This is a genomic window from Collinsella sp. An2 (assembly GCF_002160065.1).
GTDB lineage: Bacteria > Actinomycetota > Coriobacteriia > Coriobacteriales > Coriobacteriaceae > Limicola.
In genome coordinates this window covers 57007-114677 of sequence record NZ_NFJW01000007.1, presented here as the reverse complement: position 1 = coordinate 114677, position 57671 = coordinate 57007, and the positions used below count along the sequence as shown (strand labels likewise).

Sequence of the window (57671 nt, the reverse complement as noted above, 5' to 3'; positions counted from 1 at the left end):
GGCGGGAGCTTGTGCCGCAAGAGCTCAAGGCGCGCTCGCAGGCGGCGTTCGACCGGCAGGCTGCCACCTATGACCAGGATATGCAGGGCAGCCATGCGCGTCGACTCTATCCGTTGGTGCTCGATGAGGTTATGCGTTTCGCTGCGGCTCGCAAGGCTCCGCGCATCCTAGATATGGGATGTGGAACCGGTGCGCTTGCAGAGCTCGTGCTGCAGGAGGTGCCCGAGGTCCAGCTGACGGGCATCGACCTGTCGTCGGCCATGGTGGAGCGAGCATCTTGCCGGCTTGCCGGCGCAGCTACCGTGCTTCGAGCCGATGCCGAGGCGCTTCCGTTTCAGGACGGGAGCTTCGACATCGTGTACTGCAACGATTCGTTTCACCATTATCCCGACCCTGTCCGAGCGGCGTTTCAGGCATGGCGTGTACTTGCGGCCGACGGCGTGTGTATCGTGGGCGATGTGTGGCAGCCGGCGCCTGCGCGGTCGCTCATGAACGCGTGGATGCCGTTGAGCCACGAGGGGGACGTGCGCATCTATTCCGAGACAGAGCTGCGCGATGTGCTGGGAACATGGTTTGAGCACGTCAGGTGGCGTCGGGTGGGCATGACCGCCTGCCTGGCCGTTGCCCGGAAAGGCTAGTGCGGTGCGGCGACGCTCTTCATTGACACGTTTTCACAGGCAGGGAGAGCCCGGGGTATCTGGCATCGCCAGGGCATGCGGTTGGGATCTGGAGGCGTGGCGCGCTGCGCCCGCATGGGGCCCGAGTGTCGCGACCTATGGTTTCGCCGACGTGCCCTCGTTTTCGTCCGCTCGGTCGCGTAGACTGATGGGGAAACGTTTCGAGAGAGGATGACACTGCATGCCAGATACCGCCGAGACCTCTGCCCGCCGCACGATTGCCGTCGTCGACGGCAATTCGCTGATGCATCGGGCCTTTCACGCCGTCCCGCCCACTATGAACGCGCCCGACGGACGGCCTACGAACGCCGTCTTCGGGTTTTTGAACATGTTCCTGAAGATGCTCGATGCGTTTCATCCCGACGGAGTGGCCGTTGCGTTCGACAAGGGCAAGCCGCGCGTGCGCATGGAGATGCTGCCCCAGTACAAGGCCCAGCGTCCTCCTATGGATCCCGACCTACGCGTGCAGTTCCCCATGATCAAGGAGCTGCTCACGACGCTTTCGGTGCCCATTCTGGAATCCGAAGGCTGGGAGGGTGACGATATCCTGGGCACCGTTGCGCGGCAGGGCGAGGCGGCTGGCTGCGACATGCTGCTAATTACCGGCGACCGCGACATGTACCAGCTCACCACCGACCATGTGAAGGTCGTCGGCACCAAGAAGGGGCTCTCGGATGTCGCCATCATGACGCCGGAAAGCGTCGAGGACCTGTATCACGGCATCACACCCGAGCTCGTGCCCGACTTCTACGGCCTTAAGGGCGACAGCTCCGACAACATTCCCGGCGTGCCGGGTATCGGCCCTAAGAAGGCGAGCGCCCTCATCGCGCAGTATGGCTCGCTTGACGAGGTCATTGCTCATGCCGACGAGGTCAAGGGCAAGATGGGTGAGAACCTGCGGGCACACATCGACGACGCCCTCGTGTCGCGCGAGGTGGCGACCATCAAGACGAACGCCCCGGTCGAGCTCGACCTGGACGGGGTGAGGTTCCCCGCGTTCGACGCACAGGCCGTAGGGGAGGCGCTCGGCACGCTGGGCATCATGGCGATGCAGAACCGCTTCCTGGCGCTTTTGGGAGAAGACGGCGCCGAGGTGCAGTGCATCCCGGAGCTTTCGATGCCGCCCATGCAGGTCGTGTCGGCGGGCGATGCGGAGGCGATCGAGCGCGCCTCAAAGGAGCTCTCCCGCGCGATCGAGGCGGGGGAGTGGATCTCTGCGGTCATCGATGACGACAAGGAAGCGGGGGCGCTGTTCGGCCTGACGCACACCCTGTGGGTCGCGACCTCGGAGGCGCTCATGGCGTTCGAGGAGCCCGAGGGGGCTCCGGCATCCGAGTCGGCACACGTGGCCGACCTCGATTTGTCCCGCGGGCTTATTGCAGGGGTGCTGACCCACATGCTTGACAAGGGGCGTCTGGCATCGCCGGACGTCAAGGCGCTGCTGCACGAGCTGTCACCTGTCGACTCGGCAAAGCCCGAGGTGAGAGGTCCGCTTGAGGCCGATCCAAGCCGCCTGTTCGACACCGTTGTCGCCGCCTATCTGCTGGATTCCGTGCGCTCGAGCTTCGACGACGCCTATCTTGCCGACACATATGTTCACGTTACATTGCCCGCCGCCAAGGGTGAAGATGGGGCATCGGACGACGCGCCGTCGCCGGCTGCCCGCGCAGCAGTCGTCTGCCGCGCCGCGGTCGAGCCGCTGGCGCGTGCGCTCAAGGCTGGCGGGGCCGAGGCCGTCTTCACCCAGATCGAGATGCCGCTCATACCGGTGCTTGCTTCCATGGAGCGCACCGGCATGCTGGTCGATCCGGCGCGTCTGAGGGACATCTCTGCGGGTCTCGAAGGCCAGATCGATGACCTTGCGCTGCGCATTCGCGAGCTTGCAGGCGACGATTCGTTTAACATCGCGAGCCCCATGCAGCTCTCGCATATCCTGTTCGATGTGCTGGGCCTGCCCACGAAGGGCCTCAAGAAGACGCATCGCGGCTACTACTCCACGAACGCCAAGGTGCTCGAGGAGCTTGCGAAGGACTACGAGATCGTGCGGCTCATCCTGGAGTGGCGTGAGAAGACCAAGATCAAGTCGACCTATCTGGACACGCTCGGCGGCCTTGCCGAGGGCTACGAAGACCGGCGCGTACACACGACCTTCAACCAGACCATCACGGCCACGGGGCGTCTTTCGTCCTCGAATCCCAACCTGCAGAACATCCCCACGCGTTCCGAGCTGGGGCATACGGTCAAGACCGCGTTCTCGGCGGGAGAGGGCTGCGTGTTCGTCGCCGTCGACTACTCCCAGATCGAGCTGAGGCTTCTGGCGCATCTTTCGGGCGATGAGCATCTGGTCGCCGCATTCAACGAAGGCGAGGACTTCCACGCCGAGACGGCGGCCCGCGTGTTCGGCGTGCCGGTCGAGGAGGTCACGCCGCGCCTGCGCAGTCGTGCCAAGGCGGTGAACTTCGGCATCGTCTACGGCCAGCAGGCCTATGGTCTCTCGCAGTCGCTCGACATCCCCATGTCCGAGGCACGTGAGATGATCGACCGCTACTTCGAGGCCTATCCCGGCGTGCGCACGTTTTTGGACGATACGGTGGCCGAGGCGAAGCGGACTGGGTACGCAGAGACGATGTTCGGACGTCGCCGCCCCATTCCCGAGCTCAAGATGCGTAACCCCGCGCAGCGCTCCTTTGGAGAGCGCACGGCCATGAACCACCCCATGCAGGGAAGTGCTGCCGACATCATCAAGATCGCGATGGTGCGTGTGGCGCAGCGCCTGCGCGAGGAGGGCTTTGCGGCCCGTATGATCTTGCAGGTGCATGACGAACTCGACTTCGAGTGCCCCGAGGCAGAGGTTGATCGGCTGATCCAGATGGTCCGCGAGACCATGGAGGGTGTGGTCGAGCTCAAGGTGCCGCTCATCGCCGACGCCTCGGTGGGTACGACTTGGGCGGACGCGAAGTAGCCGCTGCCGGCGTCCGCGGATGGCCGAGAGCGGCCCACGGGCACGTGGCCGATAGTGACACAATGTGGTGCGCTCGTCGTCGCTCTGCGAAACTTGTTCGAACCTTTACGCCGTCGGCGCACCTACGGGAGCGTCGGCGGTTATAATCATGCGCCGGACGTCGTCCGCCAGGCCACAGGCCTCCGCGACGCGACTCGCACCATGACCACAAGTTGCCGCGCCGCGGCTTATGAAGGAGCTTCGCCATGCCTCAGCTGCTTACCATGCAAGATGATGACCTCGCAAGCATCAAGGTCATCGCCAGCGACATGGATTGCACCTTGCTTGCAGACGATGGATCCATGCCGCCGCGCATGTTCGACCGTATCAGGGCGCTCGATGAGGTGGGCGTCACCTTCTGTGCCGCCAGCGGTCGTCCAAGCTACACGCTTCGCGAAATGTTTGCCGAGGTAGCTGACCGGATGGCGCTGCTTTCCGATAACGGCGCCGCCATCTATTGCCGCGGCGAGCTTATCTTCAAGGACCTGATCGATGTGCCGACCTACCATGAGCTCATCGATTTCACCGCGGCAGATGGTCGCGGATTTGCCACGGTATGCGGCATCGACTCCTGCTTTGTCTTGAAGCGCTACGAAGACTGGGACCCCACGCTTCGCACGTTTTACAAGCGGATTACCTACCTGGACTCCTTCGACGACCTCACGGCAGACGTCAACAAATACACCGTGTTCTTCCCGGACAACGATGGCGAAGAGGTCTATGCGAGCACCTACCGCGATGTTTGGGGAGAGCGTTTTTCGGTTACCAACGCCGGAAAGCAGTGGATCGATGTCATGAACAAACATGTGGACAAAGGTCAGGGCATGGCTCATCTATGCGAGCGCCTGGGCGTCGACCTTGCCGATGCGATGGCGTTTGGCGACACCTATAACGATGTGCAGATGCTTGAGACCGTGCGCCATAGCTACGTGGTCGCCAACGCCGAAGAGCACATGCATGCCCACGCGCGGTTCTTGGCCCCGTCTAACAATGATTGCGGCGTGGCCCAGGTCATCGATGCTGTGCTTGCGGCGCATGGGGTGACGCTGTAGCGTTAGGCGACGTCGGGGCGCGAGGCTGCCTGAGTCCACCTGGTCCGTTTGACGGGGGAGGGCCCGCAGCGCTTGAAGGGTGCCCCTGCGGCGCTTGAGGCGCGCCCGACATGAGAAATAACCTTTTGGAGAGCCCGATGTGCCGTGCGGTGCAGCGGGCTTTTTTGTAACAGAGAAGAAATATTTAAATTCTCGGTTGCCCAGCGCGCGCTTTAGCGTAAGATAGCGACCAACCTGAAACGGATAGCCGTTTATCGATAGAGCGGGACCGTTTGCAGGTTTGGTATTGCACGGACTGACGTTTGTATGGAGAGCAACGTGGGCTTTGAGATGGCTACATACGAGGGCATGGCGACCGTCGCCATCCTTCCCAGCCAGAACGCCCTTGCGGCTGCTATCCGACGCCAGCGTGCTATTTCCCGACGACGATAACCTGTCGTCTCTGTTTGCATGAGGCTGTAGACCTCAGCAGAGTTCGTCGATAGGGTGCGTCGGGTGTTCCTCCCATGAGGGTCGTGGTGTCACGTGTGCGATCTAAGTAGGGGATTTTCCAAGAACAACTCGATATTCGCGTGTGCGCAGCGCAGCACTGTTTGACGGGCTCATCCGGTTCCATCTGCACAAACCATTTTCGAAAGGAACTCCCATGAGCAAGGAAAAAGTCGTACTCGCATACTCCGGCGGCCTGGATACCTCGGTCTGCATCAAGTGGCTCCAGGAGGAGAAGGGGCTTGACGTCATCTGCGTGCTCGGCAACGTGGGCCAGGAGCTTCACGGCCTCGAGTACAAGCAGCAGAAGGCCCTCGACCTGGGTGTCATCGCCTGCCATGTGCTGGAGCTCAAGGATGAGTTCGCCGACGAGTACCTCACTAAGGCCATCGCTGCGAACTCCATGTACGAGAACAAGTACCCGCTGCTGTCCGCTCTCTCTCGTCCGCTGCTTGCCGCCAAACTCGTGGACATCGCGCATCAGTACGGTGCGAAGTACGTCGCCCACGGCTGCACGGGCAAGGGCAACGACCAGGTGCGCTTCGAGGCCTCGATCCTTACGCTCGACCCCGAGCTCAAGGTGATCGCGCCGGTGCGTGAGTGGGACCTCAAGTGCCGTCCGGACGAGGTCGCCTACGCCCACAAGCATGGCGTGCCGGTGCCTGAGGGCGCTAACGACAACCCCTATTCCATCGATGACAACCTGTGGGGGCGCGCCATTGAGTGCGGCGTCCTGGAGGATCCGTGGAACGAGCCGCCGCACGACGTCTGGGTCATGACCAAGGATCCCGAGGAGACCCCGGACACCCCGACCTATGTCAACATCGATTTCGAGGGCGGCAAGCCTGTGGCGCTCGACGGTGAGAAGATGCCGCTTGCAGCGCTCGTCGAGAAGCTCAATCAGATTGCGGGCGACAACGGCTACGGCCGCCTGGACCTCATGGAGAACCGCATGGTGGGCCTCAAGTCTCGCGAGTGCTACGAGGTGCCCGCTGCCCTCACGCTCATCAACGCCCATAAGGCCCTCGAGGACCTGACGCTCGAGCGCGACGTTCTGCATCAGAAGCTCTATCTCGAGCAGACCTGGGCGACCTGCGTATACAACGGCCAGTGGTTCAGCCCGCTCAAGAAGGCCCTCGATGCCTTCATGGCCGAGACCCAGAAGTTTGTCACCGGCACCGTGCGCGTGAAGTTCTTCAAGGGCCACTGCACCGTCATGGGTCGCAAGAGCCCCTGCTCGCTCTACGACTTCGGCCTGGCCACCTATGACCGCGACACCACCTTTGACGAGAAGGCCGCCGAGGGCTTCATCCAGATCGAGACCCTGTCGCTCAAGACCTGGGCAAAGATGCAGGGCCCCACGTCCGAGGCTGCCAAGGACCTTGCGTAAGGCCTGGCTGTCAAGGGTCGCCCCTCGGGCTTGATCGCGCGCCATGCGCCCCGCACGGTTCGCGCCGTGCCGCACCGTAGTTCCCGCGCCTCCGGAAGCGACTCGCCGGAGGCGCGCCCCAAACCGTTTGGAGCAGTTATGTCTATCGTTTCCCTTCTGGCGTCCATGGCGCCCGAGCTTGACACCGAGCTCGTCTATGCGACCCCGTCTTCGCTCAAGGAATGGTGCGCGACGTCTGGCCCGCGCACAAACGTCGCCGCCTTCACCTCTATGGAGGCCGCGGACGAGAGCCACCATGTGAGCCTGCAGGCCATGCAGCACAACGGCGGCGTGAAGACTTCGGTCCATCGTTTTGCGGCCGGTCTGGCCGAGGGGGTTTGCTAGATGGCGCTCTGGGGCGGCAGATTCGAGCAGGGCGTCGCCGAGGTCACTCAGGAATTCGGGGCATCTCTGCCGGTGGATAAGGCCCTCTACAAGCAGGACATTGCCGGCTCGAAGGCGCATGCCGCCATGCTCGCCGCGCAGGGGATCATCTCGCCCGAGGACGAGGAGGCCATTCGCACGGGCCTGGAGGGCATCGAAGCCGACATCGACGCCGGCAACTTCGTCTTCGATATCAACGACGAAGACATCCACATGGCCATCGAGAGCGAGCTCACGCGCCGCATCGGCGAGGCGGGGGGTCGCTTGCACACCGGTCGTTCGCGCAACGACCAGGTGGCGACCGACACCCGTCTGGCAGCGAAGGCGCTCGCCAAGGGTCTCATGGAGGCAAACCTGAGCCTGCGGAGCGCGCTGCTGGACCAGGCCGAGAAGGCGGGCTCCACGGTGCTGCCGGGCATGACGCACCTGCAGCATGCGCAGCCGGTGCTGCTCTCGCATCACCTGCTTGCCTATGTGTGGATGTTCACGCGCGACTTCGGGCGTCTGCACGCCGCATTCGATGCGGCCGACGCCTCTCCGCTTGGTGCCGCGGCGCTCGCCGGAACGACCTATCCGCTCGACCGTCGCATGACGGCCGAGGCGCTTGGCTTTACGAGCGTGATCGAGAACTCTCTCGACGCCGTGTCCGATCGTGACTTCCTGCTCGACCTGGAATATGCCTGTGCCGTCATGTCGGTGCACCTTTCGCGGCTTTCGGAGGAGATCGTGCTGTGGAGCTCGCAGGAGTTCGGCTTCATCACGCTGTCCGATTCCTACTCCACCGGCTCGTCGATCATGCCACAGAAGAAGAACCCCGACTTCGCCGAGCTCATCCGCGGCAAGACCGGCCGTGTCGTGGGCGACCTTATGCAGCTGCTCGTGACGCTCAAGGGGCTTCCGCTTGCCTACAACAAGGACATGCAGGAAGACAAGGAAGGTGCGCTTGATGCGGCGCATACCCTCGCGCAATGCCTGTCGGTCATGACGGGAATGGTCTCCACCTGGACCGTGAACGCCGACCGCATGCGTGCGGTCATGCACCGCGGACATCTTGCGGCGACCGACGTGGCGGACTACCTGGCCAAGCGCGGTATGCCGTTCCGCGAGGCGCACGCGGTGGTGGGCCACCTGGTGCTCGAGGCGGAAAAGCAGGGCTGCGACATCTCCGAGTTGCCCTTCGAAGCGTTCCAACAGGCGAGCGACCTCTTCCGGCGCGACATTACGGGCGCGCTTGACATCGATGCAATCGTGGCTGCCCGCACCACCGAGGGCGGGACTGCGCCCTCTGCCGTGGCGGACCAGCTCAAGCGGGCGCAGGCGCGCTACCTGGTTGATGAGTCCGCCGTGTCGCTGCTGACGCCGGTGGTCGAGATGGGCGTCGGCGCCTAGTCAAAAAATCCATGTTGGGATGAGCTCGCCCTCATCCATTGAGAACCCCCTGTCGCGCGGGCACATCGCGCGACAGGGGGTTTTGCTTTCACGAAACGGTGGCGACGCATACAATTGAAAGCGACTGATTGAGCCGAACCGATAGGAGCACTCCGTGACGACCGACGTGCCACTCGATACCTCTGCCCGCGACCGCCTGTTCTGCGACATCCTTAATCGCGAACTCGTCTGTGCTCTGGGGTGCACCGAGCCCATCGCGGTGGCGTATGCGGCGGCTTTGGCCCGCGAGACGTTGGGCGCCGAGCCCGAGCGCATGCAGGTGGGATGCTCGGGCAACATCATCAAGAACGTGAAGAGCGTGACGGTCCCCAATTCGGGCGGCATGCGTGGCATCGAGGCAGCGGCGATTCTGGGCGCCGTGGGCGGCGACCCCACGAGCTCGCTCGAGGTCCTCGAATCGGTGGGCGAAGACGACCTTGCTCGTTGTCGCGAGCTGCTCCAGACGCCCGGTATGTGCGAGGTGACCCTTGAGCAAGGTGTGCCAAACCTCTATATCAAGGTGGTCGCCGAGGCGGATGGCCACACGGCGGAGGTCGTGATTGCCAACCACCATACCAACGTGGTGCTGCGCGCCCTCGACGGCGAGGAGCTTCAAGGGTCGCATGCGGCGGTGCAGGGGTGCATGGATGCCAAGACTTCGGCCCACGAGCAGGATGAGCTGCTGTCGCTTGATGCCATCATGGATTTCGCGCGGACGGGCGATATCTCGGCGGCTCGCGAAGCGTTGGAGCGCCAGATTTCGCTCAACAGTGCCATTTCGGACGAGGGGCTGATGCAGCCCTGGGGAGCCCAGGTGGGAAAGACCCTTCTGGCAAGCCGCGGCGAAGACGTCGCCTGCCGTGCGCGTGCGCGTGCGGCTGCCGGATCCGACGCCCGCATGAACGGTTGCTCCATGCCGGTGGTCATCGTGTGCGGGTCGGGCAACCAGGGCATCACCGCGTGCATGCCCGTGGTTGAGTACGCTCGGAAGTTCGGCGTGCCGCATGAGGGACTGCTCAGGGCGCTTGCGCTTTCCGACCTCGTCGCGGTGCATGTGAAGAGCTACATCGGGGCGCTTTCCGCCTTTTGCGGCGTGGTCTGCGCGGCGTGCGGCGCGGGAGCCGCGATCACGTGGATGGCCGGCGGCACGGCCGAGCAGGTGGGGGCGACCGTGGTGAACACGCTCGCCAACGTAGGCGGCATCGTATGTGACGGGGCCAAGTCCAGCTGCGCGGCGAAGATCTCGGCGGCGGTGGACGCGGCGATCCTTGGCCACGATATGGCGATGGTGGGCCGGAGCTTCCATGCGGGAGAAGGCCTGGTGCAGCAGACGGTCGAGGAGACCATCGCGAGCATGGGTTACGTGGGCCGCGTGGGCATGCAGCCGACAGACGTGGAGATCCTGAATATCATGATCGGCAAGACGCGGGTGTAGCCTGCGTCCAGCTGCTTTGGCCGCCTGAGGTGCTTCGGACGCCTGAGGCCTATCCTCTGGCGCGCTGGGCAAGCAAGTCGCTCAGCTCGGAGAAGCGGCGGCGACTCACCGGGATCTTCGTGCCGTCGGAGAGCGTGGCCTCGGTGGGCGTGAGCTCGGCGAGGCGGTCCAAGTTGACCACGATTGAGCGATGGCAATAGGCAAAGAGCCCTGCGGGCAGCTGCTCGGCAATCTGTGAGAGCGAGATCGGCACGCGCACCGCTTCGTTGTCTACCAAATGCAGGATGCGCACACGGTTGACGGACTCCACATAGAGGACGTCGGACGGATGAAAGCTTACCGCCTGGTTGGCGGTGGCAAGCACGATGGGCTCGTCGCGGACAGGCTCAAAGGACGTGGCGTCGTTGTTGGCCCTGGCCTCGGCGATCTCGCGTTCGAGGGTCTCGACGCGCGCCTTTGCCTGTGCGAGCTCGTGCATCAGGTCGATCTTTTGCATCTCGCGCCGCTCCAACGCTGAACGCAGCTGCTCTTGTCGGCGCGCCTTGACGGCGGCGGAGCGGATGGCGTTCATCGACCACCACATGAGCGCCGCGGTAAGCATGACCATGGTGAAGAGCATCAGATAATAGAGCTCTTCATGGTTGAGCTTTGTGCCGGGAAGCCAGAGTCCCACCAGCATGATGACAACGGTACCAGCGGGGACGAATGTCATAGAGTGCCAGTCGTGGTCGTCGAGCGGGGTGCTCGACAGGTCTCGGACTGCGGCGAGAAAACGTGCCATAAGGGGAAACAGGATGGCGTTAAGCACGATGAGTACCACAAGGCGCTCGGGACTGTAGAGCGAGCCTATGATGGTGGGAATGCCAAGTGCGCCGGGGATGAGGTTTCCCAGCGACGTAACCACGAATCCATAGCACATGACGAGGAAGAACACGAACGCCTTCTGCCAGGTGCCCGCCTGCACCGACCGTATATAGAGTGCAAGAAGCGCGGCAAGCGCGGCCAAGAAGATGACGTTCTGCAGGAGCGTGCGAACGCTGGCGATGAGGTCGTCCATCGGCCAGATGGAGATTATCGTGAACGGAACGAGCGCGATGACGAGGATGCCGGCCGCGACGAGATACGTGCGGCGATTGTCCCAGCGGAAGCGGCCGTGAAACGGCAGCAGGCAGAGCGCTGCGCAGGGAAGAATTTGCACCAAAAGGCCGACGATGTTGCGTAGAGCTGTGAACAGCACGGAATGGCTCCGTTCGGTTGCTGGACGATGGACGTGCTTGGCCGAGGTGCCGCACGCAGATGCATGTCATTGTACCCATTTGAGTAAGCTCCAAGGGAAGCGCCTGCGGGCGCAACACGGCGGGGCTGTGGTCGATGTTGACGAGCACTGGGCGCGTGATACATGGAGAGGGCAACCCTGTGGTCAGTTTCCCCGCCTGCTGGGCATGGTGGTTGCGGATGAGAAGCGGTCGTGGTCAATTCTGATGAGCGCTGGGTAGTGGAGTAGTCCGTATGGCGCGGTTTGCTGGCGTTTCGCTGCCTCCACTGCCCACGGGGCGGGAAAAATGGCCGGCCAGACCCTTCGCGGCGCACAGGGATGCCCAGCGGACGGCAAAAATGACTGCAGCGATATCTTCGGCGTGTGCACCCCACCCAGCGGGCGACGAAATTGACCGCGGCTGTACCTGTGGCGCAATCGCCCTGCCCAGTGGGCAGCGAAATTGACCTCGGAAGGTCTGCAACGTCGCCTTCTTACTTACGGGGCGGGGAAAGGACCGGGCGTGGCGGGAGATACGACCAGCGAGCGGCTGCAAGGCCACGGCCATCGCCGGCGTGACCGAGTGCGTCATCGAGCTGGCGCATGCCCTGCCGGGCGACCGCAGGCCACGCCTCTCCTGGGCCTTTGCCCGGAAGAAGGTTCTGCTGTTCGTGCCGCCGCTACCCGCGTCCTGCGGTGTCCTGCACGATATCCAGCAGATTGCGCTCCTGGCGCTCGTAGAAGCGCGCCTCGATTGTGTCGAAGTCTTTTGCGAAGTCGGCCATGGGGCCGCTCCAGGTGGCGCGCACGGGCTCGCCGCGTCCCACGAACGCTGTTTGCAGGCCGATGTCCGGCGTGGGGAAGTCGCGCTTCGGATCGTTTCCCACCATAAGGACTTCGCTGGGGGAGAGGCCCATCCGGTCCAGATGCTCGCGGTAGTACTGAGGGTCCGGCTTGCAGCGCGTGCTGTTTTCCATGGTGGTCACAACCTCGAACGGCAGGTCACCGAGCTCGCCCCATCCCATGCGGCACTCGACGCATGCGCGGCTGAAGCTCGGGTTGGTAAACAGCCCCACGCGCAGCCCGCGTGAAAGCACGAGCTCAACCGCCTCGCGAGCGCCCGCGCGTGGGCGAGCGGCGATGATCGCGTCGTTCTTGCGGGGAAGGATTTCGCGCTCGTAGCACGTAAAGGCCTCGACGATCACGGGGTCGTCGAGCGGCACGTCACAGCGGCGGCGGATGCTCTCGGCATAGAAGGCGCCGTTGGTGCGGTGGTCATCCTGGGGACGGTCGTTGTTGTTGAGCTCCAGCATGGCGCCCGTCACAGTGGCGAGCATGGCAAGCGGGTTGCGCCGGGCAATGTCGGCAAGCAGCCGAGCGACGTCCATGGCGTATACGGCTATAAACGCGCTGAGATTGATGTCTATGAGCGTGTCGTCCATATCGAACACGACCGCTTTCAGCATGGGCGCACCTCCTCGCGTCGCATATCCGGGCCGGCCTCTATGCCGGAGGGACATAGGGGGCACCTGTCGCACCTGCCGACAAGTTGTTCTTTCTTACCCATTTTGTCTCCGGTTGTTTCCAGGGCGTTTCGTGATGGCGCGTCTCCACATGCCGTAGAGGGCCGTTCGCCGGCCCAGGCATGCCGTCCGGAGAGCCGCGCCTGTAAAAGTTCCCGGGTCATCGATAAAAAATCGGTCGACAACCTTGAAAACCGGCCAAAATCCTCGTACCCTATAACACCGTGAATGCATATGCTTCACATCAGTATCTGTCGGCCCCCGAGTTGTTCCAGGCGGCGCACGCGGACGCCACGTCGGCGCTCACGTTCACTGCAGGTCCTTGCAATCGGGGCCCCGTAGTTCGAAAGGGGTCCACCTTTGAGTGAGATTCAGAACTCGTCCATCTTCTCCCTCGACGACGTCAACGATGAGGAGATGAACAGCCTTATCGACGGCACGATCACCGATTTCGATGAGGGCGATCTGGTCAACGGCACCGTTGTCAAGATCGAGAAGGACGAAGTCCTCGTTGACATCGGCTTCAAGTCCGAGGGCGTCATCCCGGTTCGCGAGCTTTCCATTCGCAAGGACGCCAACCCTGCAGACATCGTCTCCCTGGGCGATCCCATCGAGGCGCTGGTCCTTCAGAAGGAGGACAAGGACGGCCGTCTGGTGCTTTCCAAGAAGCGTGCTGAGTACGAGCGCGCCTGGAACCGCATCGAGGAGAAGTTCAACTCTGGCGAGAACGTCGAGGGCGAGGTCATCGAAGTCGTCAAGGGCGGCCTGATCCTCGACATCGGTCTGCGCGGCTTCCTGCCCGCCTCCCTCGTCGACCTTCGTCGCGTCAAGGACCTCTCCAGCTACCTGGGCACCCGCATCGAGGCCCGCGTCATCGAGATGGACCGCAACCGCAACAACGTCGTGCTCTCCCGCCGCGTGGTGCTCGAGGAGTCCCGCAAGGCCGAGCGCACCGAGATCCTGTCCAAGCTCAAGGCTGGCATGCGTCTCAAGGGCACCGTTTCCTCCATCGTGGACTTCGGCGCCTTCGTGGATCTGGGCGGCATCGACGGCCTCATCCACATCTCCGAGCTCTCTTGGAACCACGTCAACCATCCTTCCGAGGTCGTCAAGGTCGGCCAGGAGGTCGAGGTCGAGGTGCTCGACGTCGATCTGAACCGCGAGCGCATCTCGCTGGGCCTCAAGCAGACCACCGAGGATCCGTGGCGCACGCTCGTCAAGAAGTACCCCGTGGGCGCTATCGTCGAGGGCACCGTCACCAAGCTCGTGCCGTTCGGTGCGTTCGTTGACCTCGGCGAGGGCATCGAGGGCCTCGTGCACATCTCCGAGATGGCCAACAAGCACGTTGACCAGCCGAGCCAGGTCACCCATGTGGGCGCCAAGGTGCAGGTAAAGGTCATGGAGATCGACCTCGACCGTCGTCGCATCTCCCTCTCCATGAAGTCCGCCGCCGAGACGCTGGGCGTCGAGGTGGAGGTCGCTCCGCTGGACAAGCCGGAGGAGAAGGACGCCGAGTAGCCTGATTGCTTCTAGCGTTTGATACGGTCCGCTGCCGCAAGGTGGCGGACCGTTTTTCGTATGTACGGCCCAGGTGCCGGGACGTGGGGTGTATGAGCCTTGCTGCTCGTGCTTTGGGCCAAAAGGAGGACGGAATGCTTGAGCTATCGAAGTGCCCTGTGGTGCTGTTCGATTTCGATGGGACGGTGGTCAACACCGGGCCCGCCGTGCTGCGCGTCGCGCGCCAGACGCTGCATGAAGCCGGGTTCGACGACGCGGAGATTCCCGATCTGACACCGATCATCGGCCCGCCCATCGAACAGGGGTTCATAATCACTATGGGTGTAGACCGGCCGCAGGCAGACCGCCTTGTCGAGCGCTACCGCGAGATCTTCAACGAGACGGTGCGGCCGGGTGACTATCCGCCGCTGCCCGGCATGGTCGAACTCCTTGAAGACCTCAAAGCGTCGGGACGGCGCCTGGCGGTGGCGACCTCGCGTTTAGAGACAAGCTGCAACACGATGCTGCGCGGCATTGGTCTGGACGTCTTCGAGGTCGTGTGCGGACGTGTGCACGGCGTGCGTGAGACCAAGGCGGACTCTATCCGTGGGGCACTTGCGGGCCTCGGCGCCAGTCCGGCGGAGGCCGTGATGGTGGGGGACCGTCATAACGACGTCGATGGAGCCCATGAGGTAGGCCTGCCCTGCGTGGGCCTCTATTCCGGCGCCGCCTCTCCAGGGGAGCACGAGCGCGCCGGTGCCGAGTGCGTCTGCCATTCCGTTCAGGAGTTACGCGGCGTGTTACTTGCCTAGCCGTTCGTTGCCGTTCCATCCGCGGTTTGAGACAATCGGGTCTGTACATCGAACGGGCGCATGGTGCGCCATAACGGGAAAGGTTACAAGGCTATGGATGCTGATCTTGAAGCTCAGGTAGATGCCTATATCGACGGGGTATGGGAAGACGTCGTCGCCGACATCGCCGAGGTCGTGTCCCATCCGTCGGTGGCGGATACGTCCCAGGGCAAGGAGGGGGCGCCGTTTGGCGAGCCCGTTCGCGCCGCGCTTGACTGCGCACTTGGCATTGCGGAGCGCTTGGGATACCAGACGGGCGACGACGAGGGCTACGTGGGGTTTGCCGACATCCCCGGCGAGCGCCCGGAGCAGGTGGCGACCATTGCTCACGTGGATGTGGTGCCTGCGGGCACCGGCTGGGCGAGCGACCCCTTCACGATGGAGCGCCGAGAGGGCTGGCTGCTCGGTCGCGGCGTCATCGATGACAAGGGCCCGGCGATTCTGTCCCTGTATGCCGGCGCATTCCTGCTGCACGCCGGCATCACGCCGCGCTACACCTTCCGCGCCCTTCTGGGCTGCGACGAAGAGGTGGGCATGACCGACGTGCACCACTACCTCGCCGGCCACGACGACCCGCTGTTCCTGTTTACCCCCGATGCGGAGTTCCCGGTCTGCAACGCCGAGAAAGGCTGCTACGGTGCCACGTTCGTGAGCGGGCCCATCGAGGGCGGACGCATTCTCTCGTGGAGTGGCGCCGAGGTTACCAACGCCATTCCGGGCGAGTCCGTTCTTGAGATCGCGGCCGATGCGGACGCGCTCCCCGCGCCCAAGTCCCATGCCGACCGCATTCGTATCGAGGCCGTGCGTCCGGGCGTGGCCCGCATCGTCGCCACGGGCATCGGCGGCCATGCGTCGCTTCCTGCGGGAACCCTTAACGCCATCGGCCTTATGGTCACCTATCTGCGCGAGGCCTCGGCAACCCTTGCCCAGGAGGGCAAACCGGGTATCCTCGCGGCCGACGAGGAGCGCTTCTGCGACCTGTTGGCCCAGGTGCATGCCGACACCGCAGGAGAGGGCTTGGGTATCGCGACCGAGAGCGACGCCTTTGGCCCGCTTACGGTGAACGGCGGCACCATCGAGGTGCGCGACGGCCACATCTTCCAGACCATCGACGTCCGCTATCCCGACAGCACGACGGGGGAGGCCATGACCGAGGTTCTGGGCGAGCTTGCCGCCCGCTACGGCGCGACGCTGGAGGTCACGCGCGACAAGGTCCCGTTCTCGGTGAGCGCCGACCATCCGGCGGTCCAGACGCTGCTTGATGTATACCGCGAGGTGACGGGCAACGAGGCGAAGCCGTTCTCCATGGGCGGCGGCACGTATGCGCGCAACTTCAAGCGCGCGGTCTCCTTTGGCCCCGAGGGCGACGAGGGGGAGGTGCCAAGCTGGGTCGGTCCTATGCACGGTGCAAACGAGGGCGCAAACGAGGCGCTGCTGCGCCGGGCGCTCAAGATCTATATCCTGGCGATCGTGCGCCTGATGCAGCTCGATCTGTAAGACAGGGCGCTTGACGCCAATGACGATGAGGGGGCGGCATAGCGCCCCCTCTCTGCAAGGAGCGAGCATGGACCCCTCATCCTCCATAGCACAGCAGGTCGTGTACGTGGTCATCATCGTCATCGCGGGGCTCTTTGGCGTCACGCTGTACCGACGCCGTGCAGCTAAAAACGACCGTGCGCGCAGGGGCACGGCGCCTGCGCGTCGGCAGCAACGTAAAGCTCGACCGCGTAAAAAGCGCTGAATGTAAGCTGCCTGTTAATTCTCCGTCGTGCCGCCGTAACGTTTCATTAGCGACGGGTAATGGCTGGGGGATGAGGGCAAATACGTCGCAATTCGGGCGTTACAGTACCTTCCGGAACAACGGATGGAGCGTGCCTGGGCAGGTGGACATGCCAGGCGCCGGCGTTGCAACAAACGCCGATCCGTCCGCACCTCACGCAACGTGTTCTTTGGAAGGAGAACCATGCTCGACTTCAATTGCTCTCGTCGTCAGTTCCTCGGCATCTTCGGTGGTGCTGCCGCCGTGGCGGGCCTTGGGCTCGCCGGCTGCAACAGCAGCGCCCCGGCTTCTTCCGGCTCTGCCGCCGGCGCCGGCTCCAGCTCTCTCACCGGCACCGTGACCTACGATGGCGCCTCTTCGTTCCAGGCGCTCGTCGAGGCTGCGGCTGAGCAGTTCATGGAGGAGAACCAGGACGTTTCCATCACCGGCTCCGGCAACGGTTCCGGCACCGGCCTGACCGCTGTCGCCGACGGCACCGTGACCATCGGCAACTCCGACGTGTTCGCCGAGACCAAGCTCGACGCCGACCAGTGCGCCGACCTCGTTGATCATGAGGTCGCCGTCGTGGGCATGGGCCCGGTCGTCTCCCTGAACGTGACCGTCGACGACCTGTCGCTTGACCAGCTCAAGGGCATCTTCTCCGGCGAGATCACCAACTGGTCCGAGGTTGGTGGCGAGGATGCCGAGATCCATGTTCTCAACCGCAAGGCAGGCTCCGGCACCCGCGCCACGTTCGAGGCGGCCGTCTTCGGTGACGAGACCCCCGACTTCCAGGGTGAGGCCGAGCTCGACAAGTCCGGTGACGTCCAGACCCAGATCGGCTCCACGGACAACGCTATCTCCTACCTTGACTTCTCGCACTTCGACGACACCAAGTTCAAGGCCGTCAAGGTCAACGGCGTCGAGCCTGTCTCCGAGAATGTCTACGACAACTCCTTCCCCATCTGGGCTACCGAGCATATGTATTGCAAGAAGGACGCCGACGAGGCAACCAAGGCCTTCCTCGAGTACATGCTTTCCGATGACGTCCAGGGTTCGCTCGTCGAGGAGCAGGGCTTCATCCCCGTTTCCGAAATGAAGGTCGTGAAGGACGCCGAGGGCAACGTCACCAACAAGTAGGACGCCCCGTTCCCATGCCCTGTGCGCGCGCGATGGGCGCGCGCTGATATCTCTTCGAAAGGTGCGATATGGCAAAACAGATGCCAAAGCGCAGCCTTGAGAAGGTCGGACTGAGTGTCACGGGCGCCTGCGTCGCGCTCGTGACACTCGTCGTTGTGGCGCTCATCGTCATGGTTGCGCAGCGTGGCCTCTCGACCTTCCTCAAGGACGGCGTTGACGTCCTCAACTTCTTCACCGGCACCAAGTGGAACCTCGCCATGACGGACGAGGCGACGGGCCTGCCCTACACGGGTGCGCTTCCGCTTATCGTGACCTCGTTTGCCGTGACGATCATCTCCACGGTCATCGCCCTGCCGATTGCCATCGGCTCGGCCATCTACGTTGTGGAGATCCAGCCCAAGTTCGGTCAGAAGTATTTCCAGCCGCTCATCGAGCTCCTCGTGGGTATCCCCTCGGTTGTGTTCGGTCTCATCGGCTTCCACGTCATCGTGGCAGCCGTGCGTGCGATTTTCAACGTCGAGATGGGCCTTGGTATCCTGCCCGGCTCCATCGTGCTCGCGCTCATGATTCTCCCCACCATCACGACGCTCTCCATCGATGCGTTGCGCGCCGTGCCGCAGAGCTACCGCGATGGGTCACTTGCCCTCGGCTACACCCGTTGGCAGACCATCTGGCACGTCGTGCTCAAGAGCGCCACGCCCTCGCTCATGACGGCCGTGATTCTCGGCATGACGCGCGCCTTTGGCGAGACGCTCGCGGTGCGCATGGTCATCGGCGGCGTCGAGGCCATGCCTACGTCGTTGCTCAACTCCGCGTCCACTATCACCACGACGCTCACCACTTCCATGGCGGTCTACGCCACGGGCTCGGTGCAAAATGACGCGCTGTGGACGCTTGGTCTGCTGCTTATGGGCATGTCCCTTATCTTCATCCTGATCATCCATCTCATCGGCGCGAAGGGGGCGAAGTCCCGTGGCTAACGCAACCGCTCAGGCGCAAGACGCGCGCATTCGTCGCTCCATGCGCAACGACAAGATCGCGACGGGCATCCTCACCGTGATCGTCGCGATCGTCATGCTTATCGTTGTCGCCATGGTCGCCTACATCCTCTTCCAGGGCGTGGGCCAGCTCTTCCAGCCCGGCTTCCTCACTGAGGCGTCGCGTTCCAACGGCACGGAGGGCGGCATCGCCTATCAGTTGTTTGACTCGTTCTACCTTCTCGTGCTCACGCTTGTCATCTCGGTGCCCATCTCGCTCTTCGGTGCGGTCTTCCTCGTGGAGTACGCGCCCGACGGGCCCGTCACCAAGGTCGCGTCCACAGCCATCGAGACGCTCTCGAGCCTGCCGTCGATCGTCGTGGGCATGTTCGGCTTCCTCATGTTCTCGGTGAACTTCGGCTGGGGCTATTCGCTCATCTCGGGTGCCATCGCGCTCACGATGTTCAACATCCCTATCCTCACGCGCGTCATCACTCAGGCGCTCGAGGACGTGCCCGCGTCGCAGCGTGATGCGTGCCTGGCCATGGGCCTCACGCGCTGGGAGACGACGCTCCACGTGCTCATCCCTGCGGCCATGCCCGCGATTGTGACGGGTATCGTGCTCTCGGCCGGCCGCGTGTTCGGCGAGGCAGCGGCGTTGCTCTTCACCTCGGGTATGTCGAGCCCCGCGCGCCTCAACTTCCTGTCGCTCAACTTCGCGAGCCCCACGTGCGCGTGGAACATCTTCCGCCCGGGTGAGTCGCTCGCCGTGCACATCTACAAGATTTACGGAGAGGGCTCACCCGAGGCTCAGCACATCGTTTGGGGCGCCGCTGCGGTCCTCATGATCTGCGTGCTGCTGTTCAATGTGCTCTCGCGCATCGCCGGCAAGGCTCTCGCTAGGAGGATGACCGCCGAATGACGAACGAAACCGACCAGTTCCTAGCCGACGTCTCCTCGAGCGAGCGGGGGACGCGCGTCTCCGGCGTGGCTGTCTCCGACGAGGTCATGCTCGAGACGAAGAACGTCAACGTGTACTACGGTGACCATCACGCGCTGCACGACACGAGCCTGGCCTTCCATAAAGGTGAGATCACCGCGCTGATCGGCCCGTCCGGCTGCGGCAAGTCGACCTTCCTGCGGAGCCTTAACCTCATGAACCGAGAGATCAAGGGATGCCGCGTCACGGGCGAGATCATCTATGACGGCCACAACATCAACACCAAGACCGAGAACCTCTACGAACTGCGCAAGTCCATCGGCATGGTGTTCCAGCAGCCGAACCCGTTCCATAAATCGATTCGCGAGAACATCACGTTCGCCCTCAAGCGCCACGGCCTGAAGGACAAGGCCAAGCTCGACGAGCTAGTCGAGGAAAGCCTGCGCGGCGCGGCGCTTTGGGACGAGGTGAAGGATAAGCTCGACAAGAGCGCCTTCGCGCTTTCCGGCGGCCAGCAGCAGCGTCTGTGCATCGCCCGCACGCTTGCCATGCATCCCGACGTGATCCTGTTCGACGAGCCGTGTTCCGCGCTCGACCCCATCTCGACGCTTGCGATCGAGGACCTCATGTCGTCGATTGTCGAGAACCGTGCCATCGTTATCGTGACGCACAACATGGAGCAGGCCTCGCGTGTGTCCAACCGCACCGCCTTCTTCTACATGGGCGATATGGTCGAGTACGGCGAGACCAACCAGATTTTCCAGCGTCCAAAAGACAAGCGTCTGAACGACTATCTGACCGGTATGTTCTCGTAGCGACAGGCGGACGCCGTTCGTCCTGTGCACCCCGATTCAGACTTCGCCCGTCGTGTGTTCCTGCCATGCCAACTGTGCACGATGCGGCGCTCCCCTTGCTGCGGCGACCTGTGTCCATGCGGGTCGCCGCTTTTGCATGGGAAGGCGAGACGCGCTTTGATACCCTTTAGCCCTCGAGCTGCTCGCTCACTTCAAGCCAGGAGGTTTCGAGCTCGTCGATGGTGGCTTTCACCTGCGCGATCTTTTCCTGCTGGGCCTCGAGCGCCTGGTAATCCGTAGGGTCGATGTCCTGGAAGGCAGCCTGGAGCTCCTCTTCGCGCCGGCGCTGGGTTTCGATCTTACGCTCAAGCGAGGAGGCCTCTTTGCGCAGGCGCTGCCGCTCGGCGTTCGAAAGGGCGGGCGCACCGTTCGCGTCGTCTGCGGGCTTGGCGGGAGAGGAGCTCGGGGAGCCGGAGCGGGCGGCGTTGTGGCGGGCGGGCGCGCTGCCTGTGCCCACAAGGCGCAGGTATTCGTCGACGCCGCCGGGCACATGGCGCAGATGCCCGCCGATGAGGGCATACTGCTGGTCGGTCACACGCTCCATGAGGTAGCGGTCGTGCGTGACCAGGATGAGCGTCCCGGGCCAGCCATCCAGCAGGTCTTCCACGATGGCGAGCATGTCGGTGTCAAGGTCGTTGCCCGGCTCGTCCAGGATGAGCACATTGGGCTCCTCGAGCAGCGTGAGCAGCAGCTGGAGGCGACGCTTCTGTCCGCCCGACAGGTCGCCGATGCGGCTCCACAGTTGCTTGGTGGTGAAGTCGAGTCGCTCAAGCAGCTTTTCGGGGCTCGTCTCTTTGCCGTCGACCACATAGACGCGCTTGTAGCGTGAGAGCACCTCGCGAATGGTGAACTTCTCAAGGGGTTTCAGCTCGTCAAGCTGCTGGGAGAGCACGCCGAAGCGCACCGTCTGGCCGATCTTCACGCGGCCGGTCAGCGGTTTCAGGCGTCCCTGGATCACGTCGAGCAGCGTCGACTTTCCGGCCCCGTTTTCTCCCAGCAGGCCAAAGCGGTCGCCTGCGCCGATGAGCCACGTAATATCGTCGAGCACCGGATGGACCACGCCGGATTGAGATTGCTTTGAGCCATCTGGCCCGCCGGGCTGGTCGGCGTAGCCTGCCGTCACATCGATGACGTCGATGACCTGCTTGCCCAGACGCGACACGGCGAGGCGTTTGAGCTCGAGTTCGTTTCGCAGCGGCGGGACGTCGGCGATGAGCTCGCGAGCCGCCTCGACGCGAAACTTCGGCTTCGTGGAGCGTGCCTGGGCGCCGCGCGAGAGCCAGGCGAGCTCTTTGCGCGCCATGTTGCGGCGGCGTTCCTCGGCGACCTGCGCCATGCGGTCGCGCTCGACGCGCTGAAGGATGTAGGCCGAGTAACCTCCCTCGAAGGGGTCGACCTTGCCGTCGTGGACCTCCCACATGGACGTGCAGACCTCGTCCAAAAACCAGCGGTCGTGCGTGACCATGAGAAGCGCGCCCACTCCCGCCTGCCAGCGGGTCTTGAGGTGCTGGGCGAGCCAGTTGATCGTGCGCATGTCCAGATGGTTCGTGGGCTCGTCGAGCATGAGGATGTCGTAGTCACCGATGAGCAGGCGGGCAAGGTCCACGCGACGCCGCTGGCCGCCCGACAGCGCGCCCACGGTGCCTTCCCAGGGCACATCGGTGATGAGGCCGTCGAGGATCTGCCGCACGCGAGCGCTCGACGCCCATTCGTATTCCGGCAGGTCGCCCACGACGGCGTGATGAACGGTGTCGGTGTCCGCGAGCGAGTCCTTCTGTCCAAGAAGGCCCACGCTCACGTCGCGACGCCTGGTGACGCGGCCCTCGTCGGGCTCCTGGCTTCCGGAGAGCACCGAGAGCAGCGTGGACTTGCCGTCGCCGTTGCGCCCGACGATGCCGATGCGGTCGCCCTCGTTCACGCCGAGCGTCACGCCCTGCAGCACATGTTTGGTTGGGTATTCAAGATCGATGCCATCGCATCCAAGCAGAATCGCCATGAGACCGTTCCTTTTCTAGAGGCGCCGTCGGCACCTCGATGCGTTATCCCAACCATCCTAGCAGACCGGGCGACGGGCAGGTTATGCAGGCTCGTTGCAGCATCGTGCTCAATGGGTCGTCAGCGTGCTTCGAGGCTGTCCGTTGGATACAATGAGTCGGGCTAAAGGGCTACCACGAGTGGAGGACGATGTGATCAAGGCCGCGTTTTTCGACATCGACGGCACGTTGTTGAGCTTTAAAACCCACGGGATGCCGCCTTCGACGCGGCGCGCGCTCGCTCGCCTGCGCGAGAGGGGGATCAAGATCGTCATCTCGTCGGGGCGTCCGTCCTACCAGCTTCCCGAGGAGTTGCGCCAGGGCTTCGATGCCTATGTGTCGCTTTCAGGGCAGCTGTGCTATGACGAGCACGGCATCTACCACGAGAACCATATTCCGCGCCGCGATGTCGAGGCCGTCGTCGACCGGGTCAAGGCAGGCTGCTTCGACGTGCTGGTCATGCAGCGCGACCGGGCCTTCGCCAATGAGCTCAGTCCGCGCGTGACCCAGACGGCGCAGAATTCCGGCCTTGTCTACGAGCAGGATGACATCGACCACGCTTTCGATGCGCCGGTGTATCAGTTCTGCATGTTCGTTAGTCCGGAGGAAGAAGGGGAGTACCTGAAGCTCATCCCGACGCTTGAGCATACGCGTTGGACGGACCTCTTCTGCGATATCCTGCCTGCGGGCGGCGGCAAGAAGGTGGGCGTTACGGCGACGCTCGAGCGCTTCGGCATCTCCCCGGACGAGGCCGTCGCATTCGGTGACGGAGAAAACGACCTGAGCATGTTTGACGCGGTGGGAACCGGCGTTGCCATGGGAAACGCGTGGGATGCCGTCAAGGAGCGCGCCGACATGGTGACCGACGACGTGGACCACGACGGAATCTGGAACGCCTGCGAGAAGCTGGGGATGCTGTAGCCGGCGCATAAGGCCGGCGCGCGGCGTGGCCGGCCTGCGTGCCTGACACGCGGCGCGCGCGACCGCTCGGCAGCCCTGCCCCCGTTTTGTTCCGCCGCCGGTAACATATGGTCATCCTGTTAGCGCCTGGATTATCGCAGGGGGTTCGGATAGAGTAAGCTTGAGTTAACTAACAGGGGAGCGACGAGCTACCCTCAAGCTTGCGAAAGGTCCGCCCATGACGACCCTCCACGAATCAGGCGAGGATTACCTCGAGGCCATCTTGATGCTGCAGATCGAGCGCGGCAGCGTGCGCTCGGTCGACATTGCGGCGCGGCTGGGCGTCACCAAGGCGAGCGTCTCGAAGGCCATGGCGAACCTCGAGGCGCGCGGATATGTGGAAATGATCAAACGCGATGTGCGGCTGACCGATGCCGGCCGTGAGGTCGCGGAGCGCATGCTGGAGCGTCACGAGTTCTTCTGCAGCCTGCTTGTGGCTGCGGGTGTCGAGGCAGATCGCGCCGCCGAGGAAGGCTGCCACATGGAGCACTGCCTTTCGGATGATTCGTTTCACAAGCTTAAATCGTACCTATCGGATCTTTCGCCGCGATAGGTCAGGGCTATAGGCCTTTCGGCACGGGTATGACGTTTCGTTACACCGCTCATCGGCCGGGCCCACGGTCGCGACCGCGTGTTCGGCGAGGCACACGGCATGACCGTCGCCCTCCGACAGCTTTCCATTATGTGCCGCCCACATTCATATGAAAAAGGCGCCGGCTTGCGCCGACGCCCTAGACGTATCTATGCTTCGTGTGTTGCGGGCGTGCCTCTACAGGGCACAATCCACCGCAACTATTTCATGTGCGTCGGAGTGTAGCCGCTGTCGTTGCCCGTATCCGCGTCGTCCTTGTTTTCCTTGTTCTCGCCTTTTAGGTTGGGGATGATGCGCTTTACGATCCAGAAGATGGCGACCACCACGACGATGGCGATGATGACGTATTTCACGACGTCAGAGACCCAGTTGGCCTGCTCGGTCACGGTCTCCCACGCGCTGCCGGCGGCGGCGCCCAGCGAGCACAGCACGGTGTTCCATACCGCAGAGCCCAGAAGTGTGTAGATGGCGAACTTGACCATGTTCATGCGCGCCACGCCTGCGGGGATGGAAATGAGGCTGCGTACGATCGGCACGAAACGGCAGATGAGTACCGAAACCTGGCCGCGGCGGTCGAACCAATCGATGGCCTTGGCGATGTCTTCGCCCTTGAATCCCAAAAGACGCATGGGGCGCGTCTCGAAGAAACGCATGAGGCGGTCACGATTGAGCACATAGCCGATGCCGTAGAGGATATAGGCGCCGAAGACCGACCCCGCGGTTGCCGAGACGATGACGAGGGGCAGGACCATGTCGGTCGTGGTGGTGAAAAAGCCCGATAGAGGCAAGATCAGCTCGCTGGGGATGGGCGGAAAGATGTTCTCGATGAAGATGAGCGCGCCCACCGCGAAGTAGCCGAACTGATTGATGAAATTGAAGAACAGGTCTTCCATGACGCTCCTTTGATCGGATGCGCCCCTTTGCGGCGCATTTCCGTGCTGTGGGAAGTGTAGCGGAAGAGGGAAGGGTAGAGCGGTTTTCCACCGTACCCCCGCATAGGGCTTACCGTTGCGTTACGCGCGGTTTCGTCATTTTGGTTGTACTTATTATTACAGCATATATAATAAATAGCATAAAAATACGGAAAGGGGTTCCATGCGCGCTGCCGTGTCCGAGACGAGCAAGAATGCCATTCGTCGCATACTGTGGGAGGGGCGTGCCTGCAGCAAGCGCGAGCTGTCGCGGCTGACCGGGCTTTCTGTTGCGACGTGCAACGGGGCCCTCAACGAGATGGAGGCTGCAGGAGAGGTCGTGCTCACCGAGCGCGTGCAAGGCCGTGCCGGCAGAAGCGCCGCACTCTATCGCGTGAACGAATCGGCGGCGCCGATCCTTGCGGCCTACTGCGAGCTTAAAGGCGGAGAGCGCGTACTGTCCCTGCTGGTCGTGTCGGTGACGGGGCGTGTCCTTGCGCGCAGCGAGGAGCGCCTGGGCTATCTGGATGCCCGGGCTCTGGTCGATGCCTTAGAGCACGCGAGGACACAGCATCCCGAGGTTGTTCAGGTGTCCCTTGGGGTGCCCGGCATCATACAGGGAAGATTTGTGCGCGACTGCGACATCTCTGAGCTCGATGGGGCCCCGATCGTCTCCCTCGTCGAAAACGCCCTTGGCCTGACGACGGTGGCGGGAAACGACATGCACACCGCGGCATATGGCCTGTATCGCGAGCTTGGCATCAATGACGAGGTCGTGACCGTCGCGTATTTCCCCGAGGGCGTTCGCCCGGGAACGGCGACCGTCTATCGAGGCGTTGTCGTGGAAGGTGCGGGAAGCTTTGCCGGCATGGTGGGATTTGTCCCGGCGGAGCGCGGCGGCCGTCTTGAAGCTCCCGAGCCTACAGACTTCACAGCGCCTTGTCCGGAGCTGGTGGCACATTGCCTTGCCTCTGTGGTGACGGTGGTTAACCCCGACCTCATTCTTTGTACGGGCGAGCTCGTAGACGAAAAGACGCTCGAGGAAGTCGATGGCTTGCTGGCGTCTTGGATTCCGCGCCGCTATCTGCCGCAGTTGGATTATCGGGACAACATGGAGAACGGCTATGTGCGCGGTCTCGTGGCGCGGGCGCTCGACGCTCGGCTGGAGGCGGGCGCGCTGCGGGCCGCGCCGCTGTATGGGGTGGAATGACAACGACCTACCTAAGTGGGAAAGGATGGGCCATGACCGAAAAGGACAAGCGCGACCAGGGACGTTGGTACGACGCGAATTTCGACCGCGAGCTGCTTGCCGAGCGCATGGAGGCCGAGCGGGCGGTCTTTCGCCTCAACGCGCTGGCACCCGACCAGGTCGATATGAGGCGCAAGGTTCTCGATGGGCTTCTCGGAAGCCTTGGCCGCGATGTCGAGCTGCTCACTCCGCTCAACGTCGATTACGGCTACAACGTTCATATCGGCGACGCATCGTTTGTGAACCATCATGCGTACCTCATGGACGGCGCGCCCATCACAATCGGAAGCCACGTATTCATCGGCCCGTATTGCGGTATGTACACCGCTCAGCATCCGCTTACGGCAGAGGAGCGCAACGCGGGGCTGGAGCGCGCGTTGCCCATCACGGTTGAAGACGACGTCTGGCTTGGGGCCAACGTGACGCTTCTGCCCGGCGTGACCGTCGGACGCGGAAGCGTGATCGGGGCTGGCAGCGTGGTGACGCACGATGTGCCTGCGGGAGTGATCGCAGTGGGCAATCCGTGCCGTGTGCTGCGCCCGATAACCGATGCCGATCGACCGCAATAATTGCGTTTGTCACACATGTCGCCGCACATAATAGGGGCGGTTCCCGGGCTTGTGCTCTGGGGAACCGCCCCTTCGTGGCGCTTATCGTCTGGAGGCGACTTAAGGCATCGCGCGGGTGAGCGCCGCGTGCCTGTGCCGCCCTAGCGCTGCTCGACCTTCATGCAGCGCATGGCGTTCAGGATGGCGATAATCGCCACGCCCACGTCGCCAAAGACCGCAAGCCACATGTTCGCAATGCCGACCGCAGCCAGGATGAGAATCGCTATCTTCACGCCGAGCGCGAAGACGATGTTCTGCCACACGATGCGCATGGTTTTGCGCGAGATGCGCATGGCGCAGGCGATGTTCGACGGCTTGTCGTCCATGAGCACCACGTCGGCGGCCTCGATGGCAGCGTCCGACCCCATGGCGCCCATGGCAATGCCCACGTCGGCGCGCATGAGCACCGGCGCGTCGTTGATGCCGTCGCCCACGAAGGCGAGCTTGCCATCGCCTTGCTCGCGTGCAAGGAGCTGCTCGACGGCGTTGACCTTGTCCTCGGGCAGCAGCTGGGCTTGGAATTCGTCGATGCCCAGCTCATCGGCCACGGCCTTTGCCACGTCGCGTCGGTCGCCGGTAAGCATGACGCATTTCTTGACTCCGGCTGCATGCAGGTCGCGTATGGTTTGGGCGGCGTCGTCTTTCACCACGTCGGCAATGACGATGTGGCCGATATAGTGGCCGTCGACCGTCACGTGCAAGATGGTGCCGGTGAGCTCGCACTCGTTCCAACGGGCGCCGTGTTCGGCCATGAGCTTGTCGTTGCCCACGAGAATCAGATGTTCATCCACATGGGCCGAGACGCCGTGGCCCGACTCCTCATGCGCGTCGCGGATGCGCTTCTGGTCGATGTCGCCGGAGTATGCCTGCTTGATGGAAACGGCGATGGGGTGGTCCGAGAACGCCTCGGCATATGCAGCGCTTGCAAGCAAACGATCGGGGTCGACGCCCTCTTCGGGATGCACGGCCACCACGTTGAAGGTGCCGTTGGTGAGGGTACCGGTCTTGTCGAAGACCACGGTGTCAACCTTCGAGAGCAGCTCGAGGTAGTTGGAACCTTTGACGAGGATTCCTAGCTTCGAGGCTCCTCCGATGCCGCCGAAGAAGCTGAGGGGCACCGAGATCACAAGTGCGCAGGGGCACGAGACCACTAAGAACGTCAGGCCGCGCAGCACCCAGTCGCTCCAGGGGCCCATGCCTGCGAGGGGAGGAATGATGGCGAGGGCAAGTGCCGCGAAGACGACGACAGGGGTGTAGACGCGGGCGAAGCGCGTGATGAAGTTTTCGGTCTTGGCCTTTTTCTCGCTTGCGTTCTCCACGAGCTCCAGGATGCGCGAAACCGTGGACTCGCCGAACGGTTTAGTGGTCTGGACGTGCAGCATACCCGTCATGTTGATGCATCCCGAGATGACGCCCGCGCCGGCCTCGACATGGCGGGGAACGCTCTCGCCGGTGAGGGCGGCGGTGTCGAGCTGGCTTACTCCCTCGACGACCACGCCATCGATCGGCACGCGTTCGCCGGGCTTTACCACGATGACGTCGCCCACCTGCACCTCGTCGGGGTCAACCTCTACAAGCTTGCCGTCGCGCTCGATGTTGGCGTAGTCCGGTGCGATATCCATAAGAGAGCTAATGGACTTGCGGCTTTGACCGACGGCATAGCTTTGGAAGAGCTCGCCGACCTGGTAAAACAGCATGACGGCGCAGCCTTCGGCCATCTGGGGCTCGGTGTCGGGGAAGAGGATCGTGGCAAAGGCGCCGATCGTGGCGACCGTCATAAGAAACGCCTCGTCGAATGCGTCGCCGCGGCGGATGTTGTGCCACGCCTTTTTGAGGACGTCGTGGCCGGCGATGAGGAAGGGAATGAGGTAGAGCACGAACGCTGCATAGACTTCATACGGGCCAAAGATGGCGTCGAGCGCACCAAGCTTTTCGGCCGCCATGATGACGGCGAAGATGGCGATCGCAAGGATGATGCGGTTTCTCCAGCGGATCTGCTTTTTGTTCATGACGGATTCACCTTCTAGATGACGGGGCTACATAATCGGGCAATGTGTGACGTGTGTCCCAGCGGCTGTATGGGCGCCGCGGTCGGACGCGGGGCGGCGCTAGCGAAGGATTTCGCAGTCGGGCTCGATGTCGGCGGCCAGCTTCACGACGCGTTCGAACACGTCGTCGAAGGACGCGTCGTCGGCGGTGAGGGTAAGCTTCTGGGTCATGAAGTTCACCGTGGCCTTTTGGACTCCTTCGAGCTTGTTGATGGCGTCTTCGAGCTTGCGAGCGCAATTTGCGCAGTCGATCTCGTCGAGCTTGTAGGACTTACGCATGGTCGTTCCTTTCATGAGGCCTTTGAGGGGGCGGGATTGCGTGACATGTGGTGCGAAGGCAGGTCGAATCGGGTCCGGCGCTATTCGCAGATATGGTTCATGCCCTGGGCAAGCATGGTGTGCACGTGATCGTCGGCAAGTGAGTAGATGAGGCTGCGCCCGTCTCGGTCGAAGCGCACGAGGCGCGCCTGCTTGAGAATGCGGAGCTGGTGCGAGACGGCGCTTTGGGTAGCGCCGATGGTTTCGGCAATGCTGCCCACCGAGCGAGGCTCATCGAAGAGCGAGTAGAGGATTTTGATGCGCGTGGTGTCGCTGAACACTTTGAAGAGGTCTGCAAGGTCATAGAGCAGCTCTTCATCGGGCATGCAGCATTCCTTTGCTTCGTCGGGGACAGGGGGTTCCTGGTCAGCCATCGTGTTCCTTTCTCGTATGAACAGATGTTCATGTGTTTGTTAATTGCGATTATATGAACACGCACTCATATGTCAAGAAACTTGTTTGATCAATCCGCTACCGGTTGGAATTGCTGGCAAGCGGTTCGGGGTTGCGCATGGTGCTGGATTGAAAAAAGCGTTGTGTTCGGGGCTGCAAATGGTGTCAGATCGGGAATGGCGTTGTGTGCGGCGCCAAGTCGGGCTCGGACTGCTTGAGGGACTCTCTTACAGGTATGTGCATTGGTAACGTAAGGTGGGCGGACAGCCGCTACGCGGCTGTCCGCCCACTGCTCGATGCCAGCATGAGGCCTTGGCGGCCTCGCACTTGCTGCGAAAGGGTACGTTGCGGGCCGCTCGCACCTAGTTATGCAAAGATTCATGAAATAGTGGCCGGAATATGCGCGCCTTATCGAGGCGGAATTATAAGAAATCAAACGAGTGGTCAATTTACCCACTGAGGTAGTTTTTTCTGCAAAGGTTGGCCGGCGACCGGTGCGGCCATGCCGGGCAAAAGAAGTAAATTTCATTCTTCTGAACGTTCACGGGTTCGTTCGTACAGCCAGTTTTGGAAATGAGGGCCATGCGGGTGCCCGTAAACGCAATGCATACTGATTGTGAAAACTACTTCAGTGGGTAAATTGACCACTCGTTTATGTTTTAGCGATTTCGAGCGGCGTTTGGCTTGAAAAGGGTGGGTTACAAACCGTGTGGGCTTCAGGTTCCGGCGCTTCACGGGCGCCGCTTTGGCGCGAAAGACGCTACACTCGAATCACCCATTGCAACGACAGCCAGAAACGGAGCACTATCACATGATCATCGAGCAGCATGCCCTCTGGGGAGACGAGTCCACCGCGGAGCATCCGGCGACCTATACCGCCTACTTAGCAGATGCGCTTCCCGGCAAGCCGGACGAGCGGCGTCCCGCCGCTGTCATCTGCGGGGGAGGGGCGTTTCAGCGTGTTGCCGAGCACGAGCAGGAGCCGGTGGCATTTGCATTCCTTAACGCTGGCTACCAGGCATTCGTGCTCGATTATGTGACGAACTCCACCGGCGATGTTTCTTATCCTGCCCCTGAGGCCGATCTGGCGAAGATGCTCGCGACGGTTCGCGCCAACGCTGAGGCATGGCGCGTCGACCCCGATAAGGTGTGTGCCGTCGGCTTCTCTGCGGGCGGTTTTATATGTGCCTCGGTCGCGACGTCGTGGAAGGACCGCGATTTTGCTTCTCTCGTAGGTGACCGGCCGGAGCGCATCCGCCCCGATGCCGTGGTGCTGGGATACCCGCTCATCGATCTGCGCGTCACGCGCGATGAGCGGACGCGCGACCCTCGCATTGACTTGCGTGTGCCCAAGACGGGCGGCAAGACGGGGCGCGACCTGCTTAACGACTATCTATCGATGGTCGTGGGTGGCGAGGCGACCGAAGAGCGTCTGAAGGATGTCTGCCCCACAACCCACGTGACGCGCGATGTCCCGCCCACCTTCGTGTGGGGTACGGCCGACGACAAGACCTGCCCCATCGTCCAGGTCCATGCCTTCGCCGCCGCGCTGGCACGCGAGGGCGTGGCGCATGAGGTCCATGTGTTCGATCAGGGAGGCCACTGCCTTTCGGTCGCAAACCGCAACACCTGCTTTGAGAACGAAGAGCAGCAGCGAGCCGTTGGCGCTTGGTTCGACCTCGCATGCGCGTTCCTTGCGCGCCAGGGCGTCGCGTAGCGCTTGGCACGCGATTTCTTTCGCAGCGGTTTCGCGGCGTGACGGTAGCACTTGACCGCCGGGGGCGCGGGTAGCTTTCCTGGTATCGACGGGCGAGGCTGGGCGGTTTGCTTGTTCCTGTGGACGGCGCCTCCAGCTTTGGCGTATCGGCGAGCGGCGCGCGTGGCCTTGCCAACGGCGCTGCCGCCGGCCGCGTCGCCCGTACGCTACACTGGCACGTGGACAACCCGTCAACTAGGAGGTCGTCATGTGGGCATATGAGAGTACGTTCTACCAGATTTATCCCATCGGGTTCTGCGGCGCCCCGCGCGTCAACGACGGCGAGTGCGCGCCGCGCATACGCAAGGTTGCCGAATGGGCGGACTACCTTCAGGGCCTCGGCGTCGGTGCCGTCCTGCTCAACCCGGTGTTTGAATCCAGCACGCACGGCTACGACACGCGCGACCTACACCGCATCGATTGCCGTCTGGGAACGAACGAGGACTTCGCTGCGGTGGTCGAGACCCTGCATGAGCGCGGGATACGCGTGGTGCTGGACGCTGTGTTCAACCACGTGGGGCGAGAGTTCTGGGCGTTTGCAGACGTGCGCGAGAAGCGATGGGATTCTCCGTACCGCGACTGGTTCTTTACGAACTTCGACGGAAACTCTGCCTTTAACGACGGTTTCTGGTATGAGGGATGGGAAGGGTGCTTCGACCTTGTGAAGCTCAACCTGCGCAATCCCGAGGTCGTTGAGTATCTGTTGGATTGCGTGCGTTCGTGGCGCTCCCAATTTATGATCGATGGCCTGCGTCTGGACGTGGCGTATTCTCTCGATCACGACTTCATGCGTCGTTTGCGCGGCGTCGCCAATGAGCTTACGGCCGCATCCGGTCCCGAGCACGAGTTCGTGCTCATCGGCGAAACGTTGCACGGCGACTACAGCCAGATCGTCAACGACCAGATGCTGCACTCTTGCACGAACTATGAGTGCTACAAGGGCTTGTATTCGAGCTTCAACAGCAAGAACATGTTCGAGATCGCCCATTCGCTGCATCGCCAGTTTGGCGGCGACCCGTGGTGCATCTATCGCGGGCTGCACCTGCTGAGCTTCGCGGACAACCACGACGTCACGCGCTTGGCGAGCATCCTTACCGACCCTGCGTGCATTCGCCCTGCGTACGGCGTGCTGTTTGGCATGCCGGGCATTCCGTGCTTGTATTACGGCAGCGAGTGGGGCCAGACGGGCGTGAAGGGCGCCCACGACGACTGGGACCTGCGTCCATCGTTCGACGAGCCCGCCCCCAACGAGCTCACCGATTATATCGAGCGGCTCATTGCTGCGCGAACAGGAGGTGGCGCTGGGTCGCGGGCGCTGTGCTACGGCGCATATCGAAACGTAGTCATCACCAACAAGCAGCTGCTGTTCGAGCGTGCGGTCGATGCCGCAGATGGGCAGGACGCCGAGTGCGTGCTTGTTGCGGTCAACGCCGTGGACGAGCCGTTTGACCTTGCGGCCGGAGAGCTCGCAGGCGACTTCTATGACATGCTGGGCGACGAGGGGGAGGGTCCCATCCATCTGGACGGCACGCTCTCGCTCTCCCCGTATGAGACGCGCTATCTTCTGCGCGCATAACGCTGTCCCCGGGGAAGCGCGCCAGCCCGACGTTTTCGTCGGCTTGACGTCTTTCCCGGGGACATTGTGGAACAAGGGGGCGTCGAGGGGGCTTCCGGAGGCCTAATTGTCCTCGAGGCCGCCGGTGTAGAGCTGCCAGTAGCGGCCGTGCTGCGCCATGAGCTCGTCATGGTTGCCGCGCTCGATGATGCGACCGTGGTCCATGACCATGATGCAGTCGGCGTTTTTCACTGTGGAGAGACGATGTGCGATCACGAACGTGGTGCGCCCCGCCATGAGGGCGTCCATGCCGCGCTGCACGATCTCTTCGGTGCGCGTGTCGATCGATGAGGTCGCCTCGTCCAGGATGAGCGCCGGCGGGTCGGCCACGGCGGCGCGGGCGATGGCCAGCAGCTGGCACTGCCCCTGCGACAGCGAGGCGCCGTCGCCCGAGATCACCGTCTGGTAGCCCTCCGGCAGGCGGCGGATGAAGCCGTCCGCGCCGGCGAGCTTGGCCGCAGCGATGCACTCTTCGTCGCTTGCTTCCAGGCGGCCGTAGCGGATGTTGTCCATGACGGTGCCGGTGAACAGGTGCGTGTCCTGCAGCACGATGCCGAGGCTGCGGCGCAGGTCGCCCTTGCGGATCTTGTTGACGTTGATGCCGTCGTAGCGGATCTTGCCGTCATCGATGTCGTAGAAGCGGTTGATGAGGTTCGTGATCGTGGTCTTGCCTGCGCCCGTCGATCCCACGAAGGCGATCTTCTGGCCGGGCTCGGCAAACAGGCTGATGTCGTGCAGCACGCACTTCTCGGGCGTGTAGCCGAAGTCCACGTGGTCCATGACCAGCGCGCCCTCGAGCTTGTGGAAGGTGAGCGTGCCGTCGTGGTGCGGGTGACGCCATGCCCGGGTGCCCGTGCGTTCCTCGCACGGTTCGATCCCTCCGTCGGCGGTCTCGCGGGCGTTCACGAGCGTCACGTAGCCGTGGTCCTCCTCGGGCTTCTCGTCAAGCAGCGAGAAGATGCGTTCGGCGCCGGCGGCTGCGGTGGTCACGAAGGTCATCTGCTGCGAGATCTGCGTGATGGGCTGCGAGAAGTTGCGGTTGAGCGTGATGAAGCTCACAAGCGCGCCGAGCGTGAGGCCCGACAGGCCGTTGATGGCCATGAAGGCGCCCGCGGCGGTGATCAGCACGTAAGAGAGGTTCCCGATATTGGCGTTGATCGGCATGATGATGTTCGCGTACTTGTTGGCTGCAAACGAGCTCTCGCGCAGCTGCTCGTTCACGCGGCGGAAGTCCGCCTTGGTGTCCTCCTCGTGGCAGAAGACCTTCACGACCTTTTGGCCGTCCATCATTTCCTCGATGAAACCGTCGACGGTGCCCAGGTCGCGCTGCTGCGCGGCGAAGTAGGTTCCCGACAGGCCCGAAATGCGCTTGGTGACGACCAGCATGATGACGACCATCGCAACCGACAGCACGGTCAGCGGAACGTCGAGCGTCACCATGGAGACGAAGGTCACCACCAGCGTGACGAGCGAGTTGACCACCTGTGGCACGGTCTGGCCGTACAGCTGGCGCAGGGTGTCCACGTCGTTGGTGTAGATGGACATGATGTCGCCGTGGGCGTGCGTGTCGAAATACTTGATGGGCAGGCTTTCCATGTGCTCGAATAGGTCGTCTCGCAGCGAGCGCATGGTGCCCTGGCTGATCGTGACCATGAGGCGGTTGTAGACGGACGAGGCGACGGCGCCCACGACGAGGACAGCGGCCAGGCCGACAAGATCGCCGAACAGGCCGGAGAAGTCGGTGCTGCCACTGGCGAGCATGGGTGTGATGTAGTCGTCGACCAGGGTCTGCGAGAACAGTACCGAATAGGCGGTGACGATGGCCGAGACGATCACGCAGCACACAACGATGACGAACGGCAGACGGTAGTGGTCGAGCATGTACCCAAGGGCGCGGCCCAGCGCCTGGAACGAGAACGTGGCGGATTGTTTGGGCTGCTTGGTGGAATCATGAGTGCTCTGTGCCATTGCCTATGCCTCCTTTCGGGCAGAAGGGGTGGATGCAGCGTCGGCAGAGGCGCCGGGCTGTGCTGCGGCGCCGCTTGCCTGGATGTCGAAGTCTCCGCCGCCCTCCATCTGCGATTCGTAGATGGAGCGATAGATGTCGTTGGACTCGACCAGCTCATCGTGCGTGCCTACGGCGTTGATGCGGCCACCTTCGAGCACGATGATCCGGTCGGCGTCGGCAACGCTCGAGATGCGCTGGGCGATGATGATCTTGGTCGTGCCGGGGATGTAACGGGCGAAGGCCTCGCGGATCTTGGCGTCGGTGGCGGTATCGACGGCGCTCGTGGAGTCGTCGAGGATCAGCACCTTCGGCCGCTTGAGCAGGGCGCGGGCGATGCAGAGGCGCTGCTTCTGGCCGCCGGAGACATTGGTGCCGCCGCGTTCGATGAAGGTGTTGTAGCCATCGGGCATCTGGTCGATGAACTCGTCGGCGCAAGCGGCGCGGCAGGCTTCTCGGCATTCCTCGTCGGTCGCGTCGTCGTTGCCCCACCGCAGGTTCTCCAAGATGGTGCCCGAGAACAGGACGTTTTTCTGGAGCACCATGGCGACGCCGTTGCGCAGCGTATCGAGGTCGTAGTCGCGCACGTCCCGGCCACCAACGCGTACGGTTCCCGAGGTGGCGTCATACAGGCGGCAGATGAGATTCACCAGGCTCGACTTGCCCGAGCCGGTGCCGCCTATGACTCCGATCGTCTCGCCCGAGGCGATCTTCAGGTCGATGTCCTGCAGCACGTTCTCGCCCGTGCCCTGACCGTAGGCGAAGTTGACGTGGTCGAACTCGACTGAGCCGTCGGCAAGCTCATGGACGGGCTGCTTGGGGTTTGCGATGTCGGGTACCTCGTCGAGCGCTTGGCTGATACGACGGATGCTTGTCATGCTCATGGTGAGCATGACGATGATCATGGAGAGCATCATGAGGCTCATGAGCACCTGCATGATGTAGCTGAACATGCTGGTGAGCTGGCCGGTCGTCATGCTGCCGGCCACCACGAAGCGCGCGCCGAACCAGGAGAGGCCCAGCACGCAGGCGTAGACCGCAAGCATCATGATGGGGTTGTTGAACGCGACGAGGCCTTCAGCCGAAACGAAACGCTTGTACAGCGTGTCGACGGCCTTCTTGAATTTGCTGTTCTCGTAGGCCTCGCGTACGAACGCCTTCACGACGCGGATGGCGCCGATGTTCTCCTGGACGCTGGCATTCAGGTCGTCGTAGGTGTCAAATACGACGGTGAAGCGCTTGTTGGCCTTTACCATGATGACGCCGAGCGCGAGCGCCAAGAAGATGATAGCGACACCGAAGACCCAGCTCAGGTGTCCGGAGATACTGATTGCCGCACACAGGCTCGAGATGAGCATGATGGGCGAGCGCAGGCCGACGCGCAGGCACATGAGCACGGCGTTTTGGACGTTGGTGACGTCGGTGGTCATGCGGGTGACGAGGCCTGCGGTGCTGAACTTGTCGATGTTGGCGAACGAGTAGGTCTGCACCTTGTCAAAGACCGCTTCTCGCAGGTTGGCGGCTACGCCGGTCGAGGCGCGTGCGGCGAACGCGCCCGACGCGGCGCCGAAGGCGAGGCTGGCGAACGCCATGACGATCATGATGAGGCCGTAGCGCCCGATAGCGCCCATGTCTCCGGTCTCGACGCCCTGGTCGATGATGAACGCCATGACGAAGGGCAGCAGCACCTCCATGAGGACCTCGCCAACGGTGCACAGCGCTGCGAGCGCAGCGTCTTTCGTATAGCGACCGAAGCAGGCGAAGATGTGATGCATGTCATACCTCCTTTGGGGTTTTGGTTTTCAGCAAGGCGGTACTAGTATTCACGCATTACATCTGCATCTATCTGTCATTTCTTCTATAACTAATAGGAAATGGTTATAAGTAATATCTATATACATAATGGTATGCAGGCACGCACGAGCAGAACCGAGGTGAAAGGGGCCGCATGAACACGATGCAGATCTCCTGTTTTGTCGAGGTGGCGACGCAGCTCTCCTTTTCCAAGGCGGCCTCGTCGCTGCATGTGTCGCAACCGACGGTGAGCCATCAGATCAAGGCGCTCGAGGACGAGCTGGGCTGCGCGCTGTTGACACGCAGCACTCGTACGGTGCGTCTGACCGACGAGGGCATGAGGTTCCTTGGGTACGCCTACGAGATGCTGGACCTCATGGCGCGTTCCCAGCGCGACCTGGCACACGGGCGGGCCCGCGACATCTCGACGATTCTGAAGGTCGGGGTACACGACGGCATGGAAGCGCAGCTCATAGCGCCCGTACTGCGTGCGTTGCGTCAAGAGCTGCCACGGTTCGATCCGGTGCTGCGCATGGGGGCGGAGTCGGCGTTGCGCGATATGCTCGAGACCGGAGGCGTCGACGTGGTGCCAGAGTACCGTGACCCGAAGGAGCACGCGCAGAGCGCGACGACGTATTGCGGCGTCTGCGAGATGCCGGTCGTCTGTGTCTGTTCGACCGACCACCCGCTTGCGCTCGCTGCGTCTGCATCGGTGCGCGTTTTAGACCTCGTGACGGCGGGACGTATGGCCGTCGGTGACCCTCACCACTGCGCAGCGCCGCTCGTGCGCGCCCAGCGGCAGGTAGCGATGGAAATGGAGACCGATCACGTCATGATGGGGTCGAACATCGAGGTCTGTATGGCGCTCGCCCGCGCCGGCGTGGCGTTTGCGCTCATGCCGCAGCTTCCAAAGATGGCAGGGTCGGACCTGTGCACGATTCCGGTCGAGGACATCGACCCGATCGGGTTCGGTGTGCGCGTGCGGCGCGGCAGGCGCTCCGAGCTCGTCGACCGCTTCATTGCGGCGCTGGGGAGGGAGTTCCGGTCTTGATGCCTTCTGCGGCGATGTGCACCTTTCAAAACTGTCACCTGGCCGTTTGTCCGTATCGGTTCCTTTTCGCCGCGTGATGCCGCACAATGATGATGGTGGACGGAGGTGACGATGCGCATCCTGCTCAAGGTGGTCAAACGAGTCCTGATTGCGGCGGTCCTGCTCGCCGTGGCGGCATGCGCCGTGACGGTATGGCACGGATACGACCTGTATCGAGATGCCCTGGCTCACAAGAGCATCGAGCAGGCGGTGGCAGACCTCCGCGCCGAGCCGGGATATACGCCGATCGACGACTTGCCGACGGTGTACGTGGATGCGGTGGTCGCTGTGGAGGACCATCGCTTTTATGAGCACGGCGGCATCGACGTCATTGCCATCGGTCGAGCTGCGGTAAACGACATCCGTACGTTGAGCCTCCGCGAGGGCGGCAGCACCATCACGCAGCAGCTGGCAAAGAACCTCTTTTTCACGCAGGAAAAGCGATTCTCGCGCAAGGTCGCCGAGGTCTTTATGGCGTTCGACCTCGAAGCCGCCTTCACGAAGCGCGAGATTCTCGAGCTCTATGTGAACTCGTCGTACTTCGGCGACGGCCTGACCGGAATCGGACAGGCGTCGCGGGGGCTGCTGGGGAAAGACCCAGCGGAGATGAACGATTACGAGTGCACCCTCATGGCGGGCCTGCCCAACGCTCCGAACGTGTTCTCGGCGGACCCGGAGGCGGCCGCCGCTCGACAGCGTGTGGTGGTGCGCCAGATGAAGAAATACGGATTCGATCCGGGCACGGCGGGGTAGGGCCAGGCGAAAGGAGAAGGCATGGCGACACCGGACTTCATCGTTGAGTTGCGGAAGGGCATCGGTCACGACCTGCTGTGGCTTGTGGGCGTGACAGCCTTTGTGCAGGATGGGTCGGGGCGCCTGCTGCTTGGACGCCGGGCGGATACAGGCGAGTGGGCTCTTGTCTGCGGTATCAACGAGCCGGGTGAGGAGCCGGCCGACACCTGCGTGCGCGAGGTCTTCGAGGAGACCGGCGTCGACGTGGAGCCTGTGGCGCTCGCCGCCGTCAAGGCGGCGCAGCACGAGACCGTCTATGCCAACGGAGACCGCACCATGTATCTTGACCTGCTATTTGTGTGCCGCCTGCGCCCGGATGGGGCGGCAGAGCCGCGGGTGAACGATGACGAGAGCCTGGATGTGGGATGGTTCGACCCCGACGATCTGCCCACACCGCTGTCCGCATCCGCTGTAGGGCGCATTGCGCGGGCGCAGCGCTATCTCAAGCTTGCGGCCGCAGGCGATGCGCAGGCGCTGTTTTGGGGTGGTGCGAATGAGGCCTCGTCATAGCCCTATGACAGCTGCGGGGATAGCTCCCATGCATACGGCAAGCGGCCCCGGCCAGAGGCGCGTCGTCGCAGGCAGGGCCGCTTGGGTGGGTGTTCGGGATGTCACGGAGATGGTCAAGGCGCTTCTGCAAGGTCCCGTGTCTATTGCTTTGAGCTCACGTAGCTTTCGTCAACGGTGATCTTGCAGATGGTGCGCGGATAGTGGTCCGACACGATCCGCGAGATGCGCTGCCGTAGCTCGTCCGGCGAGAGCGGCAGGTCGTGTGGGCGCACGCAGTCAAAGATCACGTTGGTGTGGGTGGGCCCGGGTACGGTGCGCAGGTCGTGGATTGTGAGGCGCTCGTCGATCTGCTTGACTGCCCGATTGATCCAGTTGCGCATGTCGTTGACCTGCGGGTCGTCGGTCACGATGGGGTCGTAGTGCAGCGTCACGATGAGCCCATCCTCGTCCTTGAAATCCTGTTCGATGTTATCGATGAGGTCGTGGCTCTCCATGGGGTCGGCCTCGGCGGCCATCTCTACGTGCGCGCTCGCGAACTGGCGGCCGGGACCGTAGTCGTGCACCATGAGGTCGTGCGTGCCGAGCACGCCCGGGTAGCTCATGATCTTGTCGCGAATATGTGCCACGAGCTCCGGCGAGGGCGCCTGGCCAAGCAGGGGGTTGATGGTATCACGGACAAGGCCGACGCCGCTCCATACGATGAACAGGCCCACACCGGCACCGGCCCAGCCGTCCAGGTCGATGCCCGTGACCTGCGATATGCAGGCGCAGACAAGTACAGCCGCGGTGGAGATGACGTCGTTGCGCGAGTCGACGGCGGTCGCTTCGAGCGTGTCGGAATCGATACGGCGGCCGATGGTGCGGTTGAACGCCGCCATCCAGAACTTCACGAGTATGGACAGAAGGAGCACGACGACAAGCGCTGCGGAGAATTCCGCCGCCTCGGGATGCAAGATCTTGGTTACGGAAGACCATACGAGGTTGATGCCGATGGCAAGGACGAGCGCTGCCACCACGAGCCCGGCGAGGTATTCATAGCGGCCGTGTCCGTAGGGGTGCTCTGGGTCTGCCGGACGGCTTGCCAGCTTGAAACCGAGCAGGCTGACGATGTTGCTCGATGCGTCGGACAGGTTGTTCACGGCGTCCGCGACGATCGAGACCGAGCCCGAGGCGAGGCCGATGATTCCCTTTGCCAGGCAGAGGGCCAGGTTGCAGAGGATGCATACGATTCCCGCCAGCTGCCCGTATGCGGTGCGCACCGCAGGGCTCGAGGTGTTTTGGGCGTCGTGCACGAAGTGTTTGACAAGCCAGTTGGTCATGGCCGCCTCCAGATATGACGTTTGATGATGGCCGGGGCTCTGAGGTTCGTCCGGCCCGGAGCGTTGTTCAAAAACAGGTATTCTAGCACGCTGGCGCGTCGCTCGAGGCTATTCAGCGTGTCGCGTCATGTTGAAACATGGCCTGTGACGTGGCGATATGAGCACGGCGACCGAGGGGTCCCAGACGTCGCGCTTCTCGGTGCGGGCAGATTCTCTGTTCGCTTGCGCCTCGACGGGGTTAGAGTTTTATCCGTTACAACATGTGCGCGCCGTACCCGCTGCCGGCGCGTCGTCACCGGTAGGGGGTCCCGTGGAGTTCCAGTTCGTTGCCTCGCAGATGCTTATGGTCTCGTTGCCCATCCTGTTGGGCTGGGCCGTGCACAAGCTGGGTTTCCTCGATGACCAACTCGACTCGGGGCTCTCCCGCCTCGTCATGAACATCGGTCTGCCCTGCACGATTCTCTCATCGCTGGGCAGCACGCCCGTCTTGCCCGAGACGGGCGTCATGCTGCTCATCATGGCTGCGACGTTGGCGACCTATGTGGTCGCGATCGTGATCGCGGTTGTGGTCACGGCCGTCTTGCGGGTTCCCGACGGCTCACGCGGCGTCTATCAGTTCGCCATGGCGTTTGGCAACTGTGGCTTCATCGGTCTCCCGGTCATTTCAGCGATTTTTGGCGATGAGGCGCTGCTCTATGCTGCGATCTCGCTCATTCCTGCCAACTTCGCACTGTTCAGCGCTGGTGCCATCATGTTCGACGCCACGTCGGAACAAGGGCTTGCCCGCCGCCTGCGCCACGCCATGGGGTCGCTCAAGAGCCCTACGCTCGTCATGAGCGTGGTCGTGTTCGTGCTGGCCATGCTGGGCATCAGCGACCTCGGTCTGATAGGCGACTCGGTGTCGATCGTGGGGCAGATGACCACGCCGCTTGCCCTGCTGGTCACCGGCTCTTCGCTTGCTAACTACCAGCCCCTTGCCATGCTGGGCAACTGGCGCGCCTACGTGGCGTGCGCGGCGCGCCTGTTGATCATCCCGCTCGCGAGCCTGGCGGTGGCTCGCCTTTTCCCGCTCGACACCTACCTGCTGGGCATTGTGGTCATCGACTGCTCCATGCCGGTTGCGACGGCGGGAATCCTCTTTTGCCTCCAGCACGACCGCGATGTCATGCCCATGCTTCAGACCACGTTTCTCTCCATCATCGGCTCGATTGCAACGATTCCGCTCGTGACGGTGCTCATCGGGTCGTGATGTCGCCGCACTATTCGCCGTCGAGGTGGTAGTAGCGTCCCAGCGCGTCGGCTGCGATGATGGCGTCGCACACCATGGCGGGCGTGACCGCGAAGGGGAGGTTGCCCATGGTGTCGGTCGCGGCGCAAGCGCGTTCGGCGACGGGCATCAGGTGGTCGCGCGAGGCATCTTCCACGCCGAGGTCCGCAAGCGTCGTAGGTAGGCCGACTTCCATGCAGAAGCCTAGGACCTGCTCTATGGTCTCGGTGGGGGCGTCTTCCAGCACCAGCTGTACGAGCGCGCCGAATGCCACCTTCTCGCCGTGAAGCATCGCGTGTGTCTCCGGCAGCAGCGTAAGGCCGTTGTGAACGGCGTGGGCCGCCGCGAGGCCGCAGCTTTCAAAGCCGATGCCCGAGAGCAGCGTGTTGGCTTCGATGACGTGCTCCACGGCCGGTGTGAGGCAACCTGCCTCGACGGCGAGCTTCGCCTTCACGCCGTCGGCCATGAGGGTGTCGTAGCACAGGCGCGCCAGGGCAAGAGCCGCAGCCGTTGCCTGGCCGCCTGCACAGGTGCTGCCGTCCGCGTCGACCGACGCCTTGGCTTCGAAATAGGTTGCGAGCGCGTCTCCCATGCCCGAGACGATGAGGCGGGGCGGGGCCGCGGCGATGACGGTGGTGTCCATGAGGACCACGTCGGGGTTGGCGTTGAGATAGAGGTATCGATCGAAGGCCCCGTCTTCGGTATAGATGACGGAGAGCGCGCTGCAGGGCGCGTCCGAGGATGCCGCCGTGGGGCAGACGATCACGGGCGCGTTCAGCTGGTAGGCCACGGCTTTCGCGGTGTCGAGCACCTTGCCGCCTCCAATGCCGGCGATGACGTCACAGCCTGCTGCGCGCGCCACCTCGCCCAGCCGTGCGATCTCGGTGTCGCAGCACTCGCCGTTAAAGGCCTCGAGTGCCACGTCGGCGGAAGAGGACTCGAATCCGCGGCGCACCTTGTCGCCGATGCGCTCGATGCCGGACGGCGTCGACAGCGCCAGGACCTTGCTGCCCAAGGGCTCGACGTATCGGGCAAGTTCGGCAAGGGCGTCTGGACCCTGAACATACTTGCCCGGGCTGTTGTAGATGCGTGCCATGTGCGGCTCCTTTCGGCATTGCTTGCAACGTGTTCACTGTACCCCACGGATGTGCCGCGCCGAGGTTTCGTGCGCCCTATGCGTGAAGAGCGCGCGTTTTCGCGCGCACCAGCGCGCACCGTCTTGCTCGACGCCTGCGGGCACGGCCCAGAGAAACACTGATCAAAGGCTTGCCCTAGAGTGCGGAATCGTCGGTGTCGATGAGCTTCTCTTCCACGAACCAGAGCTTGCCCGTACGCCACAGGTAGGTGGTGACGCCTCCGAAACGCAGGGTGTAGCGCACCCCCTCGTCCCCTCCGATGCTGCCCTTCGTGTGGCGCATGTCCAAGATCTCGTCCACGGGATACGAGATCTTGTTGCTCCAGTCCACAGAGATCGGTCGCGCCACGCCGGCGGTGTCCACTTTGAGCGTCACACCCACATAGCGCTTTCTCCTGTGCATGACACGCCTCCCAAGTCCGTGGTGCATCCAAGGCCAATCTAGAACATATGTTCTTCTTCTATGATGCATCTCGTGCGGACACGGGTCAATCGGGTTGAACCTGACTTTTGCAGTAGAAAAGGACGGTTCTCCCGTATCTAGCTGGGAGAACCGTCCTCTATCGCATGACATTTATTGACGTGGAACGCCTCAGCTCCTCGGTTTCCTCACGGAGGCCATGATGTCGCGGACGCGGCCCCTGGTCGCCACGCGGCGCGTGAGGTCCACCCCGACGGCGTCGCCGAGCGCGTCGGTGAGGTCGGTCCTGTAGTCGAACAGCCAGCTGCCCGCGTCGAGGCGGTGGCCCACCACGTTCGCGAGGGCCTCCCGGACGGCGCCCGCAGACGGGCGCGAGCCCGTCAGCCTCTCGACGTCGGCCTGCATGAGGCGCATGACGAGCAGGGCCAGGAAGCAGACCAGGAAGTGCGCCCTGATGTGGGCCCCGGTCGAGCAGTAGACCGGCCTCGCGCCCAGGTCGCCCTTCACGACGCGGAACGACTCCTCGATCCTCCAGAGGCCGCGGTAGCAGTCGATGACCTCGCCGTCGGCCATGTCCTGCTCGCTCGTGACGATGCAGTAGTAGCCGTCGCAGCGCGCGTCCTCCTCGATCCGGGCCTCGTCGAGCGCCCAGGCGGTGGCGCCGACCTCGCCGGTCTCCGGGTCCACCGGAACGGGCCGCGCGTAGCGGGAGCTGGAGCGCTCGTAGGCGCGCGCCGCGTCGCCGCGCGCGATCGCGCGCAGGCTCTTCTCGACGACCTTGGCGCGCTCGGCGCGGCTGCGCTCGGCGAAGTCCCTGGACCAGAAGGCGACCTGCTTGACCGGCACCATGACCCGGTGCCTGCGCCCGTCCTCGCCGGCCACGTAGACGGCCTTCTCGCCGACGCGGGACTTGACCTTGTAGGTCCCGGCCTCGTTCGCGGCGTAGCCCTCCTCCGAGAGCACCCAGGACTTGAGCTCGCGGTCCGCGCCGCGCACGCTCTGGGAGAAGACGTAGCCGTTGCCGTCCAGGACGCAGCGCGCGATGTTCGCCGACGCGTTCAGCCCCCTGTCGGCCACGACCACGACCCGCCCCGGGGTGTCCGGCCCGAACCTCACCCCGGCGGCGTCCATCGCCGGCACGAGCGTCGAGACGTCGGGCACGTTGCCCGGGAACAGCGCGTAGTCCAGGGGGATGCCGTCGGCGTCCAGGAACAGCCCCATCTGCACGATCGGGCTGGGCCTGTGCTCCTTGGAGACCCCGCGCATGCGGAACCCGTCCTCGCCCTCGGCCTCGAAGTAGTAGTTGGTGACGTCGTAGTAGAGCACGCGGGTGTCGCGCGGGCCCCGGGCCGCCTCGAGGGAGGCGTTGGCGTGCGCCACGAGCCCGCCGCGCCTATCGTCCAGGTAGGTGAGCGCGCGGTAGACGTCGTCGAGCGAGAAGGGGCACTTCCTGGGGAACGCGGCCCTCTTCTCCCAGGCCCCCTTCTTGGACGAGGGGTGCGCGATGCGGTCCCACACCAGCAGCTCGAGCACGCGGTAGGGGTCGAACCCGACCTTGCGGGCCGTCCTCCTGCGCTCGAAGAAGGACAGCAGCCCCAGGTCCCGGTTGAGGTAGGCGTCGACCACGGCGGCCCCGAGCTCGAGGCGCGCCCCCTCGTCGCGCTTGTCGACCCTCTGCAGGGGGCTGATCTTGGCGATCACCGGCTCCGTCCCAGCCCGTCTGGCCTCGTTGCGCCTGGCGCACTCCGCCGTGAAGTGGGCAACCGGGTCGGCGATGCCCGACCTCTCGAGGTCGTCGACGTAGCCGAGGCTCTCGACCGTCCTCGACATGTTCTTGCCGCGCCCGTCGCGGTAGCCCTCCACGATCGTGAGGTAGACGCGCCCGTTCTTCTTCCTGGACTTCCTGAGGTACATATCCGGCCCCTGACCTGCGGGAACATATACCCGCATTATACCATACACCGATATACACCGTGCATAAAAGTCATAGAATCCCGACGAAGAAAAAGCCCATTGAGCAGGGCGAATGTGGCCTGATCTATTCAACTATGCTGCAAAACTCGGGAGATCGGTCGCGCCACGCCGGCGGTGTCCACTTTGAGCGTCACACCCACATAGCGCTTTCTCCTGTGCATGACACGCCTCCCAAGTCCGTGGTGCATCCAAGGCCAATCTAGAACATATGTTCTTCTTCTATGATGCATCTCGTGCGGACACGGGTCAATCGGGTTGAAGGCCGCGCGTCACCTTAACAATTCCTTTAAGACTTCGCGCCCGCCCTGCGGTACGCTGAAGCGCGACGTGGCGACAGCTTGAACGTGGTCGAAGGAGGAGCATGGCGGGCGAGAGGATCCTCGTCGCAGACGATGAACGCGAGATCTGCGACCTGGTGAAGGTCTACCTGGAAAACGAAGGCTTTGTGGTCGAGCCGTTTCTTGACGGCGACGCCGCCCTGGCGCGCATAGAGGACGCTCAGGCCGCTCCGATCGACCTTGCGGTCCTGGACATCATGATGCCGGGGACGGATGGCTTCGAGGTGTGCCGCAAAATCCGCGAGCACCACACGTATCCGGTGATCATGCTCACCGCGAAGGGCGAGGAGATTGACAAGATCCGCGGCCTTGCCCTGGGTGCCGACGACTACGTGACGAAGCCCTTTTTGCCGCTTGAGCTCGTGGCGCGCGTAAAGGCGCAGCTGCGACGCTATAAGCGCTATGGCGCCGAGGTCGACGGGCCGGATGCAGAGGGCCACGGGACGCGCCGACCGGGGGAGGTCATCACCTACGCCGGCCTGGTCATGGACGTGCCTGCGCACGCCTGCACGCTCAACGAACGCCCGCTCGCGCTTACGCCTACCGAGTTCTCCATCCTGCGCATCCTGCTCGAGGCGAACGGGTCGGTCGTCTCGGCGCGCGACCTGTATTTCAAGACGTTTGGCGACGCCTACTACGACAAGGGGTCGGGTTCGATCGCCGTACATATACGGCACCTGCGCGAAAAGATGGGTGACTCGTTCGAGGACCCGAAATACATCAAGACGGTATGGGGATGTGGATACAAGATTGAACGCTGAATCTCGTCAGGGCGGTCCCATGCCGCCTGCAGGACTGTCTGGCCGCGGTCGGAGCACGTCGTCCGACGCGCCGGTCACTGCAGGCGCGGCCGACCTCGCTGCTACGCGGGGGCAGCGGCAGAACCGTGAGCGCCTGCGCTTCGCCGTGGTCATCATCGCGGGGATCGGCGTCGGCATCATGCTGTATCTTCTGCTGTTTCGCTTTGTCGATGACGGGCTGAACGGCGCCTTCGTGAACTGGTTTTTCAACACGTTCGTGAGCTCCTGGGAAGTTGACTACCAGACCAACACCACCTATAACCTGGTATTCGATCCCGTGGGCGCCAAGGAGTTCTTCCTCAGGCTCGGGCTCATATTCGTGATCGTGCTGGTGGTGGTCTCGGCTGGGGTCGCCCGGTGGTATGCGCGTCGTCGCTCGCGCGCCACGGTCGAGGAGGCCGCATCGCTGCTCTCGTTTTACATGCGGCACGATGCCGAGGCGAGCGAGGTCTTTCCCGAGGGCTACGACGCGTTGGCCCTGCAGGCGACCCAGATGAAAGGGACGATGCTCGACCACGAGCGCGCCTTGCGCGACGAGGCCGCCCGCAAAAACGACCTCATCACCTATTTGGCGCACGACCTCAAAACGCCTCTGACCTCGGTGATCGGTTACCTGTCGCTTTTGGACGAGATACCCGAGATGCCCATGGAGCAGCGCTGCCGCTATGTTGGCATCACGCTGGATAAGGCCCGCCGCCTGGAGCGTCTCATCAACGAGTTCTTTGACATCACGCGCTACAACCTCACGCATATCGAGCTCGAGCTCGAGCCGGTCGACCTGTCGTTTCTGCTCGTGCAGATGGCCGACGAGTTCTACCCGCTGCTGGGCGCACATGGGAACACTGTTCGGCTGGAGGTCGAAGGGCGCGTTGTTACCACCGACGATCCCGGACCCGCCCTCATGATCATGGGCGACGCCGCGCGGCTGGCGCGTGTGTTCAACAACATCTTGAAAAACGCGATCGCCTATAGCCACGAGGGCACAGAGATCGCTGTGGTTGCCGAGCACGTGGCGGCAGGGGAGGCCGATATCTCCGGCGACTCTGCGCCAGCTGCTTCGGACGGCGCGACGGCCTGTGCCGACTCGGGCGCGCCGGAAGATGGCTCCGCGGCGTCCTCCGAGATCGTGCGCGTGGCCGTCACGGATGAAGGGGTCACCATTCCTCCGCACAAGCTCGAGGCCATTTTCGACAAGTTTTTCCGCTTGGACGAAGCCAGGGCCAGCTCCACGGGAGGAGCGGGCCTGGGGCTCGCCATCGCGCGGGAAATCGTCGAGCTCCACGGCGGCCGCATCTTTGCCACGAGCGAGGCCGGCCGCACCACCTTTACCGTCGAGCTGCCGATGGAGTAGGCGGCCGCGGGCGTCGGAGCCCATGGCGGCGTCGGCCCTCGCGTCCGCTTGCGACGGCGCGCGCTGGGCCGCCGCGTCATCATGCTCGCGTTGGGGCCGTCGCCCCGCTCTCGCCCCGTCGCGCCCGCGCGGAGCACAACATCTTGGTCAAGGGGGTTTCTTGACCGCTCGCCGAATCGTAAGGGTGAAGAAGTCGTTGAATGCTGACACCCCATCCCGTATGCGCCATTCAAGGCAACCGCAGGTGGGACGCGTGGGCTTTGCCCCCACCGACGTTATTGAAAATCTTCACAGTAATGTGAGGCAAGATTCACCAATTATGCTGACCTGCTAAAACACAATATGTAGTGATGACCCGCAAAACATTTACTGCATATAGTGAGCGCGGAACCGCTAAGATGGGTACCCGACACAACAGCGTTAAGAAAGCAGCGTTAAGAAAGGCGACGGGACATGAAGATCATCAAGCGCAGCGGTATTGAGGTCGCGTTCGACATCACCAAGATCGAGAACGCCATCCGCGCCGCGAACTTGGATGCCCCTGAGTCCGAGCGCCTCACCGAGCGCCAGGTCATCTATGCCTCGCAGAACGTCGCGGAGGCATGCGAGAATGCCGGCCACACCGTCTCGGTCGAGGAAATCCAGGACATGGTCGAGGACGAGCTCATGAAGCTCGACAAGTTCGAGGTTGCCCGCAAGTACATCATCTATCGCTATGTACAGAGCCTGAAGCGCCAGAAGAACACCACCGACGACAAGATCCTCTCGCTCATCGAGTGCAACAACGAAGAGGTCAAGCAGGAGAACTCCAACAAGAACCCCACGGTGAACTCGGTGCAGCGCGACTACATGGCAGGCGAGGTCTCCAAGGACCTCACCCAGCGCGTGCTGCTGCCGGCCGACGTGGTCGAGGCGCACAACGAGGGTCTTATCCACTTCCATGACTCCGACTACTTTGCGCAGCACATGCACAACTGCGACCTCGTGAACCTCGAGGATATGCTGCAGAACGGCACCGTCATTTCCGGCACACTCATCGAGCGCCCGCATAGCTTCTCGACGGCCTGCAACATCGCTACGCAGATCATCGCCCAGGTTGCTTCCTGCCAGTACGGCGGGCAGTCCATCTCGCTCACGCACCTCGCGCCTTTCGTGGACGTGAGCCGTCAGAAGATCCGCCGCCAGGTGCTTGCCGAGCTCGAGGAGCTGGGTGTCGATGCCTCCGAGGACAAGATCTCCGAGGTCGTCGAAGGCCGCCTGCGCGACGAGATTCGCCGCGGCGTGCAGACCATCCAGTATCAGGTCGTGACCCTTATGACCACGAACGGCCAGGCGCCCTTCGTGACCGTGTTCATGTACCTGGGCGAGGCTCGTAACGAGGCCGAGAAGCACGACCTGGCCATGATCATCGAGGAGACCCTGCGCCAGCGCTACGAGGGCGTAAAGAACGAGCAGGGCGTATGGATCACGCCGGCGTTCCCCAAGCTCATCTACGTGCTTGAGGAAGAGAACATCCACGAGGACAGCCCGTACTTCTACCTTACGCAGCTCGCGGCCAAGTGCACCGCCAAGCGCATGGTGCCCGACTACATCTCGGCCAAGAAGATGCGCGAGCTCAAGCTCTCGAAGGGCGAGAAGCCGGGCGAGGGCGATGTCTACACCTGCATGGGCTGCCGCAGCTTCCTCACGCCGGACCGTTCGGGCAACGGCTACGACAACGTCGCTCGCGCCAAGAACTACGAGCCGAACAAGCCCAAGTACTACGGCCGCTTCAACCAGGGTGTCGTGACCATCAACCTGCCCGATGTCGCGCTGTCCTCGAAGGGCGACGAGAAGAAGTTCTGGGAGATCTTCGACGAGCGTCTGGAGCTCTGCCACAAGGCTCTGCGCTGCCGTCACGAGCGCCTGAAGGGCACCCTTTCCGACGCCGCGCCGATTCTGTGGCAGTATGGTGCGCTCGCGCGCCTGGACAAGGGCGAGACCATCGACAAGCTGCTCTATGGCGGGTACTCCACCATCAGCCTGGGATATGCGGGCCTCTACGAGTGCGTGAAGTACATGACGGGCGCCAGCCACACCGATGAGCACGGCAAGGGCTTCGCGCTTTCGGTCATGCAGCACATGAACGATAAGTGCGCCGAGTGGAAGGCCGCCGAGGACATCGACTATTCGCTCTACGGCACGCCGCTTGAGTCCACGACCTACAAGTTCGCCAAGTGCCTGCAGCGTCGCTTCGGCATCATTCCGGGCGTGACGGACAAGGGCTACATCACGAACAGCTACCACGTGCATGTGACCGAGGAAATCGACGCGTTTGACAAGCTCAAGTTCGAGAGCGAGTTCCAGGCGCTTTCCCCGGGCGGCGCCATCTCCTACGTCGAGGTGCCCAACATGCAGGACAACCTCAAGGCCGTCATCCGCGTTATGCAGTACATCTACGACAACATCATGTACGCGGAGCTCAACACCAAGAGCGATTACTGCCAGGTTTGCGGCTATGACGGCGAGATCAAGATCGTCGAGGACGACGGCAAGCTGGTGTGGGAGTGCCCGAACTGCGGCAACCGCGACCAGGAGAAGCTGAACGTCGCACGCCGTACCTGCGGCTACATCGGAACGCAGTTCTGGAACCAGGGCCGCACCGAAGAGATTCGCGACCGCGTGCTGCATCTGTAGGGGCGTAGCCGGTCGAGTATGCGCTCGGTCGGCCTGCCGCCCGGGATATTCCCTTCGGTCGTGGTCCTCGGCGGGTCGCGCGTTGCGCGACGCGCCTGCGGGAAACTCCCTTTGGGAATATCCAAGGCGGCAGGCCTACGGTGAATCGGCTGCGCTGGGTCACCACAGGTTCGGCTTTTATAAGAGAACGGGCACATGGGGGGGCGTGGCTGTGACGGCCACTGCCGTTGGGGCTTGCACTTTGGAACGCTTGGGTGTCGGGATGAAAGATAGAAGTGCGAGCTTCTTTTGTTTGCAGCGAGAATCGGGTATAGTTACGTATGCAAGCCCCGTGTGACCGCTGGTTTCCATGTCACCGGGGCATCGTTTTTGGAGGGCTCAAATGAGGGAGGGACGAACGAGCGATGACGTGCGTGCATGGGCGGAGTCATGGCTCTCTGCTCCTCGCTTCCAGCGGTATCTCGATGCATGTGACGGAGATCCTCGACGCGCTCTGGCGCTCTACGAATGGAACCTTGATTTAGGCGCTGCCCTTCTCAAAGACATTTCCTATTTTGAAGTCGCTCTGAGAAACGTATACGACCGCGTTCTTTCCTCTTGGAATCATGAGGGATGCCATTGGCTCTTTGACGACGCATCGCCGGTGCGCGCGCCGTTGTTGCGCACGATGCGCTCGGGGGAGCAGCGCGATGTGAATACGCTCAATCGGCGCGCTATCGATGCTGCTATTCCCCATGGCGTCCTGTCGCCCCAGGCGGGGAGTGTCATCTCGCATCTTTCCTTTGGATTTTGGGCGCATCTGACGGATCGTGCTCATGAGCGCACGCTTTGGATCCCCTATCTTCGTCATGCGTGGCCAAAAGGTACTGACCGTTCTGAGCTTGACGCAAAGATTCGCCTTGTAAATACCGCGCGCAATCGCATCGCTCACCACGAACATCTTTTTGACCCAAAGGACCCGGCGTTTGAGCCGCTCAATATCGGGAGAATGACGGTCGAGTTATTTAGGATGCTAGTTTCTGAGCCGACGCGTTATGGAGTGTCTCTGACGCATACCGAAACGTTTTTGCGCGACAATCCCTATGCGAAGATGGTGGGAGTTCCTGCGAGGGCATCCGGTTTGGTTCAAGGGCAGATGGAGCAAGCGGTACGTTCCTATTTTGCGATGTGGGTCTCGCGCGATTTCTCGCATTTCGACGAGCTGTTTTCTCCCCGATGCCGATATGAAGAATGCTGCGGCCCTATCTACGATGGTGCAGCAGAGCTACACGGATGGATTGACCATATGCTGGCAGTGCAACGTGTCAGTTCGTGGGATATCCACGACGTTGTGGAGGGCGCTGATGGTAATACGGTTGTAGTGACGTGGACCTTTGCTGCAATGGAGTCTACTCCGCAGGAATTTGACGGATGCTCAATTATTCATTTTGGCGCTGATGCCCGTATCGATCGCGTGAGAGAGTACAAGGCAGAGCATGAGCGGTGTTTCCCACAGCGAGATGCCGCAAAGGGGGAACTATGAACTACGCCGAGATCAAGTACTTCGATATCGCCAATGGGGAGGGCGTGCGTACGTCGCTCTTTGTGAGCGGATGCCGGCGCGGCTGCCCGGGGTGCTTCAACTCGGGTGCTTGGAGCTTCAAGGCGGGCGAGCCCTTTACGCGTGAGGTTGAGGATAAGATCATCGACAGCCTGGACCATGAGTTCTGCGACGGACTCACCATCCTGGGCGGCGAGCCTATGGAGCCCGAGAACCAGGCGGGGCTCGTGGACTTTGTCGAGCGGGTTCGCGAACGTTTCCCTCGCGGAGAGCACGCCGGCGGCGCTCCCGCCAAGACGATCTGGTGCTTTACGGGCGACACGCTTGACGAGCTCATGTCGGGAGCCAAGCACCACACCGACGTGACGGATCGCCTGCTCGACTGTATCGACGTTCTCGTCGATGGACCCTGGGTGCAGGAACTCTACGATATCTCGCTGCGCTTTCACGGCTCGTCCAACCAGCGGCTTATCGACCTCAATGCCACGCGCGCCGCGGCCGCCGAGCGCGGCTGCTCGCTTGCCGAGGCCGTTCAGCTTTGGCAGGACGAGCAGATCTATTCGACGCACAGCATGTAATTGCCGCGTGTGCGTATCGGCGTACCACAACGAGGATGAAGGGGGCCGCATGGCTGAAAGCGTTCCGCATAAGCAGGGGCTTGCACCGATGCCGCGGGTGCAGGCCGTGTGGGAGCACTCGGTGTTTCAGCGCGAGTTAGCGCGGCTTGGCGCGCTCGAGCAGGACCGGGTGTTTTGCCGCCACGGCGTGCAGCACCTTATCGACACGGCGCGCATCATGTGGGCGCGCAACCTGGAGTTTGGGTTTGGCCTTGACCGCGAGGTCGTGTATGCGACGGCGCTGTTGCATGACGTTGGCAAGGCGACACAGTATGAGTCCGGTGAGCCGCACGAGCTTGCCGGGGAGCGTCTTGCGGGGGAGATTCTTGCGAGCTTGCCGGAGGGGGCTCACTTCTCCGACGATGAGCGCGCCGCGATGCTGACGGCCATTCGAGGCCATCGCCGCCTGCGCGACGATGCCGAACCACTCGAGCGGCTGCTTTACCAGGCCGACAAGGCCTCGCGTGCCTGTTTTGCCTGCCAGCCCGAGGTCCGTGCCGCCTGCAGCTGGTCTGAGTCCAAGAAGAACCTCATCATTTGCGTCTAATGTCAAGCGGCCAGCGCGGGCGTCGCAGTTACGGCGGGTGCACCGCCACGCTTTGGCAGCCTGGCCAATTGGGTATAGAACATCCTTGGAATACTAGGACGGTGTAGGCGCCCATAGAAGCGCCCGCACAGAGGATGGAGTTGATATCCATGGCAGACAAGAAGCTTCCCGAAGATACTTCGGCGGGGGAGGAGCGCCGGCTGGCACATCGCGACAAGGCGGGGCTGCCGGTGGCGCGTCGCGAGCTCGCGACGGTCGAGCCCGGCATGCTTGAGCGCGCCGACAAGATTGTCATCTCGGGTCTTGAGGTGTTTGCGAACCACGGCGTCTATCCCGCCGAGACCGAGCTGGGACAGAAGTTCGTGGTGTCCGCGACGCTCTACGCCAACCTGCGCACCGCCGGCGAGAACGACGACCTGGACGCCTCGATCGACTACGGTGCCGTATGCCACGACATCGTTGCTTTTATGCACGATCATACCTACAAGCTTATCGAGGCGGCGGCGGAGGCGCTTACGGCCTATCTTCTTGGCCGCTACCCGATGTTGCTTGGCGTACGCCTTAAGCTCGAGAAGCCCTGGGCACCCATCGGGCTGCCGCTTTCGAGCGTAGCGGTCGAGATCGAGCGTACGCGCTAGCGGCGACATACGTTGTAACAAGGACAGGGCTGGCTGTCGCTCAGGCCGGGAGGATGGTGCTTCGTGCTCCCTCCCGGCCATTTGCTTGCCGGGTGTTCAAGCGCTGCGGTAGACTCGAGAGCATCGAAGGAGGCGGCACCATGGATATCAACCAGATCGCACAGATGGCGGGCGTGTCTCGCGCCACGGTCTCTCGCTACCTCAACGACGGCTATGTCTCCCAAGAGAAGCGCGTCGCGATTCGCCGCGTCATCGAGCAGACGGGATACGTCCCCTCGCAGCAGGCGAAGTCGCTGCGCACCGGCAAGTCCTACGTGGTGGGTGTCGTGATTCCCAAGATCAATTCAACGTCGGTCGGTCGCATGACGGCCGGTATCACGTCTGTTCTCAACGATGCCGGCTACCAGGTGCTGCTTGCCAATACGGACAACGATGCAGCGCGCGAGGTCGAGTTTCTGCGACTCTTTTCCGAGCGCAGCAAGGTTGACGGCGTCATTCTGGTGGCCACGGTCTTCACCCCGGCGCATCGCGAGGTCCTGGACCAGCTGCCCGTTCCACTCGTGGTGCTCGACCAGGTGCTTTCGGGCCGGTCCTGTGTCTATCAGGATGACTTTGGGGCGCTGCGCGAGGTGACCGAGCGCGTGCTCGAGCGCGCCGAGCACCCGGCGTACATCGGCGTCTTTGAAGAGGACGTCGCTGCCGGCCGGCAGCGCCACGATGGCTTTTTGGCAGCCTGCCGCTCGCGCGACGTGCATGTTCCCGACGAGGCCCAGCTGGTCGCGGATTTCTCGGTCGATGGAGGCTATGGGTGCTGCGAGCAGCTGCTTGCCTCGTATCCGCAGGTGGACGCCATTGTGTGTGCGACGGACTCCATCGCCTACGGCGCCCTTACCTGCCTGCGCGAAAACGGCATCGAGGTGCCGCGTGACGTGCAGGTGACCGGCGTGGGCGACAGCGAGCTGTCGCAGGTGGTGACGCCGCGGCTTACGACGGTGCATCACCATTACAAGACCTCGGGCGTCGAGGCCGCCAAGATGCTGGTGGGCCTCATGACGAGCGACGATATGGTGCCGCGAGAGGTCAAGATGGGATTCGAGATCGTGATGAGGGATTCGACCGACTGCCCTGCGTAGGCACCGGACATGCATGGCGCGCGTCCCGCCCGACGGGGTGATGTCGGACGGGACGCATGCTCAGGATAATCGGTAGGCTTTATCGACGATGCACGGGCCGTCCTCTCGGCCCGCGGCAAAGCGGCGGCACAATTTGCTAGCGACGCCTGTAGAATGGCTTTTGCTGCCGAGCGCACAGAGCGTCTTGCTAGACGGACCTCCTGCCGTTTACCGATAAATACCTACCGCCCACAATCAAAAGTCTGTCAAAGAAGGCTTGTAACCCGATGTCCGGCGTATGGTGAGAACGATTTCATATGGGAACGATTTCATACACCAAGTCGGAACCCATTGAGCGTAGGGCATAGGAAAGGGAAAGGTGGTCCTATGGCGCTTGACTATAGGCAGGCGGCCCAACAGATTCTGGACGCAATCGGCGGACCCGGCAACGTGGTCTCGGCGGCGCACTGCGCGACGCGTCTGCGTCTGGTGCTTGCCGATGACTCGAAGGTGAACCAGCAAGCGGTGGACAATGCCATCGGTGCAAAGGGCAACTTCAAGGCGTCCGGCCAGCTGCAGGTCATCTACGGCACCGGTACGGTCAATAAGGTCTACGACGAGTTCATCGCGCTCGGCAACATCAGCGCCGCCTCCAAGGAGGAGGCCAAGGCCGCCGCGGCGGGGCAGCAGAAGAACCCCTTCATGCGCGCAATCAAGCTGTTGGGCGACGTCTTCGTGCCCATCATCCCGGCAATCGTGGCCTCGGGCCTGCTGCTGGGCATCATGAGCGCACTCTCCTTCATGGATTCGAACGGGTTTATCACGCTTGCGACCGATAACGCCTGGTACCAGATCCTGAACCTCGTTTCCAACACGGCGTTCACCTTCCTGCAGATTCTCATCGGATTCTCGGCCGCCAAGGCCTTCGGTGCCAACCCGTATCTGGGCGCGGTCATGGGCATGATTCTCATCAACCCGGCCCTGCAAAACGCCAACACCGTCGCGACCGACGGCGTGGCGCAGACCTTTGCGGTCATCCCCGGCGTCTACAGCATCGAGTGGGTGGGCTATCAGGGACACGTCATCCCCATCGTTATCGCCGCAGGCATCCTTGCCTTCTTCGAGAAGCGTCTGCACAAGGTGGTTCCCGAGGCCTTTGACCTGTTCGTGACCCCGCTGGTCTCGGTCGCTGTCACCGCCTACATCGTCATGATTGCCGTCGGCCCCATCTTCGTCTGGGCAGAAAACGCTATCCTCGGTGCCATTCAGTGGCTGCTGACGCTGCCGCTCGGTCTGGGCTCGCTTATCATGGGCGCGCTGTATGCGCCGACGGTCGTCACCGGCATCCACCAGATGTACACTACTATCGACCTCGGTCAGATCGCACAGTACGGCGTGACCTACTGGCTGCCGCTCGCGAGCGCCGCAAACATCGGCCAGGCCGGTGCCGCGCTTGCCGTCGCGCTCAAGACGCATGACGTCAAGATTCGTTCGCTTGCCCTTCCGTCGTCGCTCTCGGCGTTCATGGGCATTACCGAGCCCGCCATCTTCGGTGTGAACCTGCGCTTCTTTAAGCCCTTCATCGCCGGCTGCATCGGCGGCGGCCTGGGCGCCATGTTCGCCTCCATCGTCGGCCTTGCTGCCAACGGCACCGGTGTCACGGGCATCTTCGGCATCCTGCTGTGCCTGAACCAGCCTGTTCAGTATGCGATCATGTTCGCCATCGCGGGACTTGTGGCCTTCGGCATCTCCTTCATGCTCTATCGCGACCCCGTCGAGGAGGAGGCTGCGCCTACCGTCCAGGCGTCGGTGGCCGCCCCTGCCGACGATGCCGAGACCGCAGCCGCACTTTCCGCCGCTGCTGCCGACGCTGCGCTCTCTGCTGCCACGCCTAAGGCCGAAGACGCTCCTGCGGTCGCAGAGACCATCGCATCGCCGATTGCCGGCCAGGCCATTCCCATGAGCGAGGTTCCCGACCCCGTCTTTGCCGGCGAGATCATGGGCAAGGGCGCCGCGGTCGTCCCGAGCGAGGGCAAGCTATTCGCCCCGGTTTCGGGTACCATCACCGTCTTCGCCGACACGGGACATGCCGTGGGCATGATTTCCGACAGTGGCTGCGAGCTGCTCATGCATGTGGGCATCGATACGGTGACGCTTGAGGGCAAGCCCTTCACGGCGCATGCCAAGGTGGGTGACCATGTCGAGCGCGGCCAGCTGCTTCTCGACATCGACCTTGAGGCCATCAAGGCTGCGGGGCTCAACCCCGTGACGCCGGTGATCGTGGCCAACACGCCCACCTACGACACGGTCGAGGCCCATGCGGGCGCTACGGTCAAGCCGGGCGATGCGCTCATCGACGTGCGCTAGGCCGAATCGTGCGGTAGCCTAGGGAAACGCTGATTGAAGGCTCTCGTGCTCGGGGCCGTAGGCGCCCGGCGCGGCGGGGCCGGGTACGGAATGCTTTGATCGGTGTTTCCCTAGAAGCCTTCACGACGCAATATGTCGCCGGCGGGATGCCGTGCGTGTCCCGCCGGCTGTTCGGGACGAACGAGAACGATGGGAGAACGATGT

48 protein-coding genes (2 of these 48 only partly in view) are annotated in these 57671 nt (G+C 62.8%); 35 read left to right on the top strand and 13 right to left on the bottom strand.

Annotation, left to right across the window (positions count from 1 at the left end; genetic code table 11):
- From B5F33_RS06255 to B5F33_RS06225, 7 genes are all read left to right on the top strand, one after another.
- A protein-coding gene (locus B5F33_RS06255; protein ID WP_087410938.1) for a class I SAM-dependent methyltransferase crosses the window boundary here: on the top strand, positions 1 to 638 show its 3' portion. Its footprint begins 64 nt before the window's first position; 638 of the gene's 702 nt are visible here — the last part of the coding sequence; its start codon lies beyond the left edge, outside the window; it ends in the stop codon at positions 636 to 638.
- A gap of 220 nt (positions 639 to 858) precedes the next feature.
- The gene (gene polA / locus B5F33_RS06250) at positions 859 to 3639 is read left to right on the top strand and encodes a DNA polymerase I (RefSeq protein ID WP_087410937.1); all 2781 of its coding nucleotides are present in this window, start codon (positions 859 to 861) and stop codon (positions 3637 to 3639) included.
- A 245-nt stretch (positions 3640 to 3884) separates the two neighbouring features.
- Positions 3885 to 4730, top strand: a complete 846-nt coding sequence (locus B5F33_RS06245) for an HAD family hydrolase (protein WP_239284888.1) — start codon at positions 3885 to 3887, stop codon at positions 4728 to 4730.
- Positions 4731 to 5376: 646 nt separating this feature from the next.
- A complete protein-coding gene (locus B5F33_RS06240; RefSeq protein WP_087410936.1) occupies positions 5377 to 6609 on the top strand; it encodes an argininosuccinate synthase in 1233 nt (410 codons plus the stop codon).
- Between the two features lie 138 nt (positions 6610 to 6747).
- Positions 6748 to 6993: a hypothetical protein gene (locus B5F33_RS06235; RefSeq protein ID WP_087410935.1), complete on the top strand. Its 246-nt coding sequence runs from the start codon at positions 6748 to 6750 to the stop codon at positions 6991 to 6993.
- Positions 6994 to 8421, top strand: a complete 1428-nt coding sequence (gene argH, locus B5F33_RS06230; RefSeq protein ID WP_087410934.1) for an argininosuccinate lyase — start codon at positions 6994 to 6996, stop codon at positions 8419 to 8421.
- Positions 8422 to 8575: 154 nt separating this feature from the next.
- Entirely contained in the window at positions 8576 to 9895 is a 1320-nt protein-coding gene (locus B5F33_RS06225) for an L-serine ammonia-lyase, iron-sulfur-dependent, subunit alpha (protein ID WP_239284886.1), read from the top strand.
- 49 nt (positions 9896 to 9944) lie between these two features.
- Here the strand turns inward: B5F33_RS06225 and B5F33_RS10825 are convergent, their stop codons facing one another.
- Both B5F33_RS10825 and B5F33_RS06215 read right to left on the bottom strand, forming a co-directional pair.
- Positions 9945 to 11132 (bottom strand): LytTR family DNA-binding domain-containing protein, encoded by a 1188-nt coding sequence (locus tag B5F33_RS10825; RefSeq protein WP_143757957.1) that lies wholly within the window; start codon positions 11130 to 11132, stop codon positions 9945 to 9947.
- A 698-nt stretch (positions 11133 to 11830) separates the two neighbouring features.
- On the bottom strand, positions 11831 to 12616 hold the full coding sequence (locus B5F33_RS06215) for an HAD family hydrolase (protein WP_087410933.1): 786 nt from the start codon (positions 12614 to 12616) through the stop codon (positions 11831 to 11833).
- Positions 12617 to 13033: 417 nt separating this feature from the next.
- Here B5F33_RS06215 and rpsA point away from each other — a divergent pair, with 417 nt between their 5' ends.
- The 8 genes from rpsA to pstB all read left to right on the top strand — a co-directional run bounded on the left by rpsA (position 13034) and on the right by pstB (position 20652).
- Positions 13034 to 14191: a 30S ribosomal protein S1 gene (gene rpsA, locus B5F33_RS06210; protein ID WP_087410932.1), complete on the top strand. Its 1158-nt coding sequence runs from the start codon at positions 13034 to 13036 to the stop codon at positions 14189 to 14191.
- A gap of 134 nt (positions 14192 to 14325) precedes the next feature.
- Entirely contained in the window at positions 14326 to 14982 is a 657-nt protein-coding gene (locus tag B5F33_RS06205; RefSeq protein ID WP_087410931.1) for an HAD hydrolase-like protein, read from the top strand.
- Between the two features lie 93 nt (positions 14983 to 15075).
- Complete coding sequence (locus B5F33_RS06200) at positions 15076 to 16518, top strand: Sapep family Mn(2+)-dependent dipeptidase (RefSeq protein ID WP_087410930.1); 1443 nt, start codon at positions 15076 to 15078, stop codon at positions 16516 to 16518.
- 67 nt (positions 16519 to 16585) lie between these two features.
- Positions 16586 to 16762, top strand: a complete 177-nt coding sequence (locus tag B5F33_RS10920) for a hypothetical protein (RefSeq protein WP_158095323.1) — start codon at positions 16586 to 16588, stop codon at positions 16760 to 16762.
- A 222-nt stretch (positions 16763 to 16984) separates the two neighbouring features.
- Positions 16985 to 17920: a phosphate ABC transporter substrate-binding protein gene (locus tag B5F33_RS06195; RefSeq protein WP_087410929.1), complete on the top strand. Its 936-nt coding sequence runs from the start codon at positions 16985 to 16987 to the stop codon at positions 17918 to 17920.
- Between the two features lie 68 nt (positions 17921 to 17988).
- The gene (pstC, locus tag B5F33_RS06190; RefSeq protein ID WP_087410928.1) at positions 17989 to 18900 is read left to right on the top strand and encodes a phosphate ABC transporter permease subunit PstC; all 912 of its coding nucleotides are present in this window, start codon (positions 17989 to 17991) and stop codon (positions 18898 to 18900) included.
- Entirely contained in the window at positions 18893 to 19819 is a 927-nt protein-coding gene (gene pstA, locus B5F33_RS06185) for a phosphate ABC transporter permease PstA (RefSeq protein WP_239284884.1), read from the top strand. Before pstC ends, pstA begins: the two co-directional genes overlap by 8 nt.
- Positions 19816 to 20652 (top strand): phosphate ABC transporter ATP-binding protein PstB, encoded by an 837-nt coding sequence (gene pstB, locus B5F33_RS06180; protein WP_087410927.1) that lies wholly within the window; start codon positions 19816 to 19818, stop codon positions 20650 to 20652. Before pstA ends, pstB begins: the two co-directional genes overlap by 4 nt.
- A gap of 166 nt (positions 20653 to 20818) precedes the next feature.
- On the opposite strand, the gene B5F33_RS06175 is transcribed toward pstB, so the two are convergent.
- Positions 20819 to 22687, bottom strand: a complete 1869-nt coding sequence (locus B5F33_RS06175) for an ABC-F family ATP-binding cassette domain-containing protein (RefSeq protein WP_087410926.1) — start codon at positions 22685 to 22687, stop codon at positions 20819 to 20821.
- Between the two features lie 178 nt (positions 22688 to 22865).
- On the opposite strand from B5F33_RS06175, the gene B5F33_RS06170 reads away from it, so the two are divergent.
- Together B5F33_RS06170 and B5F33_RS06165 are read left to right on the top strand one after the other, a co-directional pair.
- Positions 22866 to 23645, top strand: a complete 780-nt coding sequence (locus B5F33_RS06170) for a Cof-type HAD-IIB family hydrolase (protein ID WP_239284882.1) — start codon at positions 22866 to 22868, stop codon at positions 23643 to 23645.
- A gap of 217 nt (positions 23646 to 23862) precedes the next feature.
- The gene (locus tag B5F33_RS06165) at positions 23863 to 24237 is read left to right on the top strand and encodes a metal-dependent transcriptional regulator (protein ID WP_087410925.1); all 375 of its coding nucleotides are present in this window, start codon (positions 23863 to 23865) and stop codon (positions 24235 to 24237) included.
- 239 nt (positions 24238 to 24476) lie between these two features.
- On the opposite strand, the gene B5F33_RS06160 is transcribed toward B5F33_RS06165, so the two are convergent.
- Positions 24477 to 25169 carry a DedA family protein gene (locus B5F33_RS06160; RefSeq protein WP_087410924.1) on the bottom strand — a complete coding sequence of 231 codons (693 nt, stop codon included), beginning with the start codon at positions 25167 to 25169 and terminating at the stop codon, positions 24477 to 24479.
- Positions 25170 to 25371: 202 nt separating this feature from the next.
- Between B5F33_RS06160 and B5F33_RS06155 the strand changes: the two genes are divergently transcribed.
- Together B5F33_RS06155 and B5F33_RS06150 are read left to right on the top strand one after the other, a co-directional pair.
- The gene (locus B5F33_RS06155) at positions 25372 to 26397 is read left to right on the top strand and encodes an ROK family transcriptional regulator (RefSeq protein ID WP_087410923.1); all 1026 of its coding nucleotides are present in this window, start codon (positions 25372 to 25374) and stop codon (positions 26395 to 26397) included.
- Between the two features lie 32 nt (positions 26398 to 26429).
- Complete coding sequence (locus B5F33_RS06150; RefSeq protein WP_087410922.1) at positions 26430 to 27005, top strand: sugar O-acetyltransferase; 576 nt, start codon at positions 26430 to 26432, stop codon at positions 27003 to 27005.
- Between the two features lie 140 nt (positions 27006 to 27145).
- On the opposite strand, the gene B5F33_RS06145 is transcribed toward B5F33_RS06150, so the two are convergent.
- From B5F33_RS06145 to B5F33_RS06135, 3 genes are all read right to left on the bottom strand, one after another.
- Positions 27146 to 29053 carry a heavy metal translocating P-type ATPase gene (locus tag B5F33_RS06145; protein WP_087410921.1) on the bottom strand — a complete coding sequence of 636 codons (1908 nt, stop codon included), beginning with the start codon at positions 29051 to 29053 and terminating at the stop codon, positions 27146 to 27148.
- Positions 29054 to 29152: 99 nt separating this feature from the next.
- Positions 29153 to 29371 carry a cation transporter gene (locus B5F33_RS06140; protein WP_087410920.1) on the bottom strand — a complete coding sequence of 73 codons (219 nt, stop codon included), beginning with the start codon at positions 29369 to 29371 and terminating at the stop codon, positions 29153 to 29155.
- Positions 29372 to 29451: 80 nt separating this feature from the next.
- The gene (locus B5F33_RS06135) at positions 29452 to 29784 is read right to left on the bottom strand and encodes a metalloregulator ArsR/SmtB family transcription factor (protein ID WP_087410919.1); all 333 of its coding nucleotides are present in this window, start codon (positions 29782 to 29784) and stop codon (positions 29452 to 29454) included.
- 830 nt (positions 29785 to 30614) lie between these two features.
- Here B5F33_RS06135 and B5F33_RS06130 point away from each other — a divergent pair.
- Both B5F33_RS06130 and B5F33_RS06125 read left to right on the top strand, forming a co-directional pair.
- Entirely contained in the window at positions 30615 to 31520 is a 906-nt protein-coding gene (locus B5F33_RS06130) for an alpha/beta hydrolase (protein WP_087410918.1), read from the top strand.
- Between the two features lie 247 nt (positions 31521 to 31767).
- Positions 31768 to 33135 (top strand): alpha-amylase family glycosyl hydrolase, encoded by a 1368-nt coding sequence (locus B5F33_RS06125; protein ID WP_087410917.1) that lies wholly within the window; start codon positions 31768 to 31770, stop codon positions 33133 to 33135.
- Positions 33136 to 33237: 102 nt separating this feature from the next.
- Here the strand turns inward: B5F33_RS06125 and B5F33_RS06120 are convergent, their stop codons facing one another.
- Both B5F33_RS06120 and B5F33_RS06115 read right to left on the bottom strand, forming a co-directional pair.
- The gene (locus B5F33_RS06120) at positions 33238 to 35142 is read right to left on the bottom strand and encodes an ABC transporter ATP-binding protein (RefSeq protein ID WP_087410916.1); all 1905 of its coding nucleotides are present in this window, start codon (positions 35140 to 35142) and stop codon (positions 33238 to 33240) included.
- A 3-nt stretch (positions 35143 to 35145) separates the two neighbouring features.
- The gene (locus B5F33_RS06115) at positions 35146 to 36954 is read right to left on the bottom strand and encodes an ABC transporter ATP-binding protein (RefSeq protein WP_087410915.1); all 1809 of its coding nucleotides are present in this window, start codon (positions 36952 to 36954) and stop codon (positions 35146 to 35148) included.
- A gap of 173 nt (positions 36955 to 37127) precedes the next feature.
- Here B5F33_RS06115 and B5F33_RS06110 point away from each other — a divergent pair, with 173 nt between their 5' ends.
- From B5F33_RS06110 to B5F33_RS06100, 3 genes are all read left to right on the top strand, one after another.
- On the top strand, positions 37128 to 38024 hold the full coding sequence (locus tag B5F33_RS06110; protein WP_087410914.1) for a LysR family transcriptional regulator: 897 nt from the start codon (positions 37128 to 37130) through the stop codon (positions 38022 to 38024).
- A gap of 111 nt (positions 38025 to 38135) precedes the next feature.
- Complete coding sequence (locus B5F33_RS06105; protein ID WP_087410913.1) at positions 38136 to 38816, top strand: biosynthetic peptidoglycan transglycosylase; 681 nt, start codon at positions 38136 to 38138, stop codon at positions 38814 to 38816.
- Positions 38817 to 38837: 21 nt separating this feature from the next.
- Entirely contained in the window at positions 38838 to 39365 is a 528-nt protein-coding gene (locus B5F33_RS06100) for an NUDIX domain-containing protein (RefSeq protein WP_087410912.1), read from the top strand.
- 140 nt (positions 39366 to 39505) lie between these two features.
- Here the strand turns inward: B5F33_RS06100 and B5F33_RS06095 are convergent, their stop codons facing one another.
- Positions 39506 to 40684 (bottom strand): cation diffusion facilitator family transporter, encoded by a 1179-nt coding sequence (locus B5F33_RS06095; RefSeq protein ID WP_087410911.1) that lies wholly within the window; start codon positions 40682 to 40684, stop codon positions 39506 to 39508.
- A 310-nt stretch (positions 40685 to 40994) separates the two neighbouring features.
- On the opposite strand from B5F33_RS06095, the gene B5F33_RS06090 reads away from it, so the two are divergent.
- A complete protein-coding gene (locus B5F33_RS06090; protein ID WP_158095322.1) occupies positions 40995 to 41933 on the top strand; it encodes an AEC family transporter in 939 nt (312 codons plus the stop codon).
- A gap of 10 nt (positions 41934 to 41943) precedes the next feature.
- Here B5F33_RS06090 and B5F33_RS06085 read toward each other — a convergent pair whose 3' ends face one another.
- From B5F33_RS06085 to B5F33_RS06075, 3 genes are all read right to left on the bottom strand, one after another.
- Complete coding sequence (locus tag B5F33_RS06085; protein WP_087410909.1) at positions 41944 to 43047, bottom strand: glycerol dehydrogenase; 1104 nt, start codon at positions 43045 to 43047, stop codon at positions 41944 to 41946.
- Between the two features lie 175 nt (positions 43048 to 43222).
- Positions 43223 to 43489, bottom strand: a complete 267-nt coding sequence (locus tag B5F33_RS06080) for a hypothetical protein (RefSeq protein WP_143757956.1) — start codon at positions 43487 to 43489, stop codon at positions 43223 to 43225.
- Positions 43490 to 43678: 189 nt separating this feature from the next.
- A complete protein-coding gene (locus B5F33_RS06075) occupies positions 43679 to 45553 on the bottom strand; it encodes an IS1634 family transposase (protein WP_143757955.1) in 1875 nt (624 codons plus the stop codon).
- Between the two features lie 289 nt (positions 45554 to 45842).
- Between B5F33_RS06075 and B5F33_RS06070 the strand changes: the two genes are divergently transcribed.
- The 10 genes from B5F33_RS06070 to B5F33_RS06025 form a co-directional block, all read left to right on the top strand.
- Positions 45843 to 46580 (top strand): response regulator transcription factor, encoded by a 738-nt coding sequence (locus B5F33_RS06070; RefSeq protein WP_087410906.1) that lies wholly within the window; start codon positions 45843 to 45845, stop codon positions 46578 to 46580.
- Between the two features lie 19 nt (positions 46581 to 46599).
- Positions 46600 to 47970 carry a HAMP domain-containing sensor histidine kinase gene (locus B5F33_RS06065; protein ID WP_143757954.1) on the top strand — a complete coding sequence of 457 codons (1371 nt, stop codon included), beginning with the start codon at positions 46600 to 46602 and terminating at the stop codon, positions 47968 to 47970.
- Between the two features lie 453 nt (positions 47971 to 48423).
- Positions 48424 to 50646, top strand: a complete 2223-nt coding sequence (nrdD, locus tag B5F33_RS06060) for an anaerobic ribonucleoside-triphosphate reductase (RefSeq protein WP_087410905.1) — start codon at positions 48424 to 48426, stop codon at positions 50644 to 50646.
- Between the two features lie 382 nt (positions 50647 to 51028).
- The gene (locus B5F33_RS06055) at positions 51029 to 52168 is read left to right on the top strand and encodes a nuclear transport factor 2 family protein (RefSeq protein ID WP_158095321.1); all 1140 of its coding nucleotides are present in this window, start codon (positions 51029 to 51031) and stop codon (positions 52166 to 52168) included.
- The gene (nrdG, locus tag B5F33_RS06050; RefSeq protein ID WP_087410903.1) at positions 52165 to 52764 is read left to right on the top strand and encodes an anaerobic ribonucleoside-triphosphate reductase activating protein; all 600 of its coding nucleotides are present in this window, start codon (positions 52165 to 52167) and stop codon (positions 52762 to 52764) included. The genes B5F33_RS06055 and nrdG overlap by 4 nt, the downstream gene beginning before the upstream one ends.
- 49 nt (positions 52765 to 52813) lie before the next feature.
- On the top strand, positions 52814 to 53350 hold the full coding sequence (locus B5F33_RS06045) for an HD domain-containing protein (RefSeq protein ID WP_239284880.1): 537 nt from the start codon (positions 52814 to 52816) through the stop codon (positions 53348 to 53350).
- A gap of 149 nt (positions 53351 to 53499) precedes the next feature.
- On the top strand, positions 53500 to 53988 hold the full coding sequence (gene folB / locus B5F33_RS06040; protein WP_087410902.1) for a dihydroneopterin aldolase: 489 nt from the start codon (positions 53500 to 53502) through the stop codon (positions 53986 to 53988).
- A 140-nt stretch (positions 53989 to 54128) separates the two neighbouring features.
- Entirely contained in the window at positions 54129 to 55121 is a 993-nt protein-coding gene (locus tag B5F33_RS06035) for a LacI family DNA-binding transcriptional regulator (protein WP_087410901.1), read from the top strand.
- A 366-nt stretch (positions 55122 to 55487) separates the two neighbouring features.
- Positions 55488 to 57467, top strand: a complete 1980-nt coding sequence (locus B5F33_RS06030; RefSeq protein WP_087410900.1) for a PTS transporter subunit IIBCA — start codon at positions 55488 to 55490, stop codon at positions 57465 to 57467.
- 200 nt (positions 57468 to 57667) lie between these two features.
- A protein-coding gene (locus B5F33_RS06025; protein WP_158095320.1) for a glycoside hydrolase family 32 protein crosses the window boundary here: on the top strand, positions 57668 to 57671 show its 5' end (the start). Its footprint extends 1550 nt past the window's final position; only the first 4 of its 1554 coding nucleotides appear in the window; it begins with the start codon at positions 57668 to 57670; its stop codon lies beyond the right edge, outside the window.

Bases quoted from the DNA above. Each gene is read 5' to 3' on its own strand.
- polA (WP_087410937.1), top strand. From the start codon at position 859: ATGCCAGATACCGCCGAGACCTCTGCCCGCCGCACGATTGCCGTCGTC.
- B5F33_RS06245 (WP_239284888.1), top strand. From the start codon at position 3,885: ATGCCTCAGCTGCTTACCATGCAAGATGATGACCTCGCAAGCATCAAG.
- B5F33_RS06240 (WP_087410936.1), top strand. From the start codon at position 5,377: ATGAGCAAGGAAAAAGTCGTACTCGCATACTCCGGCGGCCTGGATACC.
- B5F33_RS06235 (WP_087410935.1), top strand. From the start codon at position 6,748: ATGTCTATCGTTTCCCTTCTGGCGTCCATGGCGCCCGAGCTTGACACC.
- argH (WP_087410934.1), top strand. From the start codon at position 6,994: ATGGCGCTCTGGGGCGGCAGATTCGAGCAGGGCGTCGCCGAGGTCACT.
- B5F33_RS06215 (WP_087410933.1), bottom strand. From the start codon at position 12,616: ATGCTGAAAGCGGTCGTGTTCGATATGGACGACACGCTCATAGACATC.
- B5F33_RS06205 (WP_087410931.1), top strand. From the start codon at position 14,326: ATGCTTGAGCTATCGAAGTGCCCTGTGGTGCTGTTCGATTTCGATGGG.
- B5F33_RS06200 (WP_087410930.1), top strand. From the start codon at position 15,076: ATGGATGCTGATCTTGAAGCTCAGGTAGATGCCTATATCGACGGGGTA.
- B5F33_RS10920 (WP_158095323.1), top strand. From the start codon at position 16,586: ATGGACCCCTCATCCTCCATAGCACAGCAGGTCGTGTACGTGGTCATC.
- B5F33_RS06195 (WP_087410929.1), top strand. From the start codon at position 16,985: ATGCTCGACTTCAATTGCTCTCGTCGTCAGTTCCTCGGCATCTTCGGT.
- pstC (WP_087410928.1), top strand. From the start codon at position 17,989: ATGGCAAAACAGATGCCAAAGCGCAGCCTTGAGAAGGTCGGACTGAGT.
- pstB (WP_087410927.1), top strand. From the start codon at position 19,816: ATGACGAACGAAACCGACCAGTTCCTAGCCGACGTCTCCTCGAGCGAG.
- B5F33_RS06175 (WP_087410926.1), bottom strand. From the start codon at position 22,687: ATGGCGATTCTGCTTGGATGCGATGGCATCGATCTTGAATACCCAACC.
- B5F33_RS06165 (WP_087410925.1), top strand. From the start codon at position 23,863: ATGACGACCCTCCACGAATCAGGCGAGGATTACCTCGAGGCCATCTTG.
- B5F33_RS06160 (WP_087410924.1), bottom strand. From the start codon at position 25,169: ATGGAAGACCTGTTCTTCAATTTCATCAATCAGTTCGGCTACTTCGCG.
- B5F33_RS06155 (WP_087410923.1), top strand. From the start codon at position 25,372: ATGCGCGCTGCCGTGTCCGAGACGAGCAAGAATGCCATTCGTCGCATA.
- B5F33_RS06150 (WP_087410922.1), top strand. From the start codon at position 26,430: ATGACCGAAAAGGACAAGCGCGACCAGGGACGTTGGTACGACGCGAAT.
- B5F33_RS06145 (WP_087410921.1), bottom strand. From the start codon at position 29,053: ATGAACAAAAAGCAGATCCGCTGGAGAAACCGCATCATCCTTGCGATC.
- B5F33_RS06140 (WP_087410920.1), bottom strand. From the start codon at position 29,371: ATGCGTAAGTCCTACAAGCTCGACGAGATCGACTGCGCAAATTGCGCT.
- B5F33_RS06135 (WP_087410919.1), bottom strand. From the start codon at position 29,784: ATGGCTGACCAGGAACCCCCTGTCCCCGACGAAGCAAAGGAATGCTGC.
- B5F33_RS06130 (WP_087410918.1), top strand. From the start codon at position 30,615: ATGATCATCGAGCAGCATGCCCTCTGGGGAGACGAGTCCACCGCGGAG.
- B5F33_RS06125 (WP_087410917.1), top strand. From the start codon at position 31,768: ATGTGGGCATATGAGAGTACGTTCTACCAGATTTATCCCATCGGGTTC.
- B5F33_RS06120 (WP_087410916.1), bottom strand. From the start codon at position 35,142: ATGGCACAGAGCACTCATGATTCCACCAAGCAGCCCAAACAATCCGCC.
- B5F33_RS06115 (WP_087410915.1), bottom strand. From the start codon at position 36,954: ATGCATCACATCTTCGCCTGCTTCGGTCGCTATACGAAAGACGCTGCG.
- B5F33_RS06110 (WP_087410914.1), top strand. From the start codon at position 37,128: ATGAACACGATGCAGATCTCCTGTTTTGTCGAGGTGGCGACGCAGCTC.
- B5F33_RS06105 (WP_087410913.1), top strand. From the start codon at position 38,136: ATGCGCATCCTGCTCAAGGTGGTCAAACGAGTCCTGATTGCGGCGGTC.
- B5F33_RS06100 (WP_087410912.1), top strand. From the start codon at position 38,838: ATGGCGACACCGGACTTCATCGTTGAGTTGCGGAAGGGCATCGGTCAC.
- B5F33_RS06095 (WP_087410911.1), bottom strand. From the start codon at position 40,684: ATGACCAACTGGCTTGTCAAACACTTCGTGCACGACGCCCAAAACACC.
- B5F33_RS06085 (WP_087410909.1), bottom strand. From the start codon at position 43,047: ATGGCACGCATCTACAACAGCCCGGGCAAGTATGTTCAGGGTCCAGAC.
- B5F33_RS06080 (WP_143757956.1), bottom strand. From the start codon at position 43,489: ATGCACAGGAGAAAGCGCTATGTGGGTGTGACGCTCAAAGTGGACACC.
- B5F33_RS06070 (WP_087410906.1), top strand. From the start codon at position 45,843: ATGGCGGGCGAGAGGATCCTCGTCGCAGACGATGAACGCGAGATCTGC.
- B5F33_RS06065 (WP_143757954.1), top strand. From the start codon at position 46,600: ATGCCGCCTGCAGGACTGTCTGGCCGCGGTCGGAGCACGTCGTCCGAC.
- nrdD (WP_087410905.1), top strand. From the start codon at position 48,424: ATGAAGATCATCAAGCGCAGCGGTATTGAGGTCGCGTTCGACATCACC.
- B5F33_RS06055 (WP_158095321.1), top strand. From the start codon at position 51,029: ATGAGGGAGGGACGAACGAGCGATGACGTGCGTGCATGGGCGGAGTCA.
- nrdG (WP_087410903.1), top strand. From the start codon at position 52,165: ATGAACTACGCCGAGATCAAGTACTTCGATATCGCCAATGGGGAGGGC.
- B5F33_RS06045 (WP_239284880.1), top strand. From the start codon at position 52,814: ATGGCTGAAAGCGTTCCGCATAAGCAGGGGCTTGCACCGATGCCGCGG.
- folB (WP_087410902.1), top strand. From the start codon at position 53,500: ATGGCAGACAAGAAGCTTCCCGAAGATACTTCGGCGGGGGAGGAGCGC.
- B5F33_RS06035 (WP_087410901.1), top strand. From the start codon at position 54,129: ATGGATATCAACCAGATCGCACAGATGGCGGGCGTGTCTCGCGCCACG.
- B5F33_RS06030 (WP_087410900.1), top strand. From the start codon at position 55,488: ATGGCGCTTGACTATAGGCAGGCGGCCCAACAGATTCTGGACGCAATC.